This window comes from Gluconobacter cerevisiae, from assembly GCF_015244675.1.
Classification (GTDB): Bacteria; Pseudomonadota; Alphaproteobacteria; order Acetobacterales; family Acetobacteraceae; genus Gluconobacter; species Gluconobacter cerevisiae.
Genome location: NZ_JABCQO010000005.1, coordinates 115343 through 171827 on the forward strand (window position 1 = coordinate 115343; position 56485 = coordinate 171827).

Below are 56485 nucleotides of genomic sequence, written 5' to 3' on the forward strand. Positions count from 1 at the left end.
TGAAAGACGCGGAAGGCGCGCTGACAGCCGCACAGACCAGCGTCGCACAGGCAGAAGCCGAACTGACCGCCCATCCCGATCCCGAGAACCTTCAGGCGCAGGCCCGAAACAGCACAAAGGATGCCGAAGCCGCCCGCGAAACGCTCCGCGTGGCGGGAGCGAGGCTTCAGGATGCCCGGAATGCCGCCGATACCGCCGCCCGGACTCTGGATCAGGCTCTTCTGCGTCACGATACCACGCTGGCGCGTCTGCGGGATCTGGATGAAGCCATAGCGCGATTAGAGACGGAACAGGCCCGTCTTGCAGAACAGCGCACTGTCCTCCAGCAACAGGAAAACCGTCCCGATATTTCCGCTCTGAGGACCGCCGCCGAGACCTCGCAGCAGGTTTTCGATCTGGCACGATCTGCGGCGGATACGGCGACACAAGCCGCGCGAAAGAGCCGTGAAGACGCCCAGCGTCTGACGCGCGAACTCCAAACGCTGGATCAGACTGCCGCAACGACCCTCGCACGCCGCTCGGCGTTGCAACCGCGCCAGACGGAGCTTCAGGCGCTTGTCACCCGCCTGCGGGACGAGCATGCGAAACGTATGGGCGAACTGGCGGAGCGTCCCGAACCCACGCTGCTGGAACAGGCGGTTCAGGACGCCACGGCCCCGCTCCATGAAACGCGGTATCTTCTGGAAGCGGCCCGTACCGAAAGCGGTCGTCTCTCTCTGGAAGACGTTCGCCTCACCGGCGCGCTGAATGCGGTTGGTGCCAGACTTGAGGTGCTGAGCAGCCAGATCGCAGCTGGAGAGGCCAGCCTTAAACATCTGCGGGAGCGACGGGACGAACTGCACACCAGTTTCCAGACAGTCAGCGCGGTCCCTGCCGAACTAGATCGGAAACTCGCCGGACACGATCAGAACCTGAAGGATGCCCAAGTCGCTTACGATACAGCACGGGCTGCTGATGAAGCGGCAGGCACAGCAGGGTTGGAAGCGCAGGAGCAGCGCCGCAACGCCGATCTGGCGCTGGCTGCGGGCCGTGAGACGATTGCACGTCTGACCGAACGCGCGGAACAGGCTGTCGCTGCCCGTGAGCGCCTTCTGGCCGACAGCGAACCGCCAGAAGGCGGCGCACAGGGCGCAGCTTATCCGTCCGACCTGTCCGAGCAGGCCGAGACCGCGACCCGCCGGCGCCTTTCTCGCCTTACCCGCGAGCGTGAAGACCTTGGCGCGGTCAATCTGCGGGCCGAAGCCGAATTCGAGGAAGCCCGCGAGACGGCGGAAACCATCGCCCGCGAACATGCTGAACTGACGGCTGCCATCAACAGGCTGCGCGGCGGGATCAGCACGATCAACCGCGAAGGACGTGAGCGCCTTCTGGCCGTTTTTTCGGAAGTGGACCGGCATTTCCAGTCCCTGTTCTCCAGGATGTTCGGCGGCGGACGCGCCCATCTGGGTATGGTCGGCAGCGATGATCCACTGGAAGCCGGGCTGGAGATCTTCGCGCAGCCTCCGGGCAAGAAGCTCTCCACGCTCTCCCTGCTGTCGGGTGGCGAACAGGCCCTGACCGCACTTTCGCTGATCTTTGCGACCTTCCGATGCAATCCCGCCCCGATCTGCGTTCTGGATGAAGTCGATGCGCCGCTTGATGATGCCAATGTCGAGCGGTTCTGCTCGCTTTTGTCCGACATGACCAAAGAAGCCGGAACGCGGTTTCTGGTCGTGACGCATCATCAGCTGACGATGGCACATATGGATCGTCTTTATGGTGTCACGATGCAGGAGCGTGGTGTAAGCCGGGTGCTGTCAGTCGATCTGGGGCGCGCAGCCGCGTTGATGGACGGCTAAGGTCAATTTTCTCAAACAGATAAATTGACCTTGGACCGTTCTGGCCCTTTGATAGAAGGAAAACCGGAAAGCACGCGCCATCTTCGTTGATCCTCCCCTTCCCGACCCCGTCATGACGCGAATCCGTGAACACGGCATTCGCGTGGTGGGGGACGTGCATGGCGATCTGAACGCTTTTCGGCACGCAACTGCGACGGAACGCTTCGTCATCCAGCTCGGAGACCTTGTCGATCACGGGCCGGACAGTGCGGGCGTGATGGAACTCATGCTCGACCTTCTGGAGCATCAGCGCGGGTTGTTTATTCTCGGCAATCATGACCGTAAACTCGGTCGCGCCCTTGAAGGCCGCCGCCTGAGACGCGATCCGCCTCTTGAGGAAACGCTCCGCCAGATTTCGCTACCGGAATATGATGGCCTTCCCGAACGAGTCTATCGGGCTATTGATCAGGCGCCGACATGGCTGCGGATCGGGCGCTCCCTATTCGTTCATGGGGGGTTTCACACCGCCATGTTGTCCCACTCCTCCGTGCCGGGTCTGGGCGAGATGTCCGCGCCTTTGTCCCGCGCTCTTTTTGGAGAAACCACCGGCCGCATGCAGCCGGACGGCTATCCCGAACGCCGCCTGACCTGGATCAACCGCATTCCCGAAGGAATGACGGTCTATGTCGGCCATGACCGCCGCTCGACCGACGGACGCCCCTGGCGCCGGACGGGACGTCTGGGAGGCACGGCCGTCTTTACCGATCTTGGTGCAGGAAAAGGCGGCCATCTTGCATGGATCGATCTGAATGAGCCCTGAGCCTGTGTCCTCCTCCTCCCGCAATTCCGATCCCGCTCTGGCCGAACTCGAACGCCTGCGTGGCAGCATCGACAATATTGACGCGGCCCTGATCCACATGCTTGCGGAACGGTTCCGCTGTACGCAGGAAGTCGGACAGCTCAAGGCCCGTGCCCATTTGCCGCCTGCGGACCCATCCCGCGAAACACGACAGATCGAGCGCCTCCGCCAGCTCGCCCGTGACGCGCATCTTGACCCGGACTTTGCCGAAAAATTTCTGGCCTTCGTCATTCACGAAGTCATCCGCCATCACGAGGCCATTGCCGCCAATGCACGCAAGGCTTCGGAAGCCTGATGCCCCTGCACCGCCTTTTGCTGCTGCGCCACGCGGAAGCCGTCCCGCATGGCCTGACTCAAGACGGCGACCGCAGCCGTGCGCTGACGTCCAGAGGGTCTGAACAGGCCGCGAGCATTGGCAGACAGCTTGCGGCACTCGATCTGCCCGGCCCGCTGCAAATCCTGTGCAGCCCCGCCATCCGCACCCGGCAGACTGCTCAGGGTGTGATGGACATGCTGAATCAGACGGCTGCATTTTCAGTCGAAGACAGCCTGTATTCCGCAACCCCGGACACGCTCTACGGCCTCGTGCATGGCACGTCCGAAACCGTACGAACGCTTCTGATCGTCGGACATAATCCGACCATCGGCGAGTTCGCCTGCGACCTTCTTGGCCCGGCTCTTCAAAATACCCATTTCTCAACTCTTTACCGGGGATATCCGCTCGCGGGCCTGACAATTCTCGACGTTCCGGGACACTGGCTGGATGTCCGCCCCTCCACCATTCAGCCAGCCACACTCCTTCTGCCCTGAAAGATCCGTCCAGAGCGGCTCTCTGGACATAAAAAACCTTTCAGAGATAAAACAGAACAACATCCTTACATTTCAGACGGGTTATCTTCTGCATGTCCGAAAACCGTTCCGCGACCCTCTGCCTCGATGGCCTCAGCCGCCAGTTTCCGCTGCTGGAAGGAACGATCGGTCCGGACGTGATGGACATGCGCGCCCTGTCCCAGAAAACGGGCGTGTTTTCTTTCGATCCGGGGCTGGGCAGCACCGCCACCTGCACCAGCGCCATCAGCTATATTGATGGCGACAAGGGCGTTCTGCTGCATCGTGGCTATCCGATCGAGGATCTGGCGCTTAACGCGAGCTTCACCGAGACCGCCTATCTGCTGCTTTACGGCGAACTGCCGACGGCCCCGCAATATCAGGCCTTCAGCAAGGACATGAACACCCACCGGTTGCTGAACGAGCAGATCCGGAACTTCTTCAACGGTTTTCGTCGTGACGCCCATCCCATGGCTATCCTGTGCGGGACCGTAGGTGCGTTGTCAGCATTCCATCACGACGGGCTGGACATCTCCCAGCCTGCAGCGCGGGACCTTTCCGCACGTCGGCTGATCGCTAAAGTCCCGACCATCGCAGCCTGGGCTTATAAATACTCCATCGGCGAACCCTTCATCTATCCTGATGAAGACATGTCGTTCTCCGAGAACTTCCTGCACATGCTGTTTGCCCGTCCCGGTAACCATTATCGCGTCAATCCGGTTCTGGCCCGTGCGATGGACCGCATTCTGCTGCTTCATGCCGATCATGAACAGAACGCTTCCACGACCACTGTAAGGCTCGTCGGTTCAACCGGCGCGAACCCCTATGCGTGCATTGCGGCAGGGATTGCGGCCCTCTGGGGCCCCGCTCATGGAGGCGCCAATGAAGCGGCTCTGGGCATGCTGGAATCCATTGGCAGCCGTGACGGCATCCCGGACTTCCTCAATGAGGTCAAGAACCGCGATTCCGGGGTACGTCTGATGGGCTTCGGCCATCGCGTTTATAAGAACTTCGACCCTCGGGCGAAAATCCTTCAAGCCACCTGCCACGAAGTCATCGAAGAACTTGGCCTCAAGCGCGACCCGCTTCTGGATCTCGCGATGGAACTGGAGCGCGTTGCAACCGAGGACGAGTATTTCGTCAGCCGCCGCCTCTATCCGAATGTGGATTTCTATTCCGGCCTGATCCTCAAGGCTCTGGGCATTCCCAAAAGCATGTTCACCGTCCTGTTTGCTGTCGCACGGACGGTCGGCTGGGTCAGTCAGTGGAAGGAAATGATCGAGGAACCGTCCGTTCGAATCAGCCGCCCCCGACAGCTCTATATCGGTGCGGCGGAGCGGAGTTTCGTCCCGATGAGTGAGAGGAGCTGAGGCTCCTCTCTAAAATTCAGCAGTCGCAGCCCGGCGTTTGACCTCTGGCCTGACGAACGACGTGATGGTCGATCCATTCCGCCACAAGACGGCGGGCTTCCTTAACGGAAGATTCGGGGTGATGGATGCGGTACAGCGTCGTGCATGCGGCGAAGGCCTGCATGTCCGGCTGACCGACCTCCCGCAGTTCCTGATAGGCCGTCACAACAGCGCGTTCGCATTTCCGGCCGATCCGGCTGGTCTCTATGCTCACTTCTGATCCTGCCGTAAATGAGAATGAATATCGATATCTCTCCCTAGAACTCCCAGGCCTTCCATGCAAGCAGGAAGATCGGAACAGCCTGTGACACTGACAGGCAGGCTGCAAAATTCACACAGTTCCTGGTCGGGCGATATTGCCCCTACCCTTCCCGGCTACAGGCCGGTAAACCACGAGAAAACGACGTCAGCGGAGACAAGCATGACCCAGTTCGCCGAGAGCCCGATGGCGGGCCGCACCCAGTGGGACCGCGACGCGGCCCTCACCACGGCCCGTATTCTGCTTGAGATCAAGGCCATCAACTTCCGCCCGGAAGACCCCTACACCCTGACGTCAGGATGGAAGTCCCCGGTCTATATCGACTGCCGCAAAATCATTTTCTTTCCGCGTGCGCGCACCAAGATCATGGAACTGGCCGTCGAAAAGATCGGCCGTCATATCGGCTATGAAAGCATTGACGCCGTCGTGGGTGGTGAAACCGCCGGTATTCCGTTTGCCGCCTGGATCGCGGACCGGATGATGACGCCGATGGCTTATGTCCGCAAGAAGCCCAAGGGTTTCGGTCGCAACGCGCAGATCGAAGGCGACGTGCCGGAGGGGATGCGTACCTTGCTGGTCGAAGACCTGACGACGGACGGCGCATCCAAGATCCGATTCGCAAACGCCCTGCGCGATGCGGGCGCCATCGTGAACCATACTTTCGTCGTCTTCTTCTATGGTGTCTTTCCCGGCGCTCACAAAACGCTGGCGGACATGGACATTTCGCTCCATGCGCTGTGCACCTGGTGGGACGTGCTGGAAGCCTGCGCGGGCGGCGATTACTTCTCCGAAAAAGACAGCGCCGAAGTCCGCCGCTTCCTTGAAGACCCCTGCGGCTGGTCCAAGAAACATGGCGGCGTGAGCAGCGCCGAAGAGGCGCTGGCCCTCAAGGCCAAAGCTGAAGCCTGATGGAAACTGGCGCATCCGTGCCAGCAGGCCGGAGTCTGGTTTTTGACTCCGGCATCGGGGGGATGGGCGTCGTGCAGGCTCTGCGCGACCTCCTTCCCGCCCTTCATATCGACTACCTCGCCGATACGGCACTGTTTCCCTATGGCGAACAGCCGGACGATTTGTTGACAGCGCGCATCGTCAATCTGCTGGTTGCGGCCTGCGACAATCTTCAGCCCGATGTGCTGGTCATTGCCTGCAATACCGCCAGCACGATCGCCCTTCCTGCCCTGCGCGAACGGCTTAACATCCCTGTCGTTGGATGCGTCCCCCCCATCCGCTGGGCCGGGCGTGTTTCAGAAACCCGCGTGATCGGCCTGCTCTCGACCTCCGCCACCGCACGACGCCCCTACACACTCCGGCTGCATCAGGAGTTCGCTGCGGATTGTCGTCTGATTACTCATGGCGCGCGTAGACTGGCCGATCTGGCGGAACGTGCTTTTCTGGGTGAGGTCATTACGGATGCGGACATCCAGCACGAACTGGACTGCCTGTTCGGGCAGCCTTATGGCGACGAGATTGATACGGTTGGATTGGGCTGTACTCACTACACCTTTCTGATGGATGCTTTTGAGCGCCTGTCTCCACCCGGTGTCCGCTGGCTTGACCCGGCTTCCGCCGTCGCCCGACAGGTCGGAACCGTCCTTCGGACTGCGCCCCACGGAACAGAAGCAGCCCAGAAAGGCCGTTTCCTGATGACCCGACTGCCGCATGCTGCGCCGGGGCTTGAAGCTGCCACCGCGAGGCTCGGCTTCAGAGGGTGGGAGCAATTCACTGCTTCCGTTCCGCTTATGGCGGCAGGAATCTAAAAGAGCCCCTGCCGATCAAAGGCAGGAGCTAACGCGCCTCAGCGGGCGCGGTCGACGGTATACTGGACCGTCTCGGCCATCAGACGCCGCAGTTCACTGTCCGGGAAAATGGACAGCGCTTCGACGGCTTCGGCGGCGTAAACCCGTGCACGGGCAATGGTCGTGGCAATGGCACCCGTCTTCTCGATCAGGCCCAGCGCGTGCGACAGATCGGCATCCGTCTGCTCGCCCTTTTCAATGACACGCTCCCAAAAGGCTCGGTCTTCAGGTGAGCCGGCTTCATAAGCTGCCAGAACCGGCAGCGTGATCTTGCCTTCACGCATGTCGTCGCCAACGGTCTTGCCCAGAATCTGCTGATCGGCAGCATAATCGAGTGCATCGTCAACAAGCTGGAACGCCATACCCAGATTGGTCCCGAAACGGTCCAGCGCTACTTCTTCTGCTTCCGGACGATCGGCAACGACCGCTCCAACGCGACAGGCTGCCGCGAACAAGGCCGCCGTCTTGCCGTGAATGACTTCCAGATAACGCTCAACCGGGGTGGAGAGGTCGTTCTGCGTCACCATCTGGAGGACTTCGCCCTCGGCAATCGTCGCCGAGGCATCGGACAGGATCGCCATGACCTTGAGCGAACCATCCGCCGTCATCAACTGAAAGGAGCGGGCAAACAGGAAGTCGCCCACCAGAACGGATGCCTTGTTGCCAAAGACCGCATTGGCCGACGCCAGACCACGACGCAGATTGCTTTCATCGACCACGTCATCGTGAAGCAGCGTTGCGGTATGGATGAACTCCACACAGGCTGCCAGACCGACATGGCGCTGGTTTTCCGGAGTCGACTGATAACCACACAGGCGGGAGGCGGCGAGCGTCAGCAGGGGCCGCAGGCGCTTGCCGCCCGCAGCGACAAGATGGGCGCCAAGCTGCGGGATGAGTGGGACCGGGCTCTCCATCCGCGCGATGATGGCGCGGTTGCAGGCCTTCATGTCCTGTTCCAGATAGGCGGACAGAGCGGAAAGGGCGCTCTCGCTCCCTGCATCCCTGAGCACAGCTTTATCAACGGTCGCAGAAACGTCCGGTGCGGCAGAATCCAAGGGTCATTACTCCAGTTCCCGCAACGGCTCCGGGGGCTGGCCCAGGAGCGCACGGGCACGATATGATGTGGCGTAGCCCGTTCTTTCTCTCCTGTCGCGACAAGAACGAACGGACCATGTAACGCCGGACGACAGGTTGGAGAGACCATATGAGCGGCAGCAGGAAGACGGTCAACCCATTGCCCCCTCCGAACATCTTTTCCGGCCACGCATTTTCCGCTCCCGGCCCCACCCGCGAAGAAGGATCGCTGCTGGGAGGGCGCGTGCGCTACGACCAGTTCACCGAAGGTTACAGGACGGGGCTGGAACCTGTTCTCATGGCGGCCTCTATCCCGGCAAAAGACGGCGAGACGGTTCTGGAAGCCGGATGTGGGGTTGGTGCCGCCTTACTCTGTCTCACCGCGCGTCTTTCGGGGGTCCGTGGAGTCGGACTGGAAGCCGACCCCGAAACCCTCGCACTGGCCCAACGCAATATCCGGGCCAATGCTTCTCCCGATGGTGAAACGCGGCTTCAAGTCTTTCAGGCCCATCTGCCCGACATCCCCAAAAGCCTGCGTGCCCTCACCCCGACTGCCAATGGCCGCTTTCATCATGTGATGGCCAATCCCCCCTGGCACAGCCCGCACGGTACCCCCTCTCCCGACAATCGACGCCGCCTTGCCCTCCGTGCGGAGACGACCGCACCAGAAGACTGGGCCCGCGCCCTCACGAAGTGGGTTCTTCCGGGCGGAACGCTGACATTTGTTCTCTCGGCCGCAAGTGCGGACAAGATCTGTCGGACCTTACTGGAAAATGGATGTGGCTCGATCCAGCTCTATCCCTTCTGGCCTCGACCGGGCTGTGAAGCAAAACTGGTTCTGGTCCGCGCCGTGCATGGCGGCCGGGGAATCTGCCGGCTTAGGGCCGGACTGGTTCTGCATGAAGCAGACGGTCGTTTCACCGCCGCCGCAGAACGCGTCCTGAGAGAAGGAGAAGCCCTGCCAGAAAGTCAGGGCCTCTCCGGACCCCGTTTTTAGCTGAAAACGTTGCCTTCAAACGCTTCTTCCCATGTGCCGGAGGTGGAGGCACGGGAATATTCGGTTGAACGGTTTTCGAAGAAGTTGGCATGTTCGACGGCATTCAGCATGTCGTCGATCCACGGCAGCGGATTGCTTTCCTGCCCATAGACCGGGTCCAGACCAAGCTGCGTCAGGCGGCGATCGGCAATGAAGCGGATATAGGCCTTTACATCGTCGGAAGACATACCCTCGACCGGGCCCATTTCGAACGCCAGATCGATGAACGCATCCTCATGCTCGACCGTCGTGCGGCAGACCTGTGTGAGTTCCTCGCGGAAATCAGCCGTCCACAGTTCAGGATTCTCGCGGATGAACGTGCGGAACAGGCGGATCATGGACAGGCAGTGCAGCGTCTCGTCACGCACCGACCAGGACACGATCTGCCCCATGCCCTTGAGTTTGTTGAAACGCGGGAAGTTCAGCAGGATCGCGAAGGACGCGAAAAGCTGGAGGCCTTCCATGAACGCTCCGAAAGCCGCCATCGTCTTGGCGATTTCACGCTTATTGTCGATATTGAACGACTGCATGAAATCGTATTTGTCCTTCATCTCCTTGTACTTCAGGAAGGCCGAATACTCGGTCTCGGGCATCCCGATGGTGTCAAGAAGATGGGAATACGCGGCGATGTGAATCGTCTCAATATTCGAGAACGACGACAGCATCATCAGCACTTCGGTCGGTTTGAAAACCTGACTGTAATACTTCATGTACGCGGAATTCACTTCCACGTCGGCCTGCGTGAAGAAGCGGAAAATCTGCGTGACGAGATGCTGCTCGGCCACGGTCAGCGTCCGGTGCCAGTCCTTCACGTCATCGGCCAGCGGCACTTCTTCGGGCAGCCAGTGGACGCGCTGCTGGGTCAGCCAGGCATCATAGGCCCAGGGGTACCGGAAGGGCTTATAGACCGGGTTGGCAGTCATCAGGTCGAAATGCTGCTCAGCCTGATTTCCGGTCGTCGGGGTTGTGTCGCTCATGATCGCGTCCTTTCACATCCCGCCATTACTGGCAGGACAGGCACTCTTCGTAATCGCCGCTGCTCATTTCGCCACGCGGGGCGGCCTGAGCGGTGGCTTCGTATTTCTCGTCTTCCAGAATGTCGCTCTTTACCGCCAGTGTGGACACCGCATCGGCACGCTGCACGGACAGGGAGCGGCAGTAATAGAGAGACTTCAGACCCTTCTTCCAGGCTTGGAAATGGATCTGATGCAGGTCGCGCTTGTGTACGTCTGCTGGCAGGAACAGATTGACCGACTGCGCCTGACAGATGAACGGCGCACGGTCTGCGGCATGTTCCACGACCCAGCGCTGGTCGAGTTCGAACGCCGTCTTGAACACATCTTTCTCATCCTGCGTCAGGAAGTCGAGGTTCTGCACGGACCCCTTGTTCAGGGTGATCGCAGACCAGACTTCGTCCGTATCGTAACCGCGCTCTTCCAGAATCGTTTTCAGATGCCGGTTGCGCACCGAGAACGAACCTGAAAGCGTCTTCTGCAGGAACACATTCGCGCTGATCGGTTCAATACCGGGGCTGGCATTGCCCGTGATGATCGAAATCGACGCCGTCGGCGCGATAGCGAGCTTGTGCGAGAAGCGCTCCATGAAGCCGTATTCCTCGGCATCCGGGCACGGACCACGCACTTCCGCCAAATGCTTCGACGCCGCGTCAGCCTGCTTGCGGATATATTCGAAAATCTTCCGGTTCCAGACCTTCGCCATCACGGACTCGAACGGAATCATCCGGGCCTGAAGGAAGGAGTGGAACCCCATCACGCCCAGCCCGACCGAACGCTCACGGGCAGCCGCGTATTTGGCACGCGCCATATCATCCGGAGCGCGGTCGATGAAGTCTTGCAACACGTTATCGAGGAACAGCATGACGTCCTCGATGAACTGCGGATCATCCTTCCACTCGTCCCAGGTCTCAAGATTGAGTGAGGACAGGCAGCAGACTGCCGTGCGGTTCTTGCCGTGATGGTCAATGCCGGTCGGCAGGGTGATCTCGGCACAGAGATTGGATGTCTTCACTTCCAGCCCGGCCAGTTTGTGATGCTCCGGACGGGCGCGGTTCACATGGTCGGAATAGATGATGTAGGGCTCGCCCTGCTCCATCCGCGCCGTCAGGATGCGGATCCACAGACCGCGCGCCGAGACTTTGCGGATCGTGCTATGATCCTTCGGTGACAGCAGTGCCCATTCCTCATCCGCCTCGACCGCACGCATGAATGCATCCGTCACGAGAATACCGTGATGCAGGTTCAGCGCCTTGCGGTTCGGATCACCACCCGTCGGGCGGCGCATCTCGACGAATTCTTCCACTTCCGGATGCCAGACCGGCAGATACACAGCCGCCGAGCCACGACGGAGCGAACCCTGCGAGATCGCCAGCGTCAGGCTGTCCATAACGCGGATGAAGGGAATAACGCCGGATGTCTTGCCGTTGCGGCCGATATTCTCGCCGATCGAACGCAGATTGCCCCAGTAAGAGCCGATGCCGCCTCCTTTGGACGCCAGCCAGACGTTCTCGTTCCAGAGCCCTACGATTCCCGAAAGGCTGTCTTCGGCCTCGTTCAGGAAGCAGGAAATCGGCAGTCCACGCTCGGTTCCGCCGTTGGACAGAACAGGCGTGGCCGGCATGAACCAGTGCCGGGAAATATAGTCGTAAATCCGCTGCGCATGGCCCGCATCCGCGCCGTAATAGGAAGCCACACGCGCAAAAAGCGACTGATAGTCCTCGCCCGGAAGCAGGTAGCGGTTGTTCAGAGTCGCCTTGCCGAAATCCGTCAGCAGGGAATCGCGCGAGCGATCCACCCGCACGGCATGATGGCCGGGAAGCTGCACCACATCATCGAACATATCCGCAGAATTGGCATCTCCGGGAATCGGCGTCTCGCCCACGGGATGGTCGGAAAGCGGGCGCACGTCATACGGTCGGTCGGACTGATCGGACACGTCCATCGTCACGTCATGAAGGGTCATTCGCTCTCTCCGCAGGGCATCTATTTTCGAAATCTTGAGCACTCATTTCCATCACTCCGAACCCGATCGCAAGCACGAAGTTCGCTTGCAAAATCGAAAGAGCTGTGAATTTGAACCATCCCATATCTAGGGAAGGAATTCGTTAATGCCCCTAGATATAGTGCTGATCGCAGAAAACTGCCCCTATCGGACTGTTATCCCAAGAGTTTTCCTCCAACGGGTTTTTCGGGTGTGTGATACCGGTCACAGAGTTGGGAAATTTCGTGAACATCGCGTCGGGCAACGATCCGAAGGGCATCGCGTTTGAGGTTCGAAACCCACATTGCGAAAGAACTCATCATGACGATCAAGAAATCAGCTTCGGCCCATTGGAGTGGCGGTCTCAAGGACGGCAAAGGCACGATTTCCACCCAGAGCGGCGCCCTGCACGATCAGCCTTACGGCTTCAACACCCGCTTCGACGACAAGCCCGGCACGAACCCCGAGGAACTGCTTGGCGCGGCTCATGCAGGCTGTTTCACCATGGCGCTGTCCATGATGCTCGAACAGGCTGGCTTCAAAGCCGAGTCACTGGAAACGAAAGCGACCATCTCGCTGGACAAGTCCGGCGAAGGCTTTGCCATCACCCAGTCTCATCTCACGTTACGCGGCAAGGTTCCGGGCGCGTCCGAAACCGAGTTCCTCGACATTGCGAACAAGGCCAAGGCTGGCTGTCCGCTGTCACAGGTCATCAAGGCGAACATCACGCTGGATGCCACGCTCGAACACTAAAACGTCGCTTGTGCTGGCCGGGGTCTAACGACCCCAGCCGCATTGCGCATGATCGCGCAGAAGATGATCGGCCAGCACACAGGCCATCATCGCTTCGGCCACGGGAACGGCGCGGATGCCAATACAGGGATCATGCCGCCCCTTGGTCATCACTTCGACAGACTCGCCATCGCGCGTGATGCTGGGAACGGGTGTAAGGATCGAACTGGTCGGTTTAATCGCAAAACGCGCCACAATGGGCTGCCCTGTTGAAATGCCGCCCAGAATGCCACCGGCATGGTTGGATGCGAACTGCGGCCCCGGCGCGATCGGATCAGCATTCTGCTCGCCGCGAAGGGCAGCTACGGCAAAACCATCTCCGATCTCGACACCCTTGACGCCGTTGATGCCCATCATGGCGCCCGCCAGATCGGCATCCAGCTTGCCATAGACCGGCGCGCCGAGTCCGGCTGGCAGACCTTCCGCCACGACTTCAACGGTCGCACCGATGGAGGACCCATCCTTACGAACGGAGTCGAGCAGAGCCTCCCACGACACCACCGAACCCGCATCTGGGCACCAGAGCGGATTACGCTCGACTTCGTCCCAGTCCCAGCGGGATGGATCAATGGTCTGACCGCCGATTCCCGTCAGGGCGGCGCGGATTTTCACGCCGTCGCCTACCAGCGCCTTCAGCAGCACACGCGCCACGGCACCCGCTGCAACCCGCATGGCCGTCTCGCGCGCCGAGGAGCGCCCGCCCCCGCGATAATCGCGGATGCCGTATTTCATGTCATAGGCGATGTCGGCATGACCAGGGCGATACCGGGTTGCGATATCGCCGTAATCTTTCGACCGCTGATCGGTATTTTCGATCATCAGCGAAATGGGCGTGCCGGTCGTCTGGCCTTCAAACACACCCGACAGGATGCGGACCTGATCCGCCTCCCGGCGCTGCGTGGTAAAGCGGGACTGCCCCGGCCGACGACGGTCGAGCCAGGGTTGGATGTCCTCTTCGGACAGCTTCAGGCGAGGTGGGCAGCCATCAATGACGCAACCTATGGCCGGTCCGTGACTCTCACCCCAGGTGGTAACGCGAAAAAGCTTCCCGAAGCTGTTGTCCGACATGTCAGGTCCCGGAGCCGACCGCTGCGATGTCCGGGGCATCCGGGTTCTTCATGCCGACCGTGTGGTAGCCACAATCCACATGATGGATCTCGCCCGTCACGCCGCTGGAGAGGTCGGAGAGCAGATACATGCCCGAACCGCCAACGTCCTTGAGCGTCACGTTGCGCTCCATCGGAGCATTGAGCTGGTTCCAGCGCAGGATATAGCGGAAATCGCTGATCCCGTTGGCGGCCAGCGTCATGATCGGACCAGCCGAGATACCGTTAACGCGGATATCGTCACGGCCAAGATCAGCAGCCATGTAGCGGACAGAGGCTTCCAGAGCCGCCTTGGCCACACCCATCACATTATAGTGCGGCATGACACGCTCGGCGCCGAGATAGGTCATGCTGAGGAACGATCCACCCGGATTCATCATGGCAGATGCACGACGGGCGACAGTCACGAAGGAATAGCAGGAAATGTCCATGGCCTGCAGAAAGGCATCGCGCGGCGTGTCGATATAGCGGCCACGAAGATACTGCTTGTCGGCGAAGGCGATGGCGTGGAGCACGAAATCGATCTTGCCCCAGACCTTCTCGATCTCGTCAAACGTGGTGTTGATGGCGTCGTCGTCGCTGACGTCACAGGAAATGACGAGTTCGGACCCGACACTCTCGGCCAGCGGACGGACGCGCTTGCCCAGCGCCTCGCCCTGATAGGTGAAAGCAAGTTCCGCACCCTGTGCCGCGCAGGCACTGGCAATGGCCCAGGCAATCGAGTGCTTGTTGGCGACACCCATGATCACACCGCGCTTGCCCTTCATGAGGGTTCCGGTCACGGGTGCCGGGATATTGTCTTCCGTTTCAGACATGGTGATTTCCTGAATCGCGTTGGCGTATTGAGGGTCGTGGTTGCACAAGCGCCCGTTACAGACAAGACTTTGCGACGATTGCCCGGTTTTTTGCCTTCTGACAGGACATTAAGGCATCACTCCGGCGGACAGAAACTTCCTGACCGTTTTCAGGAACAGGACGTCCTTTCAGTCATTCAGAGGCCGCTACCGGATATTGAAGCCATGGGTTTTCCCCACAACAGGAATGCGCCTGACGCAACCCTGCTGCGTTACTATCCCGTAGCGAAGAAGAGGCTTGAAACGCACCTTCAACGGCGGCGAGATAGCTGCGAGGCGTCAGTCGCGTTATGATTACAAATGAAGCCGCCCGGTCCTGCACCGGTCCGTCATGCCGACCTTTTTTCCCCAGGAGCCTCCGATGTCCGATCTCCCCCTGATTGACCTGAAGGCCAATCCCTTCGCCCTGTTCGCAACCTGGATGTCGGATGCCGAAGCCGCCGAGCCGAACGATCCCAACGCCATGGCCGTCGCCACCTCCACCCCGGATGGCCGTCCGTCCGTCCGGATGCTGCTGCTCAAGGGCGTGGATGAGCGGGGCTTTGTTTTCTACACCAATCTAAACAGCCGCAAGGGCGGCGAACTGCGCGCCAATCCGCACGCCGCGCTGCTGTTTCACTGGAAATCCATCCGCCGTCAGGTCCGGATCGGAGGTCCGGTCGAAGCTGTTACCGCTGCCGAAGCGGATGCCTATTTCGCAAGCCGCTCCCGCATGTCGCGCCTCGGCGCCATCGCTTCCGACCAGTCGCGCCCGCTTGACGCGCGCAGCACGTTCGAGGAACGCCTGAGAGCCGCAGACGAAAAATACAGCGATGGCCCGATCCCCCGCCCCGCGAACTGGTCAGGTTTCCGCGTTCTGCCCGAGGCCATCGAATTCTGGCAGGACCGTCCCTATCGCCTGCATGATCGTGCCGTGTGGACGCGTGATGGAAACCAATGGAACGTCACACGACTTTATCCGTAAATACATCATAACGACGTCACAAAATTACGGCCGGGGAGCCTTCGCCCATGCTTATCGACATCAAGAACATCCTTCTCCCCCTGAACGGCACCTATGAGCTGGACGCCGTCATGTCGGTCGCGCTGGATTTCGCGCGCCGGTTCGATGCTCATCTGTCCGCTGTCGTGGTTGGTTCGGACCCGTCCGAAGTCGCAACGCTGGCCGGCGAAGGCATTTCGGCGAGTATGGTCAATGAAATGATCGACACCGCCATGACTGAGTCCCATCGCCGGGCGATCAAAATCCGCAGGGCTTTTGATGCTTTCATTCACGAGCATGGCATTCGTCGCATCGAGCCCTCACGGATCGGTTCTTCGGCTGGAGAAGGCGTTAGTGCGAGCCTCGACGTCCTTAACGGGACCGAGCACGATTCCCTCACCTGGCGCTCGCGTCTGGCCGACATGACTCTGGTCCCGAATCTTGCCAAGGACGGAGACCCGCGCGCATCCGAAACGCTTCATGCCATCCTGTTCGACAGCGGACGTCCTCTGCTGATTGCACCGCCGTCTCCGCCAAAGTCTGTCGGCAGGCGGATCGCCATTGCCTGGAACGGAACACCAGAGGCCTCGCTGGCCCTGCGCTGCATCCTGCCCTGGGCCCACAAGGCCGAAGCGGTGCAGGTTCTGACCTGTCAGGACTATCAGCGTCGCGGTCCGGGTGCGGACGAGGTCGTGACCTATCTGCGGATGCACGGCATTTCCGCCACATCCCGCGAGTTTGAGGCCGTCAACAGGGACATCGGTATGGGCCTGCTGAACGCTGCCACGGAGTTCAATGCCGACATGCTCGGTATGGGTGCCTATTCCCATTCGCGCCTGCGTCAGATGATTCTGGGCGGCGTCACCCGTCATATTCTGGAGCACGCCCAGATCACGGTTCTCATGAGCCGCTGAACACGCCTGTTGCCGCTTTCTGCCTGCTGACCTGAAGGAACCGTCCCATGTCCCTGCCCCGCCTCCTCTGCGCCACCTGCCTGACCCTCACACTGGCAGGCACCGCGCTGGTTCCCGCATCGGCCATGGACACGCACGCCCCACCACAGGCAGGCGGCTTTACCCTTCAGGAACCGCAGGCACGCCTGAAGCTGCGCCTCGTTCCGGGCCCCACGCTCGCGACTGGCTATCGCAGCCCGTTCTATGAGCAGAACGCCGCGACGGGCGCCATCACTCTGCGGACGGACGCCCTTCAGCCTTCCATCCGTGGCCAAACGGCCCCCGCAACAGTCCTGCGCGAAGGGACGGCATGGTATTTCCAACAGACCCCGGCGGACATGACCGCCACTCTGCACATCGATACATGGCCCAGCAATCAGCACGTTATCATCGGCCAGATCCAGAGCGCGCAGGGGCCTGTCGTGCAGTTGGTCGCGGACGGCAAGCGCTCGCAGGTCACGGCCATCATTCGTAATAGCACCGAGACGCGTCGCGTCGTTGCGGGGACGATCTATCCCGACCGCAGCATCAGCTACGGTCTTTCTTCCCGGCCCGACGGAACGCTGCTGGTCGTCGTGAACGGAACCCGCAATGTATTCGCCATGCCTGCGGCCGCAACCGCCCCTGCCATGTGGTTCGAGGCCGTTGCTGGGCAGACTGGCTGGCACATGCCTTGTCATAGCGATGCGGCACGTGTGACGTTCACATCCCTTGATGTGAATCATCCGGCGCCCTGATGGCTCGATTTTCCGAAATATTCGGTCTTTGCCGCCTGTAACGTCGCGTGCTACCCGACGCGACATGACCCTGTCTCCACGCCTGCTCCGCCTGTGGCTGGGGATCTGCCTGCGCTCAACGCGCTGGCAGGTCAGCGGCTCTCCCCGCGCGGTCGAAACGTTGCTCACGCCCGGTCAGGGAAGCGTGGTCGCCTTCTGGCACCGCTCTTTGGCGCTCAGCCCGGCCCTCTGGTTCTGGGCACGTCCGCAGGAACCCCGTCTGGCGCTCCGTTTCCTCGTTTCACGCAACCCGGATGGTGTGCTGATCGCAAAGATCGTCCGTGCCTGGGGCATTATTGGCATCCACGGATCGTCCAGCAAAAAAGGCAAGGACAAGGGTGGCGCAGCGGCGCTTCGAACAGCACTGAAAGAGATCCGAAGCGGTTCGATTGTCGGAATCACTCCCGACGGCCCACGAGGACCAGCCGAACAGGTTCAGCCCGGCGCCATTGTCCTGTCGCGCCTTGCAGAGTGCGCCGTGGTACCTCTCGGCATGGCCTGCACGAGTCTGCGCCTGCCTTCATGGGACGGTTTTGCCCTCCCGCTCCCCTTTGGACGTGGTGCGCTCATTCTGGGCGAGCCCCTGTTCCAGCCCGACGTTCCTGTTCTTCAGAACGCACTGAACGACGTTTCCCGACACGCCGAAAGCCTTGTACGACACCATCAGTCCGGCGTGAGCGACCGTCTGTGGCGCCTAACGGGAACCCTGCTTGCCCCGGCACTGACCGTTATGCTTCGCATCCGGCTGCACAAAGGCCGTGAACTCCCAGATCGTCTGCGTGAACGTATGGGTTTGGGCAGCACCCGTCGCCCCGCAGGCCGGATTCTCTGGCTCCATGCCGCCAGTGTCGGCGAAACCCTCTGCGCCCTGCCCTTAGCCGATGCCCTGCTGGAGACCAGACCAGATCTGACGCTGCTCTTTACGACTGCCACCGTCACAGGCAGCGAAATCGTCGCGCGGCACCCACTCGCCGGACAGCGGATCATCCATCGCTTTATTCCGCATGACGTTCCCCGCTGGCTACGGCGTTTCTTGAACCTCTGGCAGCCCGAAGGCGCGGTGTTCGTTGAAAGCGAGCTCTGGCCGGGCATTATCGCGGCCTGCTCGGACCGGAACATTCCCGTCATGCTCGTCAACGGACGCCTGTCGGACCGCTCTTCCCGCCGCTGGAACCGCCTGCAAGGCCCCGCACGACGTATGATGTCACGCCTCTCCTGGGTTGCAGCCCGCGGCCCCGAAGATGCGACACGGTTTCGCGCTCTCGGAGCCTCTCCGGTTTACGAAGACGGCGATCTCAAACAGGATGCCCCGCCCCTTCCTTACGACGAGGCGGAATATACCCGTCTGAAGGCCCTGCTCAGGGAACGACCGGTCTTCGTTGCCGCGTCCACCCATCCGGGAGAAGAAGAACTTATCCTGCAAGCCGCAGAAAGCGCCCGCAACCTTCAACCCGATCTTCTGACCATCCTTGTCCCGCGTCATCCCGCCCGTGGGGCGGAACTGGCAGAGCGTTTCAATCTCCCCCGCCGTTCCGCAGGACAGGACCCAACGCCACAGACCTCTGTCTGGCTGGCCGATACCCTGGGCGAACTTGGTCTATTCTACAGACTGGCCGACCGCTGTTTTCTGGGCAATTCACTGACCGGAAAAGGTGGCGGCCACAATCCGTTTGAACCGCTGCGTCTGGGGGTTCCGACAGCAACCGGCCCAAAAATGGAGAACTGGCGAGAGGCAATGGCCACTGTTTCTGATACCATCCATATCGTGAACGATGTGGAGTGTCTGACACGATGGCTCGAATCCCCTCTCCCGCCCGTCAGGACCACGGGATTGCAGCGCTCGGTCGTGAGCGTCCTGCGAGACCGCATCCTCAGAACGGTTGAACGATGAGAGGTCGCCCACCCCGTTTCTGGCTGCATCCAAGGCGCAGCCTTACCGCCCGCCTCCTCAGGCCGTTCTCTCTCGTTTCCACGACCCTTACCCGCCGCCGCCTCAGACGGCCCACGTTTCATGCTCCTGTTCCAGTCCTGTGCTGCGGCAACATCACTACGGGCGGCACAGGCAAGACTCCGCTCGCCCTCGATCTCGTGCAGCGCCTCAAAGACCGCGGTCATCACCCCCATATCCTCAGCCGGGGCCATGGCGGGCGCGAACGAGGCCCCATCGACGTCAACCCCGGACGCAGCACCGCCCGCGATGTGGGCGACGAACCACTCCTCCTCGCACAGTCCGCACCAACCTGGATCGGCGCAAACCGGGCTGAAACCGCGCGTCTCGCCGTGGGTCAGGGGGCGGACTGCTTGGTCATGGATGACGGCTTCCAGAATCCTACACTTCACAAGACCGTCTCCATTCTGGTGGTGGACGGCATAACGGGTTTCGGCAACGGATGCGTTCTTCCCGCAGGCCCGCTGCGAGAACCTCTCCCGGACGCCCTGTCCCGCGCACAGGCGGTCGTCGTCATCGGGGAAGACAGACACAACCTGCTCCAAACATTTCCACGCCACCTCCTGACCGCACAGGCCAGACTGGTTCCCGGACCTGAAATCCGTACTCTTCAGGGACGCAGGGTCGTGGCATTCGCGGGAATCGGGCGGCCGGAAAAATTTTTCGACATGCTGCGTGACGCCGGCGTCACGCCCATCCGCGCCCTCCCGTTCCCCGATCATCATGCCTATACGCCCCGCGATATTCAGCGCCTTGAAGCCCTCAGCCGGGAATCGGGCACCACACTGGTCACGACTGCGAAAGATGCCGTGAAACTGCCCTTTCCATTCCGCACACAGGTGAAGGTCATCAACGTCGAACTGCTCTGGGCTGATCCGAAAGCTCCCGAACGCCTTCTCGATCTGCTGTTCAGCGCTCCATGACGTCTTTTCTGTACCGCGCGGAAACCCTGCTGATTAGCGGGCTTCTGGCTCTGATCCGCGCCCTTCCCGCAGCCGCAGCCTCAAACCTCGGAGGCGCCGTGGCTCGTACGATCGGACCAGTGCTTCCCGTCTCGAAAATAGCGGACCGGAACCTGCAACTCGCCATGCCCGAACTCGATGCCATCGCCCGACGACGCATCGTGCGGGACTGCTGGGACAATCTGGGCCGGACGGTTGGCGAATTCCCCCATATCGGCCGCCTGAAATACAATACGCCCTCCGGCGCGGGATGGAGCGTCGAGGGCGCAGAACATCTTGAAGCTACAAAGGCCTCGGATCGACCGGTCATTTTCTTTTCCGGCCATATCGGCAACTGGGAACTTATGCCGCCGGTTGTCGCACGGTACGGCATGCCATTTGCCTCCTTCTATCGGGCGGCCAGCAACCCTGGCGTCGACGGTCTGATCCACAGCCTTCGTCAGGAGGCCATGGGGCAGGACGTGCCAATGTTCCCAAAAGGAGCCAAAGGCGCACGCTCGGCCCTGAAACATCTCTCCAAAGGCGGTCACCTGGGCGTTCTGGGCGATCAAAAAATGAATGACGGAATCGAGGCCTCCCTGTTCGGACGCCCCGCCATGACAGCGTCCGCCGCAGCAGTTTTCGCCCTCAGGCATGATGCCCTGATCGTCACCGGCCATGTGCGCCGTGACGGACCTGCCAGACTCGTGCTTGTGGTTGATCCGCCCTTTTCGCCGGAGAAAACGGATGATCGCGCAAAAGACGTCCTCGCCCTGACGCAGCTTTTCAACGACCGTCTCGAGTCCTGGATCCGCGAAATTCCGGGGTCCTGGCTCTGGCTGCATCGCCGCTGGGACAAATCACTGTACCGGAATATGACAACATGATGTTGAGCTATGCGTTTATGGCATGGCAGATTTGTCACAGTAAGGATGGTTTGTGTCGCAAAACCTTCTTCGGACGTTATTAAAGATTGTGAATTGCCCCTTTTGAATCCTAGCCTGAACTCATCACCACGGCCCGGGTGCCTTGCCCGGCTTTTTGATGAGGACTTCCTGATGGCGCAGGTGGCTCACCTTCACGACCTTTCTCACAGCCGCAGCACGAGCAACATCGTGCCCCTGCGACAGGGCCTGCTCCCGCGTCACCGCGAATATCTGCTGCGCTGGCTTGAAGCCGGACAGCGTATGGGTGTTTTCGATGCGGAAATTGCGGATGCGTCCCACGACGTCATTAATGTTGATGGAAGCGCGCCTGTCGATCATGTTCTGGTCTGGGTCCGTGAAAACCCCGATCCCGCTTACATGCTCCGACCGCAGGGCATGCGCTGGGTGCTGATCGACCAGATCCGCGATCATGAACTGGGCAGCTATGCCAGCTTCGAGCTTGCCCTGCATGTCATCCGCCCGGTCCTGCCGCTCGCGGAGACCTGCGCCGCCTGAACCTGAGTCAGGGTTTTCTCAATCAGACACAAAAAAAAGCGCGCCACTCGGAAGAGCGGACGCGCTTTTCTTTTGAAATAAGACAATCTCAGCTCGGACGGATCGCCACATCACGAGACGCCGGAACGACAATACGCGCGCCACCGCCACGCTGGATCTGGTAAATCGCCAGCGCCCGCGTCACATGTCCGTCCGGTCGCAGGCGGAACAGACCGTCCACGCCCATATACCCATCCGGACGCGTCAGGGCATCCACTGTAACCCCGCCCTGACGGATTAGGCTGCCAGCCAGAGCCGCAGCATCATAAGCAAAATCACTCACAGGTGACGGAGCCTGTTTGTAGAGTGCACGGTACTGCGCGACATATCCCAGCCGGTCATGCGCGTCGGGCGCTGCATACCAGGCACCGTGTAACGCGCCAAGTTTGCCATCAAAGGCCTTCCACAATGCCGGTCCCATGATCTGAACCTGCGACGAATCGATATGATCGACCTGGAGCGCCGTAATGACCCGTCCGAGTTCCAGCCCCGTATCGGCCAGCACCAGAGCATCAAACGACGGCGGCGCGATCGGCGCAGGCTGTGCCGCAGGAGTCGTGCCGGAAGATGGAGTCCCTGTTCCAGTCGTCGCAGCAGCGGCATCCGGAGAGGCCTCGCCCGTCGGATCAATTGCGGACGGACCGGAAGGCGTCTCTGTAACCACCGGCGCAGCGGGCTGGCGTGTTTCGATGGCGGAAAGCGTTTTCAGTCCGTCATCGATGTTCTGCACATCCATCGTATGGAAGACAATTTGCGGATCTTTCAGCCCCGCATCCCGACAGGCCCGTGCCAAGCCGTCACCCATCGCATGTCCGAAAGCGTTATCCGGCAGGAATGCTGCAAAACTTTTCCGTCCCGTCGCGCGCGCAGCATCGACCATCCGGCGGACCTGCTGCTCCGGCGTCAGTCCCATAACCCACACACCCGGACGGGCCTGCGTGGAGTCGCTGGTGAAGGCAAGCTCTGGCTTGCCCGCATTGATCGCAAGGGGGGCGGCGGCGGCAGTTTCGGTAGCTGTCAGAGGCCCCAGCAGGATGGCATCGCCACGCGCAAGGGCATCGCGCACGGCCTGTTCCGTCCCGCCCGGACCATTGGTGTCATGCACGTCAAGCGCAGGCGACCCCTTGGCGGAAAGGGCCAGTTTCGCCGCATCGCGCATCCGTGTGCCGTACGACGCATTGCGCCCCGTCAGCGGCAGGATCAGCCCGACATCGTGTGCGCCCGGCCCTTCGGAAACACCCGGAATGCCACCCACGCCTGGCACGGAAGACGACCCTCCGCCTGAGCAGGCGGCAAGGGTCAGGAAGGTTCCCGCAGCAAGGCCGGTGCTTACACCCTTGCGCAGACGGCTCAAGGGGCGACAATACGTCCCTGAGTTTGTCACCGAGGATGCAGATGTCCGAAAAGTCATGTTCCGCTGAAACTCCCTTGAGCGATGCGGCTGAAACGTTACCCGCCGCCCCCCTGCCAGCGCAGGGGCAGGCCGAAGGTGGATGTCTGATATTGGTTGCAACGCCAATCGGCAACCTGGCCGATATCAGCGAACGTGCGATCGAAGCACTGAACACCGTGGATGCCATCCTCTGCGAGGACACGCGCGTCACGGCAAAGCTCCTTCTTTCGCGCAATATTACTACACAGACCAGAACACTGCACGACCATAACGAACAGGACCGCACTCCGTTCCTGATCGAAAAGCTTCAGCAGGGCGCACGTTATGCCGTCGTTTCCGACGCGGGGACGCCACTGGTGTCCGATCCCGGCTACCGGCTGGTCCGTGCCGCCATCGCGGCTGGAATTCACGTCACGGCCATTCCCGGCCCGAATGCCGTCATCACAGCTCTGACGCTCTCGGGCCTGCCGCCCCTGCCTTTCATGTTTCTGGGCTTTCCGGCACCACGCAGCGAAGCCCGCAAGACCGGATTTTCGGCCCTGCGCGCCGCCGAGCAGGCTGGTTTGCATTCCACACTGATCTGGTACGAAGCGCCGCACCGACTGGTCGAAAGTCTCGAAGACCTGATCGACGTGTTCGGCCCCGAGCGTGAAGCAGCAGTCGGACGCGAACTCACCAAACGGTTCGAGGAGATGGTGCGCGGCACTCTTGTGGAGGTTCTGGAACATTTCCGCGTCACGGCACCGCGCGGTGAAATTACGCTGCTGATCGGGCCATCCGCCGAAGATGACAGCGGGGCCGCCGATCTGGACACCCATCTGCGCGAGGCGCTCGCCACCCATTCTGTCAAGGACGCGGCCACCCTGGTGGCGGGCATCGTCAAGCTGCCAAAGCGCACAGTCTATGCCCGCGCGCTGGAGCTTTCACGCGAACTGAAAAACTGAAATCTCAGTCCGCTTTGGGCAACACGAACAGCGATTGCGGCACAGTCCCGCCGAGATGCACATCGGACAACGCAATCGTGGTCGTGCGCCCCTGCGCGTCCACGACGCTCCAGCCTTCCAGTGCCAGAGGCGCATCGGAAAACACGAGCGTCAGGCTGCCTTCCCCGGCACTCTGCGTCCGGACAAGCTGAATCCGGATCTGCCCATCCCGGTGCTCGAACCCCGTTACAGTCACATCGCCTGACAGCTTGAATTCTGGACGCAACAGCAGCCCCAGCGGCGTGCGGTCGAGCGGAAGGGTCGTGACCTGATCGACACTGCGGTCCTGAAACACCACACGACCGTCATTGGCAACCAGCAGGAGCGGGCTCGGCTTGTCATAATCGAAGCGCATCCGACCGGGCCGATCGAGCGTCGCCGTCCCTTCCGTTACGCTGCCATCCGCAGCCGTCTGACGGAAGTGCGCCTGAAGCGTCGTCACCTTTCCGAGCGTGTCCTCAATTCGAGACACCCAACCCTGATCCGCAGGACGAAGATGTACGGGAGCGGTCTGTGCAAACGCCACGCAAGGCAGGGAGACAGGGAACAACGCTGCCAATACAGCCGCGCGGAGAAAGGAACGATTCATCATGTCTCAGGAACTACCAATCAGCACGCCGGTTGCAAAAACAAGAGCCCCGCCCAGGAAAACCTGCACCATAGCCGAACCGAACGGTGTGTCCTGATACCGCCAGCGCACCCAGGAAATCAGCAAAAGCTCAATCGCCACGGCGACAATCGAAACGCCAAAGGCCAGACGGAAATCCGGCACCAGAAACGGCAGTGTATGGCCGATCCCGCCCCCGAATGTCATGGCTCCGCAGATCAGTCCGCGCAGAAGCGGTGCGCCCCGTCCGGACAGCTTGCCGTCATCGGCCAGCCCTTCCGCCAGCCCCATGGAAATCCCGGCCCCAAGGGACGCTGCAAGCCCGACCAGAAAAGCAGCATGGGGGCTGTGGGTTGCAAAAGCCGCCGCAAAGACCGGCGCCAGCGTCGAGACGGAACCATCCATAAGGCCGACCAGACCCGGCTGAACGATCCGCAGGACAAAATCCCTGCGACTATGCTCGTCCTCACGGTCGCGGCTGTTGTCGTTTAAATGTGCGTCTTCAAGGCGACGAGCTTCCCGTTGATGGCGCTCTTCTTCCGTCGCGAGATCGCCCAGCAGCTTCCGGATTTCCGCATCCTGCGTCTGCCCGGCGGCCTGACGATAAAACCTCGCTGCCTGCCGTTCCATATCGGCAGCCTGCGCCCGGATCGCCTCGATCCCGCGATTCTGCATCTGCCAGGCCGATTTGCGGGACGGAAAACCCTGCACATCCTGACGCCGGACCAGTGGAATATGATTACCGAAACGCCGGACAAACAGGTCGATCAGTGAGCGCCGATGATGGTTTTCCTCTTCCGCCATATCTTGAAAAATAGCGGCACTATCCGGATAGTCTTCTGCCAGCATCTGGCCGAAATCCGCGTAAATATGACCATCTTCCTCCTCGCTGGCGATGGCCAGCGCAAGGATTTCGCGTTCGGTCAGCTCGGAAAGTTTCGTCACGTAGGCAGCAGGTCCCGTCTCGTAAAATCAGATGGCGGCTTCGGTAAAGAGTGGCTTCACGCTCTGGCCCCATGCGCCATTATACAGATCCAGCCAATGCTGTGCCTGATTCGGACCACCATCGGCAATCAGATGCAGCGGATCAAGATAGCTGGCCTCGTTACGCACGCGAGCCCGCAGACCCTGCTCTGCAAGCTGCACCACGCGCTTAGCCAACGGCTTCAGTCCACCCGGGAACGCGGCATCCAGCCCCAGACGCGGCACTTCGGCCCGAAGCTGCTGATAGGCGCTCCAGGGCTGTTCACGCACAAGCTTTTCTGCTGCTTCCAGCGTCGCCGGATCGTAAAGCAGGCCAACCCACAGGGCCGACTGCGCCACCATCATCTCCAGCTTACCGGCATCCGCGCCACGCATTTCAAGAAACTGCTTGAGACGCACATCCGGGAAAACCGTCGTCAGATGGTCTTCAAAATCCCCGACAGTCGGCGTCAGGCCCTTCAGCGGCTCCTGCACATCTCCCGCCAACCAGCGACGGAACGAGCAGCCTGCCACGTCGATGTTCTTCCCATCGCGCGAGACGAAATACATCGGCACGTCGAGCGCCCAGTCGACATACTGCTCGAACCCAAACCCTTCCTCGAGAAATACGGAGGGCTGGCCCGAACGCTGGTTGTCGGTATCAGTCCAGATCCGCGCACGGTTGGACAGCAGACCATTGGCCTTGCCCTCGACGAAGGGAGAATTTGCAAACAGCGCCGTTGCCAGCGGCTGAAGGGCCAGAGACACGCGCATCTTGCGCGCCATGTCGGCTTCATCGCTGAAATCGAGATTGACCTGAACCGTGCAGGTCCGCGTCATCATGTCGAGGCCAAGCGCACCGACCTTCGGCATGTAGTTGCGCATGATCGCATAGCGACTCTTGGGCATCCACGGCATCGCATCGCGCGACCAGAGCGGCTGAAAGCCGAACGGTAGGAAACCCAGCCCCAGTTCCGCAGCCGGACCACGGACCTGATCGTAATGCGCCTGCATTTCCGCTTCCGTTTCCTGAAGCGACACGACCGGCGCGCCCGAAAGCTCAAACTGCCCGGCCGGTTCCAGCGAAATCGCCCGTCCGGCCTGTGCGTTCTGCCCTTTCAGTCCGATCAGATTTTCGCCGTCCATAATGGGCGACCAGTCCGGCCCCTGGAGCTTTTCCAGCAGAGCCCCGATTCCGCGCGGCGCGTAAGGCGGTGGCGAAAGCGGCTCGCGTCCATCAGCATCGTGCGGGAGGATGAAACCGAATTTTTCATGTTCGGTCCCGATCTTCCATTCCGATTTCGGTTTACAACCACGCGCGATCGCCTCGACGAGCTGCGCCCGGCTTTCGATCGACGCAGTATTGGACGTGCCGGGATTGGACATGGCGTTTGGCCTCGGTCTGAATTCGTTGTTCGATAATGATTGAACTGTAGCAGGTCCGACGGTTCTGTCACCCTTAGACAGAGCCCTCGGCTCCCGCTGACAGACGGGCCAGCCCCGCACAGACTGCCGTCTCTGCTCGCAACACGAGCGGCCCCAGACTGAGCGCATAAACGGCACCATGCCGCTTGAGCATCTCTACTTCGGTTTCCGAAAAACCGCCCTCCGGTCCGATCAGCAGAGCGGCGGCCTGCACACTCGCCTCCTCGCCCGGACGACGCTCCAGCGCCGCAAAGAGCGGACGGTCCTCCGGCCACTCCGCCAGTACGACACGCAGCGATTCAGGCGGCAGGATTTCAGGAACATCCAGTCGCTCACACTGTTCGGCCGCTTCCGTCGCAATTATAGCCAGACGTTCCAGATTGAGCCGGTGCGTATTGGTGCGCTCCGTCACAACGGGTCGGAATCGCGTCACGCCAAGCTCCGTACCCATGCGGATCACCAGCTCCGTCGCATCCCGCTTGAGCGGCGCAAACAGCAGCTCCACACCTTCCGTCGCCATGGGCGACCGTTCGCGATGTTGCAGCAGGACGCTCCCACGATCTTTCTTCAGGGCCGCAATCTCTGCGCTCCACTCCCCGTCGCGTTCGTTGAACACCCGCACAAGACTCCCCACGCCCTGACGCATGACATTGCCCAGATAATGCGCCTGCCCCGGGGGAAGCGACAGAGTCTGGCCCTCCACGAAAGCTGTGTCAGACGCAGGAACATAAAGTCGGGGATCAGATCGGCTCATCCTTTTCCGATAGCGCGCCTCGGCCATTGACGGAAGCACGTCCACACAGCATCACATCTCCCCATGAGCCAGACCCGCGCCCATACCGATATCCATTTGAACGGCCGCATCGCACGCCTTCCCGAGCCATGGCGCTCCTATGCGCTGCTCGCCCGTCTAGACCGTCCGGTCGGAACGTGGCTGCTGCTGCTGCCCGGCGTGTGGGGGCTGTTCCTCGCTCCGGGTGCGTCCCTCCAGACGCGGCTGATCGACACGGCGCTGTTTGCGTTCGGCTCCCTCGTCATGCGTTCGGCAGGATGCGTCGTGAACGACATCTGGGATCGTGACATCGACGCAAAAGTTGCCCGGACCGCAGGCCGCCCCCTCGCCAGCGGGGCATTGTCGCTGAAGCAGGGGCTGCTGCTTTTGGCTGTCCTACTGCTGATGGGGCTGGGTGTCCTGCTCTGCCTGCCGCCGGTGTGCTGGGCTCTCGCTCCGCTCGCGCTTCTGCTCGTTGCGCTTTATCCGGCCGCCAAGCGCGTCACATGGTGGCCGCAGCTCGTCATGGGATTCACCTTCGGATTCGGCGCCCCCATGGGCTATGCCGCAGCCGCCGGGACGCTTGATGGCAATGGGCTCCTTCTCTACGGCGCCGTCATTCTGTGGCAGCTCGGATTCGATACGATCTACGGCTTTCAGGATATGGATGACGACGCCCGCATCGGTGTGCGCTCCACTTCCCGTCTGATGGAAAAGAACGCCCGCTCCTTTATCGGCACCTGTTACAGCCTCATGATTCTGGCTCTGGCACTCGTCGGCATCCATGCGCATCTGCACTGGATTTTCTGGCCGTTCCTCGCCCTCGCAACGGCCATGTTGCTCCAGCAGGTTCGTGTGCTGAACCCTTATGATGCTCCGGCCTGTCTCAGAGAATTCCGCCGGAATGTGCCCATCGGGTTCGTGCTGGCGGCAGGTTTTGTCGCTGCAAGATTTTTTGGATGATCACCACCCTGGGCGATCCCGTCCGCTTCATCCGCGACAACACTCTCGTGGCACAGGCCCCTCTGGTACCCGAAATTTCCCTGTATCTGGCGACTGAGATTACCCCGATCTGGCAGGCCAGCGAGGCCTATCTTGAACAGATCGGCATAGAGCCGCCTTTCTGGGCTTTTGCATGGCCGGGAAGCCAACTCATCGCCCGTTTCATCCTCGATAACCCCGAGCATGTGCGCGGACGGCGTGTTCTGGATGTGGCCTGCGGATGCGGGCTGGCCGCCATTGCCGCCGCCCTGTCAGGCGCATCTGTTGTGCAGGCTAACGATATTGATTTTATGGCGCTGGAAGCCACAGCCCTCAATGCGGGGCTGAATCAGGCGACGATCACTCCGCTTCCCGGCGATCTGATCGGAACGATCCCGGACTGCGATCTGCTGGTCATCGGAGACGTTTGCTACAACGAAGCCATGGCCTCACGCATTATTCCGTGGCTTCTTGATTGTTCGAAAACCTGCGAAGTCTGGCTCTGCGATCCAGGTCGGCACTATGCCCCGTCAATACCGCTCGAAGTTCTGGTGCGGCAGTCGGTCTCTGTCACGCAGGAACTGGAAAGCATAGAACAACGCGCAACCACATTGTTCAGGCTACGAGATATTTCCGCCCCAGACTGAGCGCAGCCCCCGTCAGAGCCGCGACCATTGCAGCCCCAAGGCAGATGAAGGCCGGATTGGGAAAGATTGTGAACAACGCTGCAACGAGAAGTGCGCCCGTCGTCTGTCCCGCCAGCCTCGCAACCGACAGCATGCCACTCGCCCCGCCCTCCCGTCCGGGAGGGGCCGTGACCATGATGGCGCGGTTGTTAGGCGGCTGAAACAGGCCAAAGCCACATCCAGCAAAGAGCGTCCGCCAGGCGATATCCCAGTTGCCTGCATCCGTCGGCAGAAACCAGAGCAGACAGAATCCGCTTGCCGTAATAAACAGCCCGATCGACGAAAGAACCGATGCCGGGAAGCGGTCGGCCAGACGGCTGACCACAAAGGACATTGTCGCCACCCCCACGGCCCAGGGAGCGATCAGAAGACCGATCGTCCCAGCCCCGCGATGAAACACAGAAGCCAGGGTGAAGGGCATCGCTACGATATAGAGATTGGATGCCACAAACCCCATAAATCCCACCAGACAGGCCAGCAAAAAAGGTCGGCGCGCCAGAAGATCGACAGGTACAATCGGCTCAAGCCGCTCACGCTGATAATGCAACAGCATGGCCCAGCACAGCACACCCGCAACCGTGACCACAGCGCCAGACACGAAATCGGCGTGCATCAACCCGTCAAGCCCTACGCCGGTCAGAGCGAAAGACGCCACCGTCAGAAGCGAGCCGACCACATCGGTTGGAATATCGCTGCGAGGGGTCTCGGGGAGTGCTGCATGCGCCAGTGCCAGAGCAGCCAGTGCCAGAGGCAGATTGACCCAGAAGATCCAGGGCCAGCTTGCCACGGAAAGGATCAGTGATCCCAGAGACGGTCCGAGCGCCACGCCCAGCCCTACGAACAATCCGTTGAGCGCAATCCCGCGCCCCAGTTCATTATGGGGATAGATGAAGCGGACGAGCGCGATGTTCACGCTCATGATACAGGCGCCCCCCACGCCCTGTAAGGCGCGCGCCAGTGTCAGTTCCAACAGGTTCTGGGAGAGCGCGCAGGCCACGGATGCGATCAGGAACAGGAAAATCCCGAACTGGCTCAGCCGTCCAAATCCCACACGGGCACCAAGAGACGCCAGCGGCAACAGACAGGACAGGTTTGCAAGCTGATAGGCATTCACGACCCAAATAGCCCGTGACGATGACGCATGCAGATCCACCGCGATCAGCGGCAGGGCCACATTGGCAATCGCGTAATCCAGAACCGACAGAAGAAGCGCCAGAAGAACGGCGGACATCGCCTTGACCCGCTGCGCCCCGTAAAGCCCGGCATGACGTTTGGAGTCGTATTCTTCGTGTTGTTGCTCGTCTTCCGTCGTGGCCGTCATGGTATCAGCGTCCCAGATCACGCAGGCGCATGCCTGCAAAAAGATTGGCCTCCAGCTTTTCGAGCGAGACACCTTTCGTTTCGGGGACGAACAATACGGTCACAACAATGAAAAGACCATTGAAGAGAGCAAACATCAGGAACGTCACAGAAGCGCCCATCATAGCCATGCCCAACGGAAACATGTTGGAGATGGCCCAGTTCGCAGCCCAGTTCGTCACGGTCGAGCAGCCAATTCCGAAATCGCGCCCCCGCGTTGGCTGCACTTCAGAACACAGCGTCCAGACCAGCGGTCCTTCACCAATGGCAAACCCGGCCACGAACAGGAGAACAAAACCGCAAAGCAGAAGCTGGGACTCAAAACTGTTCGCCCCAATAGCCAGCAGCGTTCCGACCCCCGCCAGAGAAAAGGCGGCAATCGCACAGCTCAGGATCAGCAGCGGCCGCCGCCCCCAGCGATCGACACAGGCAATCGCAACCCCCGTCAGCGCCATATTCGTCAGCCCGACAAGAGTCGTTGCCCAGATGGCAGCATTGGTTCCAAAATGCGCGGCCTGAAACACACGAGGCGCATAATACAGAAGCGCGTTGATCCCCGAGAGCTGCTGCATGATTTGAAGCAGCATGCCCAAAAAGACTGTCCGCCGGAAATTGGGGTTGCTTTTGAAAAGCCCAATCCCCGCATCGCTGCTTTTCTGAAGGCGCGACTGGATATCGATCAGTTCCGCTTCCGCCACTTCCTCATCGGATCGCAGACTCTGCAAAACCCGGCGCGCGTGTTCTGTTTCTCCACGCATCATCAGCCAGCGCGGGCTGTGCGGCAGGATCAACACAATCACAAGAAAGAAACTGGCGGGGACTGCCATAACGCCCAGCATCCAGCGCCAGTGCCCTCCCGAAGCCAGCAGACTGTCGGAAACAAAAGCGAGGAAAATCCCGAGAGAGACCATGAGCTGATAAAATGAAATCATGGAACCGCGAACGGATTCAACCGTGATTTCAGAAATGTAGAGAGGGGCAGCGAACGCCGCCACGCCAACCGCAAGCCCCAGAAAAATTCGACCTACGATCATGATTGCAGCGCCGGGAGCCAGGGCGCAAAGCAGCGTCCCGATCAGGAAAAGAATCGCAGCACCGAGCATCGCCCCAGTTCGCCCGAACCGAACTGAAATCCGACCGGCAAACAGCGATCCTACCGCCGCGCCCGCCATCATGGAGGATACGATCCAGCCCTGAAGGACGTCGCCCGCATGAAAATCGGTTGCAATGAAAGGAAGGGCCCCTGCGACGACGCCGGTATCAAGACCGAACATCAGCCCCGCCAGAGCGGCCAGAATACCGAGGGTTGTCGCCCGTGCCGTGCTGCGGGTCTGTCCCGTGGACAGCCCTTCGCTGGAAGACGCAGCAATCCCAACCATACCCTTAGTCACCCCAAACATATCCCCTCATACCGGCAAGGAGAACAGAACCGAATGTTCCGAAATCGGAAACAGACGGTCCTGTATTTAATAATCGATCAGGGGTGTGGTCTATATCGAAACCAACAGAAAATCACTTTTCTGCGTAAGGATTTTTCGTTCCGCGTAATTGCACACGCACTGGAACACCCGGCATGTGGAATGTTTCCCGCAAGCCATTAACCAGATAACGCTTGTAGGAATCAGGAAGCTGTTCTGCTCGTGTACCAAACAGGAGGAATGTCGGCGGACGCGCCTTCACCTGCGTCATGTAGCGCAACTTGAGGCGACGACCATCCACGAGGGGCGGTTGATGACGCTCCAGAGCATCCTCGAACCAACGGTTCAGCTCACCCGTCGAAACACGCGAATTCCAGATCTCGTAAACCTCCCGTACAGCCGGAAGAAGACGATGCACACCTGCTCCAGTCAGCGCTGAGAACGTCACGACCGGAATACCCCTGACCTGCGCCAGCGAAATTTCCAGACGATCCAGAATCGCTTTTTTCGTCGCGTTCCGGTCTTCAACCGCATCCCATTTATTCAGCGCAATTACACAAGCACGGCCCTCACGCTCGATCAGACGACCGATCTGGAGATCCTGCTCATGAACGCCAAGCGTGGCATCAATTACCAGCACGACCACTTCCGCCATTTTCAGGGCTTCGATGGAGGCCGAGACCGACATACGCTCCAGATTTTGCTCAACACGGGCACGCTTGCGCATTCCGGCCGTATCAACCAGCCGGATCTCGCCATGCTCGTCCCGCAGATCGACGGCAATGGAATCGCGCGTCAGACCGGCCTCAGGGCCGGTAATCATGCGCTCTTCACCGAGCAGACAGTTCAGCAGCGTGGATTTTCCAGCATTCGGGCGCCCGATAATCGCCAGACGTAGCGGACCTGCCGGACGTTCGTCCTCGTCATTCCCCTCTTCGCCTTCGCTCTTGGAAACTTCCCGACGACGCTGTTTTTCAGCCGGAGGAAGACGCTCGGCAATCTCGCCCATCAGGTCGGCAATACCTTCGCCATGCTCTGCCGACAGTGCCAGCGGGGTACCAAGGCCAAGGGAATAGGCTTCAAGAGCCGCATTCGTGCCCGCCTGCCCCTCGGCCTTGTTCGCAATCAGCAGAACCGGGCGGTTCTGACGACGCAGCCAGCTTGCAAAATGCGCGTCCGCAGGCGTGATGCCAGAACGCGCGTCAATGCAAAACAGCACCAGATCCGCCATCGCAACAGCAGATTCTGACGAGGCGCGCATCCGCCCGTACAGCGTATCAGGTGCTGCTTCTTCAAGCCCGGCCGTATCGATCAGCCGCACACGACGACCGCGCAAAAGGGCTTCGCCCTCCTTGCGGTCTCGCGTAACGCCCGGCATGTCGGAAACGATCGCCTGACGGCGGCCGACAAGCCGGTTGAACAGAGTGGATTTCCCGACATTCGGGCGCCCGGCAATAACAACAACGGGCAGGTTCTCAGAGGTCATTCGTTCAGCCATAGGCCCGCAGCACGGCATCCTGCGACAGAGCCAGCACATGACCGTCACAGACGATCGGCTGAACCTGACACGGGGCAACGGTCTTGCGGGTCAGTTCAAGTTTCCCGGTCACGGCGTTCACGACCACCATGCCTTCTTTCGGAAAGGTGGAGAAGCAGACCAGCTTGCCATTCACCAGAAGCGGTCCCACCCAGGCAATAGCGTCCTTTTCCACGTCCACACGGATAAAGCGACGGAGCTGCGTGATCCAGCGGACATGCCCGGACAGACGATCCAGACAGGCGATCTGCTGATCCGTGGACAGCACATACATCCAGTCGCCACAGATCGCCAGAGGACTCTGTCCGCTGACCTCACGTTCCCACAGGCGGCGGCCCGAACGCATATCGATTGCTACCAGCACACGGGACATGGACACAGCATAGGCCGTGCCGTCCTTGATAACCGGCGCCCCCCGGATGCACGAGAAATCCAGCATGGCGCCCATGCCGTTCGTGCCGCCCAGACTGTCGCTCCAGACCATCTCGCCGGAAGCTGCACGCAGCGCGACCAGATCGCCACTGCCAAAGCCCGCCAGAATGACGCCATCCACAAAGGCCGGAGCCGACTGGCCGAAAATTACCGTGTCTGCAGCCGTCGCCTGATACGCCCAGACCTGATGGCCCGTATTGGCATTCAGTGCGATCAGCCGCTCGTCAATGGTTCCGAAGACCATCAGGCCTTCCGCGATCGTGGGAGCGGAACGGCCCGGCGTTCCAGTACTCATACGCCATTTCACCTTGCCCGTCAGCGCCTCAACCGCAAGTGCCTGCGCCACGCCGTCCACGATGTAGAGCGTATCCCCATCAAGCGCGAGGCCACCGCCGATATTGGTGGAACGGCTTGCCGATGATGCAGGCTGACGCGTCCAGACAAGGCGGCGCTCCGGCCATGTCCAGGCCTTTACCACACCCTGCGCATCCGTCGTGTAGAGATGGCCGTTTCCAATCACTGGGGGCGACTGGATGGCACCACGGTTGGTCGGCATGATGGCGACCATGGCCAGGAAGCTGGACGGATCAGTCGGTGCGCCGATGGCCTGGCTCCAGGCCAGGTCTGGGCCGTTCCAGGCTGCATTCACCGCGACATGGGAAGGGCGTCCACCCTCCTGAAGCCATTCCCGAACCGGCTGCACCGGCCCGAGATTGATCGGCGTATGGTCGTCGTGATCGACCGTCAGCCCTGCACCCGTGGACAGCACATCCACACGATGCCCGGCCAGAGGCGGCTTCTTGTCGTCTTCAAACAGGCTGCACCCGCCCAGGACTGCGAGCGCACCGCCCGAACAGGCTGTCCGCAGCAGGCTGCGACGGTTCATGGACAGCGAGCGGGAAAAAGAGGAGCGGGAAAGAACAGGACGGCGCATCAACCGGCGTCTCCAAATGTCTCAAGCAGGGCCTGTGCACGTGCACGCACCCCTTCTGTCGCGTTTGTACTGCTGACAATCTGCGTCAGGATGCGGCGGGCTTCCTTCTGCTGGTCGGCCGTCGCACCGGACCGCAGATCCAGCGCCACAAGACCTTCCTGAGCGAGAGGCGCCCATGCCCCGCCGCCCTGCGCCAGCGCTTCATAGCCCGAGCGGATCGCCTTCGGATCAGCAGGAGCCGCAGTCTGGGCATTCAGACCCATGTAGCGCGCCATGTCCCGCAGAGACGGCTCGGCTGCGGAATCATCCGCAACGCTTTTCCAGGACTGAAGAGCGGCAGCGTTCTGGTGTGCCTGAACCTGAAGGTCAGCAAGACGCAGCGCCGCATAAGAACGCGCACCCGCAGGACCATGCTCCGCCAGATCCTGCAAGGTTGCGGTGGCTTTACTGAGGGCCGCAGCGTCCCGCTTTGGATCAGACAGAGCCGCCATAGCCGTGAAATAGCGTGCCGATGCCGCTTTCTGCGCGACATGACGTGCATGGCTGTTCCAGCCCCACACCCCACCACCAATGGCGCCGACGAGCACGACAACGCCAGCCACGGCACCAATCCGCCGCGCCATGGCCCGTAACCGCTGCGCCTGCATTTCTTCGTCAATCTGCGAGATGAAATCGTCTGCCACCTGGTCCCCTGCTGGATCGGTCTTCAAACTGTTTGCACAACCATACAGGTGCGGAACCGTCGCGGCAAACGCTTCACACACCCGGACAGACATTCACGGAGAGCACAGTGCTGAAAAAGCGGTTTTTGCCAGAAAATCCGACCGGCCTTCAGACTTCCTTAACGCTCCCCGAAGCATCCTGACGGCCATGAAAAAGCCCGTCCCGCTCCTGCTGTTTCCACTGGTGTTTTGTGTCCTCGGCAGTTGTGCTCCGGACCGTATCGCGTCCGCCATCACCGGAAAGGACTGCAATACAGCGTATCTTTACGACGACGAAAGCTTCTGCGCGCGCCCGATCGGACCACCGCCGCCCCAGCCCTACTGTACGACGAGCTTTGAGGGCACCACCTGCTGGGCGCGTCCTGACCTCATGCCCAATGTTGCCCGCCAGACCTATGAAGGCCCGACGACGCTGACACCGCTCCAGAATCAGGAACGCATGGGGCAGTAAGAATCGCAGACTGCCCCCAACCGGGCTTCAGTGATGACCGAGCTTACGCCCTGCTGCTGCCAGATTGGCGGAAAGCGTCTGGAATGACGCCGCAATATGAGACTGAACGGCTGCGCTTCCGGCGTGGACATGAGCGATCCGCGCACTGGCTTCCTGACTGATGGCCGTTTCCTCGCGGTTGGCCTGAGCCGCAACACAGGCGTTATAGACGCGGGCTGCCTTTTCATAGACCGTCACCCGATCAACGCTTTCGTTATACAGCGCGACCGTCCCGGCCTTGATCGCAGGCGCCTGAGGCTCGGCACCACATTTTGGGGCAGTCCATGCTGCTTCAGCCGCCTGTGCCGTGCCGGCACCGACAATCCCTGCGAAAACCAGTCCAAACAGCACCGCCTTACGGCTGGCGGCAACGCAACGTCTCATACAACTCCCTTTCCTGATTGAAGCGTTGCGCGCCCTACGCCCAGATCAAGGCGCAAATTTGGCAGGCTGCCCCGTAGGCGCACCCGGAACTTCATTGTCCTGCATGACGACAGTTCCACGAACGATGGTCGCCATCGGCCAGCCCGTGACGCGCGTGCCGTCAAAGGGCGTCCAGCCCGCAGGTGAAACAATCCAGTCATTGGTGATTTCGCGCTCGGCTTTCATGTCCACGAGTGTGAAATCGGCATCAAATCCAACAGCCATTCGCCCTTTAGTATGCAACCCGTAAACCCGCGCCGGACCAGCGGCCATTAGATCCACCAGACGCGACAGCGACAGACGTCCGGCATTCACATGATCGAGCATGACCGGCACGATTGTCTGCGTCCCCGTCAGGCCAGCCGGGCATTTCGGCCAGGGAAGCTGCTTGGCTTCAAGCGGATGCGGCGCATGGTCGGACGAGACCACGTCCACACGCCCATCCCGTACGGCCTTCCAGCTCGCTTCCCAATGCGGACGATCCCGCAATGGCGGGTTCATGACTGCTAGACCACCAAGCTTTTCATAACATTCCGGCGCAACCTGCGTCAGATGGTTCACCAGAACCTCAACCGTGGAAATATCCCGATATTCTGCCAGATATTCCAGTTCTTCCGCTGTCGAGACGTGCAGGATATGCGCCGGGCGGTTGGTCTTGCGGGCCAGTGCCATGATGCGGCGCGTGCCGAGGAACGCACATTCCACATCCCGCCACACACTATGCGTTTCGTAAGGCTGGCCTTCGTGAAACATCGGTTTGCGGGCCTGAAGGCGATACTCGTCCTCGGAATGATAGGCCACGCGGCGATGGCCTGAGCGCATAACCGCTTCAAGCCCCGCATCGTCCTCAATCATCAGATTGCCGGTGGACGATCCTGCGAAAACCTTTACCGCGCACACGCCCGGCTGCTGCTCCAGCATCGCCAGATCCGGCGTATTCTCGCGTGTCGCGCCGACATACATCCCGACATCCACATGGGCCGTCTTGCGGATATGATCGCGCTTCCAGTCGATCATCGTCACGTCGGTAATGCTCGGAGACGTGTTGGGCATGTCGAAAACCGTTGCAATGCCGCCCAGCGCTGCAGCCCGCGTTCCGGTTTCCAATGTTTCGACCTCCGGCTTGCCCGGATCGCGCAGATGAACATGCGCGTCGATCAGACCGGGCAGAACATGCAGTCCGCGTGCGTCAATGACCCGATCCGCCTCGTCCGTACCCGAAACTGACAGTGACGCCACCTTGCCGTTGCGAACCCCGATATCTGCTTCAGCCTCGCCCCAGGGAAAAACGCAGCGTCCACCGCGGATGATCAGATCGTAATGCATGTTTCGTCCTTGCAAATCAGTAAAAAACCAAGTCTCAGCCCGTCATGGTGTGTGTGCGAGCGTGTCAAAGGTATCTCCATCTACGGAGACACCCTCGATGTGATGGCGATGCCACAAAGCATAAAACAGTAATGTCCAGGCCTGCCGCGCGACGCCGCGCTGGCTGGCGCGGGCGAAAAGACGCTCCACATCCTGCTGCGGCATCATGGCGCGGATACAGGGCTGACGAGCCACCAGAGGCCCCAGACGCGGCGCCTGTTTCTCGATCCATGGCCCTACAGGCACCGTAAATCCTTGTTTTGGCGCAAACGGCCGGGCCTGAGGTAGCGCATCCTGAAGCCAGCGACGCAGAAGCCATTTCCCGTAGCCGTCACGCACTTTGAACGTCTCAGGCAAAGACCAGATCGCTTTGGCCACAACCGGGTCCAGAAGCGGGGTACGCCCTTCCAAAGAATGCGCCATCAGACAGCGATCCAGCTTGAGCAGCAGATCGTTGGGCAGCCATTCCGCAATATCCAGCGCCTGCGCGCCTTCGAGCCCGAATGTTCCGAGCGCGAGTTCCGTCATGGCGATCCCGTGCCGCCACTGCCGCCCCCGCTGCGGAAAGCGTTTGCCAAACGTCCCGGACCGATACGGTGCACGGCCACCTTTCCACCAGGGCTTCATGACCCGTCGATAACGACCATAGCCCGCAAAAAGCTCATCCCCACCCTCACCGCTCAGGATAACGGTGACGTCTTTTTTTGCTTCGCGAGCCAGAAACCACGTCGGGATAATGGCGTAATCCGCCGCAGGGTCGTCCATACACCCTACGATGGCCGGCAGATCACGCCAGACCATGTCTTCAGTGACGGTCAGGACATGATGATCCGCACCGACAGACGCGGCCAGAGCAGCGGCATCGGCGGATTCGTCTGCCGATCCGGCATCGAAACGCGCGGTCCATGTTTTGGGGTGTGGCAGTCCCAGCCGATGAGCTGCCGCCAGAATGACGGAACTGTCGATCCCGCCCGACAGGAACAACCCAAGCGGCACATCCGCCCGCAGATGCGCTCCCACGCTGTCAAGAAGCGCCGTGTCCAGCCGCGCCAACGCGTCCGTATCCGTCAGACCGGCCGGAACCGTATCCCGTGCCTCGTGCAGAACGTGACGACGGCGTGACTCCACGATTCGCCCATCCACGATCCTGAGCGTTTCGCCCGGCAGAAGACGCCGGATACCTTCGAAAATGGTGTCCTGCCCGGTCGTGAACTGAAGCTGCATCAGTTCATCGCGCGCACTTTCGCGAACGTTGCGTCTGCCGAACCCGCCCGCCAGCAACGCCTGTGCTTCGGATGCGAAGGCGATGCCTCTTTCGTAAGCCGCAATATAGAGCGGCTTGATCCCGAACGGGTCACGCGAGAGCACCATTTCATGGCGCCCCTGCTCGTTCTCCACGATCGCGATGGCGTACATGCCCCGCAATGCATGGGTATAACCTGCACCGTCCTGTAACCACAGATGCAATGGCGGCTCGCAGTCACTATGTGTCTGAAAGCAGGTTGCAGGAAAACGTTTGCGAATGGCCGGATCGTTGTAGATTTCACCATTCGCGATCAAGGCTGCCGCGCCAAGTTTAAAGGGTTGCGCGCCGCCTGCGATATCGACGATGGACAGCCGCCGATGACGCAGGGCGGCCCCCGCCAGATCCAGCCGCCCTTCCCCATCCGGTCCACGATGGAAAATCGCCTGTGACATACGCTCCAGCGCAGCTTGATCCGGACGATGTCCCGGCAGACACGACAGGCCTGCGATGCCACACATCAGGCACGCACCCCATCCAGAAACGCTGACCATCGCGCCATAACCACGTTCTGGGAAAACTCCCGCTCGAACCGCGTCCGTCCGTTCACGGAAAGCTGCTGCGCCAGTGCAGGATTTTCCAGAATACTGCCAATCTGCGCTGCAAGATCCTTTTCATCCTCGACTGCGGCCAGAAGCCCGTCTTGTGTGCCTTCAAGGATTTCCTGCGGGCCCTGAATGCGGCTCGCTACGACTGGCACTCCGGCGGAGAGCGCCTCAATGACGACATTCCCCAGCGGCTCGATCCGGGACGGACAGACCAGCGCGTCACAGGCCCGCAGCCATGGGCCGCTCTGCCCAATCCAACCGGGAAGATGTACACGATCCGCAACACCCTCCGCTTTCGCCAATGCCTCAAGCGCGGCACGCTCCGGTCCTTCGCCCGCAATGACGAGATGCACACCTGGAAGATGCGTCATCGCGCGGATCAACACGTCGAAGGCCTTGTTTTCATGCAGACGGCCCAGAGCGAGCACAAACGGCACTTCCTGCGGCAGAAAAGCGGGACGCTGCGGTGTCACGTCCGAAAAATCCGTCGCGAAATTCGGCAGGTGATGCACGCGATCGGCGGCCCAGCCCTGCGTTTTCATCCATTCCGCCAGCCCCCGCGTATTGCCGATCAGATGGTCACAGCGACGATAGTTCGACAGGTCGTAATATCCGCCCAGACGCCCGGCCATCTGCCACGGACCTGACGGCACCAGACGCGCCGCCCGGCTCATCCACGCCACAACGACATCCGGCCGGAACGCATTCAGACTACGCCGCAGCGCCGGCCGGGTCCGCAGATCCAGCAAACCGCCGAACCGGTATGTCCGGGTATCGACTCCTGCTTCCTCAAGTCGTCCAAGCCGACCGACATCGTGTCGGATCAATGCCTGAACGGGACGACCGTCTCGCATCTGCGCCATCGTCAGGCGTTCAAAGAACAGCTCTGCGCCCCCTCTGGGAGCCCCCGCCATCACATGGGCCACACGACCCCGGTATTCGTTGGACGATGCAGACATCATCCTTCTTTTATCGGGCATGACCGACAGGGCATCAAGTCAGTCTGTTTCAAGGTCCGGAATAAACACGTCTTTTTCATTGAGGATTTCCGTCGCGGCCTTCAGAACCCGCGCCACGTCCAGTCCAGCCATTGGAGCATGACCTTCCGGTCCCGGCGCTTCTACAAACCGTGCAAGACAACCGGCTGGCGCATATTCCGATGCCCGGGACGGCCCGAACAGCCCCAGCGTCGACGTCCCCGCAGCAGCGGCCAGATGCATCAGGCCAGAATCGTTGCCTACAAACAGTGCGCAACGCTGAAGAAGCGCTGCCACATCGCCCAACGCGTGGTTCCCGCCCAGATCCAGCGCATCGGGAAGCGCCTCCAGCACCGGCTCCGCCCGCGTACGCTCGTCTTCACCGGGTCCATAAAACACAACCGGACGCAGATTTTCCGACCGCAGTGCCTGCGCCAGCGCTACAAACCGTTCGGGTGGCCAGATCTTGCCGTCCCAGTTCGCCGTTGGCCCTAGTGCCAGCCAACGCCCTTCAGGCAATGTCGCAACTGCATTCGCCCGTTGTGCCTCGGACGTCCAGACCTTTGGCATTGGCGTGCGGCGATACCCCAGCGCCTCCCCGAGTTGCTCGACACGCCGTCCGGGCCGACGCCCGCCCCGTACGATAATCCGACGCCGCGCCCGCAACGTCAGTCCGAGCAGCGATCCGCGCAGGTCCACGACCATGAACCATCGCGTCGGAAAACAGGTCCGCCACAGATCAATCCAGTGCCGGTCATGGCGGCGCTTCTCCATGGTAATGATGCGCTCACAGCGTGGATCAGATTCGAAAAGCCCCGCCGCCACAGGACCACAGACGATTGTAAACATCGCCGCCGGATAGCGTTTCTGCAACGCACCCAGCACGCCTGTGGAAATTACCGCATCGCCCAGACGGTTGGACGTAATGAACAGAATTCGCATCATTCGCGATGCCACACCGCATCCTTGATAGTGCTCACGAATACCTCATGCACCTGCAGTTCTTCCGCGGTCGGCGGGGCCATTGTCCGTGGCGGACGACTGGCCAGTGCGTTGATCCCATCCGTCATGCTGCGACTGCGGGACGGCCCTGCCAGACCTAAGCCACGCTGCCGCCCGCCCATCAGTTCGACATACACATCCGCAAGAAGTTTGCAGTCCAGCAGCGCGTTATGGGTGCCGCGCTGCGACAGGTCGATTCCGAAACGGCGGCATAACGCATCAAGACTTGCCGGAAGTCCCGGATATTTCTTCCGCGCCATTTCCACCGTGTCGATGGCCCGGCTGGCATAATCGAGCGGTTCGCGCCCACAGAACTTCAGCTCAGCATTGACGAACTTGAAATCGAAGCGGGCATTATGCGCAATCATCGAGCTATCTCCGATGAACTCCAGAAAGCCGTCCGCGACTTCGGCGAATTTTGGCTTCCCTTCCAGATCCTCAATACGGAACCCATGCACCTTGGTCGCCTCGGGCGGAATGTCGCGCTCGGGATGTACCAGCACATGATAGACCTCACCCGTCGGGAGATCATCAATCAGTTCAAGAGCCGCGATTTCGATGATCCGGTCGCCCATATCCGGGTCAAAACCCGTGGTTTCCGTATCGAACAGGATGGATCTTTTCATGACGCCTCACGCAGCCGGTGCAACAGGGCATGGACCTGCCGGGCGGCATATCCACGTGACAGGCCGGTTCGTATCACGATGTCGGCCCGGCGTCTGCGTTCATGGTCACTCATCTGACGCTTGAGCAATCCTTTGGCGTCCATCACGCTCATACGCCCCCCGCTGCGTCCGCGCTGCCGGATACGCGACAAACGCGTGCTCATCGGGGCTTCTGCAACCACAACCAGATCGCACCGTCGGTCTTCGCCAATTTCCATCAGCAGCGGAATATCCAGCACACAGAATGGCTCTTTCCGTGCCCGGCACTGTTTCAGAAAACGCGCCCGTTCTGCTCGCACCAGCGGATGCATGATGGCTTCCAGACGTTTCAGCGCATCAGGCTGCGTTCGTACAACCTCTCGCAGCGCGCCTCGATCCAGATGCCCTTCAAGCACCGTTTTGGAGAACATTTTTTCGATCAAAGGGAGTGCCTTGCTCCCTTTACCCTGAAGCCTCCGAACACACGCATCCGCATCGAAAACCGACACTCCGCCCTTGCGGAACAGCGTCGCAACCGTACTTTTCCCGGCTGCCATCCCACCCGTCAGGCCAATAATCCGCACGCTCTAGCGCAGGCTCGCCGCCAGAAGATCGAACGTCGTCTGGTCGGCCTGCGGATCGACGCCAAACCATGCTCGAAACCCCGCCCGCGCCTGATGCACAAGCATTCCCAGACCATCCACAGTCCGCAATCCGCGATCCTGAGCCGCCAGCAACAGAGGCGTCTCGCGCGGGGTATAGACGATATCGGTCACGCACAGCCCCGGGGCAGCTTCTCTAAGCGCGGAATCCCAGTCCATGCCCGGCTTGCCCCCCATTCCCATGGAGGTGGCGTTCACCAGAAGCGAACAGCCCGACAGCAGGGACGGCCATTCGTACCACGCGACGGCCTCGCCGCCGCCAAGTGCTGCGACCAGAGCCTCGGCCCGCTCCGGCGTCCGGTTCGCGATCACGACTTCGCAACCCCGATCCAGAAGCGCTGCCGCCACGGCCCGCGCCGCACCACCCGCGCCCAGAATCAGGGTGCGACCACCAATCGCGACATCATGCGCGCTCAGATTGTCGCAAAACCCTGTTCCGTCTGTGCAATCACCGATGATTCGTCCAGCCACAAAACAGATCGTATTCACAGCCCCCGCCCGTTTGGCGGTCGGAGTGAGTTCGTCACAGGCGCGCATGGCAGCTTCCTTATGCGGAATCGTGACGTTCACGCCCTGAAAACCCGCTGCTGCCAGCCCGCGCAACGCCTGATCGAACCCTTCAGGCTTTGTCGGCAACGGCACATACGCGCCATTCACCCCGTTCACCCGACACCAGTGATTGTGCATCAGCGGAGAGCGCGAATGTTCGACGGGCCATCCCATGACGCCTGCAAGTTTCGTATGCCCGTCAATCACGCGGCCAGCCTTTCCCAAACTTTCGGCAGCAGGAGCGCCAGACGCTCGGCCCATGCCCGCTGCCCGTCTTTTTCAAGGATCAGATCCTGCCGGATTTCGATTTCCAGATAAGGCAGGCCCGTCGCTTCTGCGTGGCGCGGTACCGTGTAATCGGACGTATCGGTCAGGACGTAAGGCTCGTTATCGCCCACGCAGAGTGCGCTGTCTTCACGCAGCAGGTCCAGCGCGATCGACGCCATGCGGCTGTCCTGATTGTGCAGAATGCCGATCTGCCACGGGCGGTCTTTCCCGTTCATCTGCGGCGTAAAGCTGTGCAACGCAATCAGCGCCGTCGGACGCGAACCTCGTTCAGCCAGAACTTCCGCGATCGTGTCATGATACGGGTGCAGAATTTCACGTTCCCGCTTCGCCCGGCAGGTGTCCTGAGCGGTCCGATTGACCGGGACCGACGTGCCATCGCTCACACCCGGCATGGAGGTCGGATGGCCGGGCGCGCGGTTGCAGTCGATCACGAGGCGTGAATACACCTGCTCGATCAACGCTGCGCCAAGCGTTTCATGCAGCACTCGCCCGACACCGACGATACCGATATCCCAGGCGATGTGCCGCTCCCAGTCCTCGGTCCGCACCCCCATGTCCCCCAGCGCATCCGGCACTGCCCGTCCCGCGTGATCGCTCACGAACACAAACGGAGACGGTGTTTTTTCAGGGAAAAGAAGGAAGGGCGCCGGGTCATTGGCACCAAGAAGGGGAGCAGACATCAGGACTTCACTCTTACTATCCAGCCAGAGCCTGCACAGTATGCCTCACGGCGTCAGCAGACCAGTCCATGTTTCCGATGGATTCCGCGACGACTTCGCCTTTCGCGTTCAGGATCAGTGACCGCGGCACGCCATGCAGGGACATGACGTCCGGTGTCAGGCTCTTCAAATCGTCAGGGCGTACCTGCCGGATCGACTGTATCAGCGCCGTCTGATCCGCCGTCTCCATCATCACAGCCGAGAGCGGGTCGACCAGTATCGGCAAAGCGTCGATCCCGTGGCTGTCATAAAATGCCCGGACCTTGGGGATCGTACTACCACGCACAGCCACGGCGACGATCTGCGGCCCCTCGGCCCCCAGCGTCTTGGCCGTCGCATTTACCGAAGGCAGTTCACGGATGCAGGGCGGGCACCATGTCGCCCAGAAATGCAGGATGAACGGCTTACCGTACCAGTGCGACAGCGGCACGTCCTGATCCTGCTCGTTCTTCACGCTCAGCGGCGGCAGGACTTTCGGCACAGCCAGTTTGCCGAAAGAATTCGGCTCGAAAGCTAGTCCTTTACCGACTTCTTCCTTTGCCGTCGTTGCGGCAATGGCCCGTTCCGAAAGCAGAAGGGCACCGGCGCCGCCTAAGAGATGACCCATGAGATGACGGCGTGTCAGGGGAAAAGTCATGTTGGAAATCCGTTCTTTCATTACAGCAGATCTATCCCATCGCGCTCAGACGGCCGTGGCGGCAAACACCCGACGAAGCGCGCCAACGGCATCGGAGCTTCCCCAGTCCAACGCACCTGCCGATGTCGCGCGAATGCACCCTTCACTATCAATCAGGAATGTTACGGGGATGGCAAGTTCCGCAGTGCCGTACCAGGTCTTCAGATCCGTCCCGTTCACCGTCCATGCGGGTAAATCTGCGATACCGTTTCGATCCAGAAACGCACGAACATCGTCGGGCAATCCACTTGAAACCGCGACCGGTACAACAGGGCAATCTATCCCCCAAGTCCGCATGAACGCTGCAAGGGCGGGCAGTTCATGACGGCAGGGCGGACACCATGTCGCCCACACATGCAGCAGAAACGGCGCTCCCCGATGCGAGATAAGTGACGAATGTGCGCCCTCAGGGCCGGACAGTGAAAGCGCAACAGGCTCTGACACGGCCCGCCCCGGCATCAGCCGCTCAATCGGCATCCCACGACGCACAACCGTCCCGGCCAGTTTCGAAGCCCCGATCCCTACCAGAACCGCGAGACCAGCCGTTCCGACAACAACATTCCGCCGACTGACCAGCCCTGCCTTCACGCCGGTTTGGACGCCTGAAGGCCCGACAGGATCTTTTCAAAAGAATCCTGACTGTCCGGCGCACTCCACGCCATTTCCCCTTCAACACCGGCGCGCAGTCGTCCCTGCGAATCAATCACGCAGGTCATGGGAAGGCTTGGCTCGCCGGAGGTGAACCACTGAGAAAACTCATGCTGGCCCAGCGTCCAGGGCGCGATATGCGGCAAATTGCCCTGCGCCAGAAAGATCATCACTTTCGGCAGCGGACTCGCCACGGCGACTGGAATGACAGGAATGCTGGCCCCGATTTTCTCGATGAACGCATTCAGTGCAGGAAGTTCGAGCCTGCAGGGCGGGCACCACGTGGCCCACAGATGCAGAATAAAGGGCCGCCCCCTCAACGAGGAGAGCGCCAGCGTCGTGCCGTCTGGCCCCTTAAGCTGGAAATTCACGGGCTCCAACTTAGGCGCAGCGGGCGCAAGCGAGGGCAGCACGGATTGTGCTCCCTCCGCCGCGCGGGCGGAATTCCCCAGCCCGCAATTGCAGAGGGAGGCCGCCGCAGCTAGGCTGGCCGCTCCTCCAAGAAGGGTTCGCCGGTCGATCTGCTTCCGAATCATCTGTTTACGGTTATCATGAAAAACGCTCCTGTCGACACACAATCAGATGCCGCCACGTCCTTTGAAGGCACTGCCGCCAATCCGCAATGGGGTGGCCGCTTTGCCTCGGGCCCGGCCGCCATCATGGGTGAGATCAACGCTTCCATCGGATTTGACAAGATCCTGTGGCGACAGGACATCCGCGGCTCTCTCGCACACGCTGCCATGCTCCAGAAGGTCGGCCTGTTGACCGAGACGGAACTCGCCGAAATCCGGCAGGGCCTTGGCGACATCGCGCAGGAAATCGGCGAAGGCCGCTTCGAGTTCTCCCCGGCGCTCGAAGACATCCACATGAACATCGAGGCACGCCTGTCCGAGCGCATCGGCGAGGCCGGCAAGCGCCTGCACACGGCGCGCTCGCGCAACGATCAGGTCGCCACCGATTTCCGCCTCTGGGTTCGCGATGCCATTGACGGCCTTCAGGACCAGACCGCCGCCCTGATGCGCTCCCTCGCCACCCGCGCGCTGGAACATGCCGCAACGCCGATGCCGGGCTTTACCCACCTTCAGGTCGCCCAACCGGTCACGTTCGGCCATCACCTTCTGGCCTATGTCGAGATGTTGTCGCGCGATCGTGGCCGCCTGCGTGACGCCCGTGCGCGACTGAACGAATGCCCGCTTGGCTCGGCGGCCCTTGCCGGTACGTCCTTCCCGATTGATCGCCGCATGACGGCTGCGGCGCTGGATTTCGACCGCCCGACCGCCAATTCGCTTGATGCGGTTTCGGACCGTGACTTCGCGCTCGAATTCCTGTCCGCCCTGTCCCTTCAGGCCATGCACCTGTCCCGTCTGGCGGAAGAAATCGTGATGTGGGCCTCCGCGCCCTTCGGTTTCGTCACATTGTCGGATGCCTTCACGACCGGCTCGTCCATCATGCCGCAAAAGCGCAATCCCGACGCCGCCGAACTGGTCCGCGCCAAGATCGGCCGCATCATGGGCGATTTCGTGGGCCTGCTGACGGTCATGAAGGGTCTGCCGCTTGCCTATGCCAAGGACACGCAGGAAGACAAGGAACCCGTCTTCGACGCAACCGAGGCCATGACGCTTTCCCTCGCCGCCATGGACGGCATGATCCGCGATTTGAAAGCCAACGCTCCCCGGATGCGCGACGTCGCGGGCATGGGCTTCTCCACTGCCACCGACCTCGCCGACTGGCTGGTTCGTGAACTGCGTGTTCCTTTCCGCACTGCCCATCACGTCACCGGCCGTCTGGTCGGCATGGCGGAACAGAAAGGTTGCGATCTGGCGGATCTATCGCTCGAAGACATGCAGTCTGTCGAACCGCAAATCAACGCGGGCGTTTTTGATGTCCTGACCGTCGAGGCATCCCTCGCCTCCCGCACCAGCGAAGGCGGGACCGCACCAGCCAATGTGACGCAGCAGGCTCAGGCATGGCTCGTAAAACTCGGAGAATCCGCATGAAAACACTGCTGCTCGTCAGCATGGCGGTCATGGCTCTCAGCCTGACCGCCTGCGGCAAGAAAGGCGCCCCGCACGCCCCCGGCCCTGCGAAAGACATCACCTATCCGGGCGTCTATCCGCCGGAATAAAACTAGCCTCCAGAGCCTGCCGCACGAGTGGATGGTCCAGAACCTGTCGGGCCGTCCACCCTTCCTGCCGCAGAACTCTCACGCCTTCTGCCCCATCCCGTTTAGACAGTTTTTGTCCATCCGGGCCGATAATCAGCGCATGATGGGCATAGACCGGCTCCGCCCAACCCATCAGATTCTGCAACACCCGCTGGACTGATGTAGCCTCATACAAATCCCGCCCGCGCGTTACGGTGGTTACGCCTTGCAACGCATCGTCATGTGTGACGCACAGATGATACGACACGCCCGTATCCCGACGCGCCAGAACGATGTCGCCGAACGCATCGGCCCGGCCCGCGATCCGCCCGTGTCCAAGCTCCTGCCAGCCCGGCACGTCCTGTAATACCTCAAGCGCCCGCCCCATATCGAGCCGCCAGACCGGCTCCCGACCTGCATGAACCGCGCCATGCCGACAGGTTCCCGGATAGACGACACTCCCATCCGGCGCGGTCTGCGTTGCAGCCTCGGCAATCTCCCGTCGCGTGCAGAAACACGGATAGAGCAGCCTCCGCTCCCGCAGAGTCTCCAATACGGCCTGATACTCAGGCAAATGTTTGGACTGCTGTCGGGTTGGGACAGCCGAGACCAATCCAAGCCAGTCCAGATCTTCACGCAGCGCCGCCGTCAGTTCCGGCGTACAGCGCATCGTATCAATATCTTCGATACGGATCAGAAACTTTCCGCTCTCACCCGCCATGATCCGCGAATACAGCCCTGACACCACATGCCCCAGATGCAGAAACCCCGTAGGACTCGGCGCAAATCGTGTTGTGGCGGGAAACGTCATGAATGTGTCACCAGCGTTTGCTTGCGGTCAGAGCAGTTTACTGGAATAGTTTCTTCAAAGAAGCCGACGACACGTGTTTTCCCGCTGTTTGTCCCGTTTTCATTCGGCGCCGTAACCCCGCATGTGTCGTCCTTGCAGAAAGGATGCGTGTGGTGTCCGTCAGCGGTCAGCATTTTCCGGCTCTTGTCCTGAACGCGGATTTCCGTCCGCTGTCCTATTTCCCGCTCTCGCTCTGGTCCTGGCAGGAAGCGGTCAAGGCCGTCTTCCTCGACCGCGTCTCGGTCCTTTCGGAATATGAAGATGCCGTTGTGCATTCCCCAAGCCAGAGTATGCGCCTGCCCAGCGTGATTGCCCTGAAGGACTATATCCCCACCGCCCGCAAACCGGCCTTCACGCGCTTCAACGTCTTTTTGCGGGACAATTTTTCGTGTCAGTACTGCCACGACCGATTGCCCACGCACGAACTGACCTTCGATCACGTCATCCCCCGTGCCCGCGGCGGCCGCACGACATGGGAAAATGTCGTCACTGCCTGCAGCCCCTGCAACCTGCTCAAGGGCTCAAAACTGCCAAGCGAACTCGGGATGCACCCGCACCGCAAGCCGGTACAGCCCAGCAGCCGCCTTCTTCAGGAAAATGGCCGGACCTTCCCGCCCCATTACCTTCACGAAAGCTGGCGCGATTATCTGTACTGGAATACCGAACTCGAAACCTGAGCAGACGTTCTGTTGTTCCCAATTCTGTAAGGATGGACTTCCATGCGTACCGGACTTCTGCTGACGACACTCGCCCTCGGTCTCTCCGTCACCGCCCTGCCAGCTTCCGCCGAGACCCTGCATCTTTTCGGCCCCTTCAAGGGCGAACATGGTGCCACCACCCCGATCAAGGGTTCGGCGTCCGCCATGCTGGATACCACAAAAAACACCCTGACCTACCGCTTCGAGGATAATGGCCTGTCCGGTCCCGTCACAGCCATCCATCTTCATGGCCCTGCAGATGCAGGTGAAGATGCGGGCGTTCTGGCTCCGATCAACGGTCCCTACACCACCCGCATGACCGGTACGCTCCAACTCACGCCTGATCAGGTCAAGGACGTTCAGGCCGGACGAAGCTACATCAACCTCCACACGGAAAAATTCCCGGATGGAGAGGCCCGCGCCCAGCTCACCACGGAACTGACCGGCCACCATCATCACGCAGAATAAGACTGCCATCACGGTAAATTAGAAAAGGCCTGCCCCTCACAGGGCAGGCCTTTTTTATGAGACTGGCAACAGATCCAGCCTGTCAGGCGAGTGCTCTTACTCGCCTGTTGCCGAACTTTTCGTCTCGGGAGACTTGGCGGGCTGACCCGGATCAAGATCGTGGACGGCCTTCTTCGTCCAGACGCTGGTGTCATGCACCGCATCTTTCGTACCGTTCTTGGTCGCCTTCCAGCCCTTTTTGCTTTCCTTTCCAGTCCAGTGAGCCGCATCGGAAACGCCATTTTTCGTAGCGTCCCAGCCTTTGACGCTCTGTTTTTTCGTCCATTGCGCCGCATCGGACGTGTCGTGACGAACTGCGGCCCAGGACTGACGCACACTCCGGCATAGGTCGGTTTCACAGGGCTTTTCAGTAGAATCAGCCGCCATGGCCTGCGGAGCCATTCCCAGCGGCATCACAGCCAGAGCAGCAAGAAGCAGAGGGGCCGAAGAAGAAATGAACCGGATCGACATTGAGAGTCTCCTGTTTTCAGAGACATACACCCTGTCACCCTCCGCAGGGTCGGGCAAGTCCGACACTCCGTTTCCGTCGCAACCATAGTGGCCACAACAGAAAAACCCCGCATCACTGCGGGGTTTTCAGCACATCAGACCTGAAAAGCTTCAGGCACTAACAAAGTAGAATCATTCCCACTCGATTGTAAATTATAGTAATTCTCACATTAAAATCAGTAAGTTAGATTTATGATTGATACCGATACCATGAAAAATACCCCTTCCAGAAAAAAACTTGTTGGCACGTTACAACCTTGATCCGGTAGCGCACCGCTGAGCTACTCCTCGGAGAAAAAATCCTCGTCGAGCCGCTTGAACTCAATCGTGCGACTGATACGGACGCCGACGCCATATTCGATCATCAGGTCGGTCAGCCGTTCCCCGTCGATCAGGATAACCCGCTGGGCGAGGTGCTTGACGTAATCCCGCGCCTGACCGCTGAAGGTAGTGGTCGTGACGAACACGCCCTTCGTGGCACCATGCCCGACCAAGCTGCCAACGAAGGCCTGCACATCAGGACGGCCGACCGTTGTTTCAGAGTAGCGCTTTGCTTGCACGTAGACCCGGTCCAGCCCCAGCCTGTCCTCGTTGATGACACCGTCCACACCACCGTCGCCCGAACGGCCGAGCTGGGTGGCCGCGTTCTTGTGCGATCCGCCATAGCCCATGGCGATCAGCAGATCGACGATCAGTTGCTCGAAAAAGGCCGGTGTGTTCTGGACGATACGTTCCAGCAGGTCCGCGCGGAGCGCCGATTGAACGGCCTGATAGGCCGCCTCAATCTGTTCCTCCGGCGTGCCAGTTTCGACTGTCGGGGCGATGGTAACAGGCGCGGCATCGTCGTCAGAAGATTTCTGACCGCTGAAAAATTCGCGAAAGCCCTCATAGTCCTTCAGTTCGTTCACACCGATGCGCATCGGATTGGTTGCCAACAGCGCCCGTCCGGCATCGGTCACAACGAAGCGTCCCCGCTTGGGCGACGCCACGAGGCCCGCTTTGGAGAGATAGAATTTTGCCCATTGGATGCGGTTGTACAAAAGGCGTTGCCGTCCGCTGGGTAGCATTTCTTCGCGCTCATCGGGACTGAGGCCGAGATCATCCGCAATCTGCTCGGCGGCATCGGCCACGCGCTGTTCGCCAGCAGAAGCGAGGCGCAGGACCGGCAGCATCAATGTCTGGTAATCGGGAATGGCCATGGGGTCAGGTAATCTTCTTGCGGCCGCGCTTGGTCTTTGGTGCAGCGGTACGTTCTGCCCGGATGCGATCGAGCAAGGCGCTCGCGGGTTCGTCAGCGAGATTTTGCGGCACCAATTCGCCCCTGAAGGCCTTGGCCAACACCGATTGGTCGAGGCAGTCGACTAACTTGCGTGAGCTTCTGGCGTCGGAGGCAAGGCGGTCAATCCAACTAAACGCCGCATGTAAGCGGCTAACAATTACATCCTGTTCTAGACGACTAGGAAGTGCAATTGGTGCATCCATGATCCCGGCGAGACCAACATTGCCTTGATTAACTCCGCCAGTTTCGTGGCCAAAAAAATGATCTTTGAACGCGCCTAAATGACTAAACAATTTTAGAAAATCGGGATTCAATAGTTCAGTCGGGCTTAGGCATGCGATTCGCTGGTTTATTAAGATTCCTCGATGGTCATCTTTGAGAACAATAAAATGCCCGTAATCCCTTTTAAACCGAGTGCCCGTTTGCGCTACAAGCACATCGCCTGCCTCACCACCAAACGCCTTGTATTGATCGACATTCTTAAGAAAAACGGGACTTCTGTTTAGGTCGAATATGCCATTATGAAGATTTCCTAGCCGAACGACTTGTGTGCCGGTTTTAGTAAAATCACCGCTTTTGAACGCAACGCCGCTCCTATGTGCGACGACATCTCCAACATAGCAACGTAACCATCTTTCTGGAGCACCTTCGTGCACTTTGGAAATTTCGTTTGAATTTTTCCAAGGCCGAATGTTGATACGTGCACATAAAGCTTTCTTACATATATCGACTTCAGCTTTGTTTGGCCTCTTTGACTCATTAAATTCCCGCGTCAAATCGCCCCGGAAGGCGGCGGCGAGGATGGCCTGTTTGTATTTCTCGACGAGGCGGGGGATGTGGTCGAGATGGTCGCGGGCGCGTCTAGATTTCCCGGTGAGGCTGTCGATCTTCGTCACGATCCGCCGCTGTTCGGGGAGTGGTGCGACAGGGATTGGAATCGCCTTTAGGTCCGACCCACGCAAATTGTTGATACTGATGCCCAGAGCAACTTTTTCCACATAATGTCGATAAGCACGTGAACGAGAGTAAGCGGCTAGCCATCTTCCCAGATCTCCGGTGCGAGGTCTGGCGACTGTGCAAAATGCGCCGAAGGCATAGATACGGTCATCGTCCCTCGCTGTAGCGGCTTTACCAACGACCGTCCGGGACCCCGATGACGAGGCAATTAGCAAATCACCGTCTTGCAAATTTTGCTCTGGCGAAACGCACTTAGCGGGCACAAAGACAAGATCATCGGTAGTGATGCCGCCACCAACAATATTATTGGCGCGTAGAATGGGGACCAAACCATCTCCCGGCGTTGGCGAAGAATCCGATTTACTATAGGTAACGCCGCGGACAGACGAAAATAGATCATCTCCAGATGCTTTAATCCACCCCCTCGGTAAATCACTCATTCCGCCGCCTCCGGCACGGCAGAAGCTTCTTCGACGCTGTCCAACTCAAGTTCGTCTGAGAGCGTTTCGATTTCCTCCAGCGCCGCTTTCAAATGACCGATGATGGCGGCCGCGATATCCTCTGGCTCGGTCAGAGACTCTTCCGCTTCTGCTTCGGTATCTCGAAGCCAGCTTATGTTGAGGTTGTCGTTACGACCGGCAATGGCGGCACGATCAAACTTGCGCCAACGGCTATCCTCCCCGCCATCTTTCCGCTTGGCTTCGCCATTGGCGTCCGCGCCATAGGCCTTCTCAAAATCCGCAAAGTCGGCAACGGTCAGCGGTCGCGTCTTGCCATAGGCCGGAGCGTTCGCCCGCATGTCATAAACCCAAACCGCCTTAGTGTTGCCCTTGTCGCTTTTGGCACGCTGGAAGAACAGCACATTCGTCTTGACGCCCTGTGCGTAGAAAATGCCGGTCGGCAGGCGCAGGATGGTGTGCAGGTCGCACAGATCCATCAGCCAGGTGCGCAGGCGGCGGCCGGTATTATCCTCGAACAGCACGTTATCGGGGATAACCACAGCGGCGCGGCCACCGGGGGCCAAGGCGCGCACGATATGCTCGACGAAGGCAAGCTGCTTGTTCGACGTATCCGCCGTGATCGAGAAGTCAGAACGGGTTGGACGTCCTCCGCCCTTCTTGGTGCCGAAGGGCGGATTGGTGAGGATCAGATTGGCCTTAGGCAGCGCCTCCCCATCGGGGGACAGCGTGTCGATATTCTCCATCCCGCCTTCGATGCCATGAAGCAGCAAATTCATGATGCTCAGACGGTGAGTATCCGGTACCAGTTCCGCGCCAGAGAAAGCGTTGTGCCGCTGGAAGAAGGCCTGTTGCTCCGTCAGTGTGTAGAGATCGTCCGTGTGATCCTTGATGTAGCGATCGGCGGCGACGAGGAAACCCGCCGTTCCACCGGCTGGGTCCTGGATCACTTCGCCCGGCTGCGGCTGCATCAGGCGCACGATGCAGTCGATCAGCGGGCGGGGCGTAAAGTATTGTCCAGCGCCGGATTTCTTGTCGGCTGCGTTCTTTTCCAACAGGCCTTCATAGAGGTTGCCCAGCCCCTCTTCGCGCGCAGAGAACCAATCGAGTTGATCGATATTGGAGGTCAGCGCTTTGAGGTTTGTCGGCTTGCGTAGACGGGTCTGCGCGTCGAGGAAAATGGCCTTGATCAGAGCATCGTTCGTCTGACCGAGTTTCAACAGCATTGCCTTGTAATAGTTTAGCTGTTCCAAGCCTTCGCGTTTGGCAAGCAGGCTCCACCGCCACTCTTTCGGCAAACGCTCTTCCTTCCCGGTCTCTTCCAGCATCTTGAGGAAGAGAAGGTAAGTTAGTTCTGTCACGTATTCATTGTAGGTGATGCCATCGTCGCGCAGGACATTGCACAGGCTCCAAAGCTTGGCGACGATGTCAGTGGTCGTGCTCATTTACGCGGTCTTCTTCCACAACTCTTCGTTAATCCCGGCGAGGATGCTTTCCAGCTCTCCGCCGAACACTTTATTAAGGCGATTGAAGCCGCCATCGGCGATAAACGGCTCCTTGTCGATGGCAACACGATCCACCACAATCTCTTTTTCGATCTGCTCGCCGATCCGCTTGAGCCAGCGTTTCTGTGGGTCTGTCCATGCACGGCTCGCCATGATGGCGCGCATCGCGTGTCGCACACGGTCTTCATAAGGGATCAGGGCATCGCCCAGGGCTGCCTGCCGGACGAAGCCGATGACACACGCGGCAATTTCCTCATTGCGTGCATCCGCCCATGCACGGCGCAGATTGGCGTCGGAAAAGCCCTTGGCGTCTAGGGCAAGGCGCAATGCCTTCAGATCGGCGCGGGTCAGATCACGAGGTCGTTGCACGACGACTTTGAGTGCTGCGATCGTGTTGATATTGTCGCGCACGAAGGCGGCGAAGCTATCCAGAAAATCCTCAGGCTTTGCGCCGCTGCCATAACCGCGCGACACTTCAACAATATGATCCGCGTGCTTGGAAATCGGAACATAACCGACATTATCGCCATCAGCCTGCCAATCGAGGATAGGGCCGATCGCAGCGTGATCCTTCAGCCATGCGGCAAGGCCCGGTGCATCACCGGACATGACCCGTTGCAGCATCGCCTCCGGCGTTTCGCCCACTGAGGCCTCAAACTGCTGTCTTGCATCATCGGTCAGCTTTTTGATCCGACGACGCAGCTTCACGGCGAGCTGTTCGCGAATGACCTCCCGCTGCTCATCGTTCTGCGCTGCTGTCATTTCGTGGACGAGCTGGGAAAAGCTTATCGAGGGGTTAACGACGACCGGCTTCATGTCGGTCATGTTCTGGAGGTGGGGATAGAGATCGACGGCGTCGAAAATCCGGAAGACTTCTTTGCCTATTTCCGGACACTGACGTGTGGCGCGGCCAATCATCTGTTCATACAGGATGCGACTGTTCACCCGGCGCAGGAACACGAGGTTGGTGATTTTTGGCACATCAATGCCAGTGGTAAGGAGGTCGACGGTCACAACGATTTGCGGATTGGCATCGTTGCGGAACGAGCGAATCCAGTGCTTCACCTTGTCCACGCTACCGGTGATTTTTTTTACGGCTGCGTCGTCAATCTCGCCATAGTGCTCAGCAAATGCGGTTTTGATCGCGCTGACCACCATATCCGC

General features: G+C 60.2%; 58 protein-coding genes (2 of these 58 cut by a window edge). 24 read left to right on the forward strand and 34 right to left on the reverse strand.

What is annotated here, in order from left to right:
• The 5 genes from HKD21_RS07890 to HKD21_RS07910 form a co-directional block, all read left to right on the forward strand.
• Positions 1 to 1838: the final stretch of an AAA family ATPase gene (locus tag HKD21_RS07890; protein WP_194255161.1), read on the forward strand. Its footprint begins 2698 nt before the window's first position; 1838 of the gene's 4536 nt are visible here — the last part of the coding sequence; its start codon lies off the left edge, out of view; the stop codon is at positions 1836 to 1838.
• Between the two features lie 112 nt (positions 1839 to 1950).
• Entirely contained in the window at positions 1951 to 2637 is a 687-nt protein-coding gene (locus tag HKD21_RS07895; protein ID WP_194255162.1) for a metallophosphoesterase, read from the forward strand.
• On the forward strand, positions 2627 to 2971 hold the full coding sequence (locus HKD21_RS07900) for a chorismate mutase (RefSeq protein WP_194255163.1): 345 nt from the start codon (positions 2627 to 2629) through the stop codon (positions 2969 to 2971). The genes HKD21_RS07895 and HKD21_RS07900 overlap by 11 nt, the downstream gene beginning before the upstream one ends.
• Positions 2971 to 3486 carry a SixA phosphatase family protein gene (locus HKD21_RS07905; RefSeq protein ID WP_194255164.1) on the forward strand — a complete coding sequence of 172 codons (516 nt, stop codon included), beginning with the start codon at positions 2971 to 2973 and terminating at the stop codon, positions 3484 to 3486. Before HKD21_RS07900 ends, HKD21_RS07905 begins: the two co-directional genes overlap by 1 nt.
• Before the next feature lie 92 nt (positions 3487 to 3578).
• Positions 3579 to 4874, forward strand: a complete 1296-nt coding sequence (locus HKD21_RS07910) for a citrate synthase (protein WP_194255165.1) — start codon at positions 3579 to 3581, stop codon at positions 4872 to 4874.
• Positions 4875 to 4890: 16 nt separating this feature from the next.
• Here HKD21_RS07910 and HKD21_RS07915 read toward each other — a convergent pair whose 3' ends face one another.
• Positions 4891 to 5127: a hypothetical protein gene (locus HKD21_RS07915; RefSeq protein WP_024716776.1), complete on the reverse strand. Its 237-nt coding sequence runs from the start codon at positions 5125 to 5127 to the stop codon at positions 4891 to 4893.
• Positions 5128 to 5334: 207 nt separating this feature from the next.
• On the opposite strand from HKD21_RS07915, the gene HKD21_RS07920 reads away from it, so the two are divergent.
• Entirely contained in the window at positions 5335 to 6081 is a 747-nt protein-coding gene (locus HKD21_RS07920; RefSeq protein ID WP_194255166.1) for an orotate phosphoribosyltransferase, read from the forward strand.
• Entirely contained in the window at positions 6081 to 6929 is an 849-nt protein-coding gene (gene murI / locus HKD21_RS07925) for a glutamate racemase (protein WP_194255167.1), read from the forward strand. Before HKD21_RS07920 ends, murI begins: the two co-directional genes overlap by 1 nt.
• A 38-nt stretch (positions 6930 to 6967) precedes the next feature.
• On the opposite strand, the gene HKD21_RS07930 is transcribed toward murI, so the two are convergent.
• The gene (locus HKD21_RS07930; RefSeq protein ID WP_228121169.1) at positions 6968 to 8023 is read right to left on the reverse strand and encodes a polyprenyl synthetase family protein; all 1056 of its coding nucleotides are present in this window, start codon (positions 8021 to 8023) and stop codon (positions 6968 to 6970) included.
• 149 nt (positions 8024 to 8172) lie between these two features.
• On the opposite strand from HKD21_RS07930, the gene HKD21_RS07935 reads away from it, so the two are divergent.
• Positions 8173 to 9039 (forward strand): tRNA1(Val) (adenine(37)-N6)-methyltransferase, encoded by an 867-nt coding sequence (locus tag HKD21_RS07935; RefSeq protein ID WP_194255168.1) that lies wholly within the window; start codon positions 8173 to 8175, stop codon positions 9037 to 9039.
• Here HKD21_RS07935 and HKD21_RS07940 read toward each other — a convergent pair.
• Both HKD21_RS07940 and HKD21_RS07945 read right to left on the reverse strand, forming a co-directional pair.
• A complete protein-coding gene (locus HKD21_RS07940) occupies positions 9036 to 10055 on the reverse strand; it encodes a ribonucleotide-diphosphate reductase subunit beta (protein WP_194255169.1) in 1020 nt (339 codons plus the stop codon). The two genes, HKD21_RS07935 and HKD21_RS07940, sit on opposite strands and share 4 nt — an antisense overlap.
• A gap of 25 nt (positions 10056 to 10080) precedes the next feature.
• Positions 10081 to 12057: a ribonucleoside-diphosphate reductase subunit alpha gene (locus tag HKD21_RS07945; RefSeq protein WP_194255170.1), complete on the reverse strand. Its 1977-nt coding sequence runs from the start codon at positions 12055 to 12057 to the stop codon at positions 10081 to 10083.
• Positions 12058 to 12396: 339 nt separating this feature from the next.
• Here HKD21_RS07945 and HKD21_RS07950 point away from each other — a divergent pair, with 339 nt between their 5' ends.
• Entirely contained in the window at positions 12397 to 12828 is a 432-nt protein-coding gene (locus HKD21_RS07950; protein ID WP_194255171.1) for an OsmC family protein, read from the forward strand.
• 24 nt (positions 12829 to 12852) lie between these two features.
• Here the strand turns inward: HKD21_RS07950 and aroC are convergent, their stop codons facing one another.
• Together aroC and fabI are read right to left on the reverse strand one after the other, a co-directional pair.
• Positions 12853 to 13935, reverse strand: a complete 1083-nt coding sequence (aroC, locus tag HKD21_RS07955; protein WP_194255172.1) for a chorismate synthase — start codon at positions 13933 to 13935, stop codon at positions 12853 to 12855.
• 1 nt (position 13936) lies between these two features.
• Complete coding sequence (fabI, locus tag HKD21_RS07960; protein ID WP_194255173.1) at positions 13937 to 14788, reverse strand: enoyl-ACP reductase FabI; 852 nt, start codon at positions 14786 to 14788, stop codon at positions 13937 to 13939.
• 400 nt (positions 14789 to 15188) lie between these two features.
• Between fabI and pdxH the strand changes: the two genes are divergently transcribed.
• From pdxH to HKD21_RS07995, 7 genes are all read left to right on the forward strand, one after another.
• Positions 15189 to 15791 (forward strand): pyridoxamine 5'-phosphate oxidase, encoded by a 603-nt coding sequence (pdxH, locus tag HKD21_RS07965; protein WP_194255174.1) that lies wholly within the window; start codon positions 15189 to 15191, stop codon positions 15789 to 15791.
• A 47-nt stretch (positions 15792 to 15838) separates the two neighbouring features.
• Positions 15839 to 16723, forward strand: coding sequence for a universal stress protein (locus HKD21_RS07970; protein ID WP_194255175.1), 885 nt, complete (start codon positions 15839 to 15841; stop codon positions 16721 to 16723).
• Between the two features lie 47 nt (positions 16724 to 16770).
• Complete coding sequence (locus tag HKD21_RS07975) at positions 16771 to 17499, forward strand: polysaccharide lyase family 7 protein (RefSeq protein ID WP_194255176.1); 729 nt, start codon at positions 16771 to 16773, stop codon at positions 17497 to 17499.
• A gap of 64 nt (positions 17500 to 17563) precedes the next feature.
• Complete coding sequence (locus HKD21_RS07980) at positions 17564 to 19429, forward strand: glycosyltransferase N-terminal domain-containing protein (RefSeq protein ID WP_194255177.1); 1866 nt, start codon at positions 17564 to 17566, stop codon at positions 19427 to 19429.
• Positions 19426 to 20409 carry a tetraacyldisaccharide 4'-kinase gene (lpxK, locus tag HKD21_RS07985; RefSeq protein WP_194255178.1) on the forward strand — a complete coding sequence of 328 codons (984 nt, stop codon included), beginning with the start codon at positions 19426 to 19428 and terminating at the stop codon, positions 20407 to 20409. Before HKD21_RS07980 ends, lpxK begins: the two co-directional genes overlap by 4 nt.
• The gene (locus tag HKD21_RS07990) at positions 20406 to 21314 is read left to right on the forward strand and encodes a lysophospholipid acyltransferase family protein (protein WP_194255179.1); all 909 of its coding nucleotides are present in this window, start codon (positions 20406 to 20408) and stop codon (positions 21312 to 21314) included. Before lpxK ends, HKD21_RS07990 begins: the two co-directional genes overlap by 4 nt.
• Positions 21315 to 21485: 171 nt before the next feature.
• Entirely contained in the window at positions 21486 to 21869 is a 384-nt protein-coding gene (locus HKD21_RS07995) for a hypothetical protein (protein ID WP_194255180.1), read from the forward strand.
• 88 nt (positions 21870 to 21957) lie between these two features.
• Here the strand turns inward: HKD21_RS07995 and HKD21_RS08000 are convergent, their stop codons facing one another.
• Positions 21958 to 23262 (reverse strand): penicillin-binding protein activator, encoded by a 1305-nt coding sequence (locus HKD21_RS08000; protein WP_194255181.1) that lies wholly within the window; start codon positions 23260 to 23262, stop codon positions 21958 to 21960.
• A gap of 149 nt (positions 23263 to 23411) precedes the next feature.
• Between HKD21_RS08000 and rsmI the strand changes: the two genes are divergently transcribed.
• Positions 23412 to 24245 carry a 16S rRNA (cytidine(1402)-2'-O)-methyltransferase gene (gene rsmI, locus HKD21_RS08005; protein WP_194255242.1) on the forward strand — a complete coding sequence of 278 codons (834 nt, stop codon included), beginning with the start codon at positions 23412 to 23414 and terminating at the stop codon, positions 24243 to 24245.
• Positions 24246 to 24249: 4 nt separating this feature from the next.
• On the opposite strand, the gene HKD21_RS08010 is transcribed toward rsmI, so the two are convergent.
• The 4 genes from HKD21_RS08010 to HKD21_RS08025 form a co-directional block, all read right to left on the reverse strand.
• Entirely contained in the window at positions 24250 to 24876 is a 627-nt protein-coding gene (locus HKD21_RS08010; protein ID WP_194255182.1) for a LolA family protein, read from the reverse strand.
• 3 nt (positions 24877 to 24879) lie between these two features.
• A complete protein-coding gene (mbfA, locus tag HKD21_RS08015) occupies positions 24880 to 25836 on the reverse strand; it encodes an iron exporter MbfA (RefSeq protein ID WP_194255183.1) in 957 nt (318 codons plus the stop codon).
• A gap of 27 nt (positions 25837 to 25863) precedes the next feature.
• Complete coding sequence (locus HKD21_RS08020) at positions 25864 to 27240, reverse strand: glutamate--cysteine ligase (protein ID WP_194255184.1); 1377 nt, start codon at positions 27238 to 27240, stop codon at positions 25864 to 25866.
• A 73-nt stretch (positions 27241 to 27313) separates the two neighbouring features.
• The gene (locus HKD21_RS08025; protein ID WP_194255243.1) at positions 27314 to 28060 is read right to left on the reverse strand and encodes a 16S rRNA (uracil(1498)-N(3))-methyltransferase; all 747 of its coding nucleotides are present in this window, start codon (positions 28058 to 28060) and stop codon (positions 27314 to 27316) included.
• Between the two features lie 36 nt (positions 28061 to 28096).
• On the opposite strand from HKD21_RS08025, the gene ubiA reads away from it, so the two are divergent.
• Positions 28097 to 29014: a 4-hydroxybenzoate octaprenyltransferase gene (gene ubiA, locus HKD21_RS08030; protein WP_194255185.1), complete on the forward strand. Its 918-nt coding sequence runs from the start codon at positions 28097 to 28099 to the stop codon at positions 29012 to 29014.
• Entirely contained in the window at positions 29011 to 29679 is a 669-nt protein-coding gene (locus HKD21_RS08035) for a class I SAM-dependent methyltransferase (RefSeq protein ID WP_194255186.1), read from the forward strand. Before ubiA ends, HKD21_RS08035 begins: the two co-directional genes overlap by 4 nt.
• Here HKD21_RS08035 and HKD21_RS08040 read toward each other — a convergent pair.
• The 5 genes from HKD21_RS08040 to HKD21_RS08060 form a co-directional block, all read right to left on the reverse strand.
• Entirely contained in the window at positions 29648 to 31039 is a 1392-nt protein-coding gene (locus HKD21_RS08040; RefSeq protein WP_194255187.1) for an MFS transporter, read from the reverse strand. The genes HKD21_RS08035 and HKD21_RS08040 overlap by 32 nt on opposite strands.
• 4 nt (positions 31040 to 31043) lie before the next feature.
• Positions 31044 to 32456, reverse strand: coding sequence for a sugar porter family MFS transporter (locus tag HKD21_RS08045; RefSeq protein ID WP_194255244.1), 1413 nt, complete (start codon positions 32454 to 32456; stop codon positions 31044 to 31046).
• A gap of 133 nt (positions 32457 to 32589) precedes the next feature.
• Positions 32590 to 33981 (reverse strand): ribosome biogenesis GTPase Der, encoded by a 1392-nt coding sequence (gene der / locus HKD21_RS08050; RefSeq protein ID WP_194255188.1) that lies wholly within the window; start codon positions 33979 to 33981, stop codon positions 32590 to 32592.
• Between the two features lie 4 nt (positions 33982 to 33985).
• Positions 33986 to 35398 (reverse strand): PQQ-binding-like beta-propeller repeat protein, encoded by a 1413-nt coding sequence (locus HKD21_RS08055; RefSeq protein ID WP_194255189.1) that lies wholly within the window; start codon positions 35396 to 35398, stop codon positions 33986 to 33988.
• Complete coding sequence (locus HKD21_RS08060; protein ID WP_322782917.1) at positions 35398 to 36081, reverse strand: tetratricopeptide repeat protein; 684 nt, start codon at positions 36079 to 36081, stop codon at positions 35398 to 35400. Before HKD21_RS08060 ends, HKD21_RS08055 begins: the two co-directional genes overlap by 1 nt.
• Positions 36082 to 36268: 187 nt before the next feature.
• Here HKD21_RS08060 and HKD21_RS08065 point away from each other — a divergent pair, with 187 nt between their 5' ends.
• On the forward strand, positions 36269 to 36571 hold the full coding sequence (locus HKD21_RS08065; protein WP_194255191.1) for a hypothetical protein: 303 nt from the start codon (positions 36269 to 36271) through the stop codon (positions 36569 to 36571).
• Between the two features lie 27 nt (positions 36572 to 36598).
• On the opposite strand, the gene HKD21_RS08070 is transcribed toward HKD21_RS08065, so the two are convergent.
• Genes HKD21_RS08070 through HKD21_RS08125 form a run of 12 tightly spaced genes read right to left on the reverse strand, consistent with a single transcriptional unit; the run spans position 36599 to position 46950 of the window.
• Positions 36599 to 36994, reverse strand: a complete 396-nt coding sequence (locus HKD21_RS08070) for a hypothetical protein (RefSeq protein WP_194255192.1) — start codon at positions 36992 to 36994, stop codon at positions 36599 to 36601.
• A 45-nt stretch (positions 36995 to 37039) separates the two neighbouring features.
• Positions 37040 to 38359, reverse strand: coding sequence for a dihydroorotase (locus HKD21_RS08075; protein WP_194255193.1), 1320 nt, complete (start codon positions 38357 to 38359; stop codon positions 37040 to 37042).
• A gap of 42 nt (positions 38360 to 38401) precedes the next feature.
• Positions 38402 to 40162: an asparagine synthase (glutamine-hydrolyzing) gene (asnB, locus tag HKD21_RS08080; protein ID WP_194255194.1), complete on the reverse strand. Its 1761-nt coding sequence runs from the start codon at positions 40160 to 40162 to the stop codon at positions 38402 to 38404.
• Complete coding sequence (locus tag HKD21_RS08085; RefSeq protein WP_194255195.1) at positions 40162 to 41211, reverse strand: glycosyltransferase; 1050 nt, start codon at positions 41209 to 41211, stop codon at positions 40162 to 40164. The genes asnB and HKD21_RS08085 overlap by 1 nt, the downstream gene beginning before the upstream one ends.
• 36 nt (positions 41212 to 41247) lie before the next feature.
• The gene (locus HKD21_RS08090) at positions 41248 to 42168 is read right to left on the reverse strand and encodes a glycosyltransferase family 9 protein (protein WP_194255245.1); all 921 of its coding nucleotides are present in this window, start codon (positions 42166 to 42168) and stop codon (positions 41248 to 41250) included.
• Positions 42168 to 42854, reverse strand: coding sequence for a DNA polymerase III subunit epsilon (gene dnaQ, locus HKD21_RS08095; RefSeq protein WP_194255196.1), 687 nt, complete (start codon positions 42852 to 42854; stop codon positions 42168 to 42170). Before dnaQ ends, HKD21_RS08090 begins: the two co-directional genes overlap by 1 nt.
• Positions 42851 to 43456: a dephospho-CoA kinase gene (gene coaE, locus HKD21_RS08100; protein ID WP_194255197.1), complete on the reverse strand. Its 606-nt coding sequence runs from the start codon at positions 43454 to 43456 to the stop codon at positions 42851 to 42853. Before coaE ends, dnaQ begins: the two co-directional genes overlap by 4 nt.
• A gap of 3 nt (positions 43457 to 43459) precedes the next feature.
• Entirely contained in the window at positions 43460 to 44290 is an 831-nt protein-coding gene (locus tag HKD21_RS08105) for a shikimate dehydrogenase (RefSeq protein WP_194255246.1), read from the reverse strand.
• Positions 44287 to 45051 carry an N-formylglutamate amidohydrolase gene (locus tag HKD21_RS08110; protein ID WP_194255198.1) on the reverse strand — a complete coding sequence of 255 codons (765 nt, stop codon included), beginning with the start codon at positions 45049 to 45051 and terminating at the stop codon, positions 44287 to 44289. The genes HKD21_RS08105 and HKD21_RS08110 overlap by 4 nt, the downstream gene beginning before the upstream one ends.
• Positions 45052 to 45067: 16 nt before the next feature.
• Entirely contained in the window at positions 45068 to 45727 is a 660-nt protein-coding gene (locus HKD21_RS08115) for a TlpA disulfide reductase family protein (RefSeq protein WP_228121175.1), read from the reverse strand.
• A gap of 45 nt (positions 45728 to 45772) precedes the next feature.
• Positions 45773 to 46354, reverse strand: coding sequence for a TlpA family protein disulfide reductase (locus tag HKD21_RS08120; protein ID WP_194255199.1), 582 nt, complete (start codon positions 46352 to 46354; stop codon positions 45773 to 45775).
• Positions 46351 to 46950, reverse strand: coding sequence for a TlpA disulfide reductase family protein (locus HKD21_RS08125; protein ID WP_194255200.1), 600 nt, complete (start codon positions 46948 to 46950; stop codon positions 46351 to 46353). The genes HKD21_RS08120 and HKD21_RS08125 overlap by 4 nt, the downstream gene beginning before the upstream one ends.
• 15 nt (positions 46951 to 46965) lie before the next feature.
• Between HKD21_RS08125 and argH the strand changes: the two genes are divergently transcribed.
• Together argH and HKD21_RS14475 are read left to right on the forward strand one after the other, a co-directional pair.
• Complete coding sequence (gene argH / locus HKD21_RS08130) at positions 46966 to 48411, forward strand: argininosuccinate lyase (RefSeq protein WP_194255201.1); 1446 nt, start codon at positions 46966 to 46968, stop codon at positions 48409 to 48411.
• Positions 48408 to 48539: a hypothetical protein gene (locus HKD21_RS14475; RefSeq protein ID WP_265588980.1), complete on the forward strand. Its 132-nt coding sequence runs from the start codon at positions 48408 to 48410 to the stop codon at positions 48537 to 48539. The genes argH and HKD21_RS14475 overlap by 4 nt, the downstream gene beginning before the upstream one ends.
• Here HKD21_RS14475 and gluQRS read toward each other — a convergent pair.
• Positions 48508 to 49368, reverse strand: coding sequence for a tRNA glutamyl-Q(34) synthetase GluQRS (gene gluQRS, locus HKD21_RS08135; RefSeq protein WP_194255202.1), 861 nt, complete (start codon positions 49366 to 49368; stop codon positions 48508 to 48510). The two genes, HKD21_RS14475 and gluQRS, sit on opposite strands and share 32 nt — an antisense overlap.
• A gap of 143 nt (positions 49369 to 49511) precedes the next feature.
• Between gluQRS and HKD21_RS08140 the strand changes: the two genes are divergently transcribed.
• Both HKD21_RS08140 and HKD21_RS08145 read left to right on the forward strand, forming a co-directional pair.
• Complete coding sequence (locus HKD21_RS08140) at positions 49512 to 50084, forward strand: HNH endonuclease (protein ID WP_034953612.1); 573 nt, start codon at positions 49512 to 49514, stop codon at positions 50082 to 50084.
• 42 nt (positions 50085 to 50126) lie between these two features.
• Positions 50127 to 50573 (forward strand): CHRD domain-containing protein, encoded by a 447-nt coding sequence (locus HKD21_RS08145; protein ID WP_194255203.1) that lies wholly within the window; start codon positions 50127 to 50129, stop codon positions 50571 to 50573.
• A gap of 96 nt (positions 50574 to 50669) precedes the next feature.
• Here HKD21_RS08145 and HKD21_RS08150 read toward each other — a convergent pair whose 3' ends face one another.
• The 5 genes from HKD21_RS08150 to hsdR all read right to left on the reverse strand — a co-directional run.
• Positions 50670 to 51083, reverse strand: coding sequence for a hypothetical protein (locus HKD21_RS08150; protein ID WP_194255204.1), 414 nt, complete (start codon positions 51081 to 51083; stop codon positions 50670 to 50672).
• Between the two features lie 320 nt (positions 51084 to 51403).
• Positions 51404 to 52321 carry a restriction endonuclease gene (locus HKD21_RS08155; RefSeq protein WP_194255205.1) on the reverse strand — a complete coding sequence of 306 codons (918 nt, stop codon included), beginning with the start codon at positions 52319 to 52321 and terminating at the stop codon, positions 51404 to 51406.
• A gap of 4 nt (positions 52322 to 52325) precedes the next feature.
• Entirely contained in the window at positions 52326 to 53798 is a 1473-nt protein-coding gene (locus tag HKD21_RS08160) for a restriction endonuclease subunit S (RefSeq protein WP_194255206.1), read from the reverse strand.
• On the reverse strand, positions 53795 to 55261 hold the full coding sequence (locus HKD21_RS08165; RefSeq protein ID WP_194255207.1) for a class I SAM-dependent DNA methyltransferase: 1467 nt from the start codon (positions 55259 to 55261) through the stop codon (positions 53795 to 53797). Before HKD21_RS08165 ends, HKD21_RS08160 begins: the two co-directional genes overlap by 4 nt.
• Positions 55262 to 56485, reverse strand: partial view of a type I restriction-modification system endonuclease gene (gene hsdR, locus HKD21_RS08170; RefSeq protein WP_194255208.1) — the final stretch only. It continues 2154 nt past the right edge of the window; the window shows 1224 of its 3378 coding nt (coding positions 2155-3378); the start codon falls outside the window, past its right edge; it ends in the stop codon at positions 55262 to 55264.

What these genes read in the sequence shown, in the direction of transcription:
- HKD21_RS07980 (WP_194255177.1), top strand. Translation starts at nt 17,564, where the DNA reads ATGACCCTGTCTCCACGCCTGCTCCGCCTGTGGCTGGGGATCTGCCTG.
- murI (WP_194255167.1), top strand. Translation starts at nt 6,081, where the DNA reads ATGGAAACTGGCGCATCCGTGCCAGCAGGCCGGAGTCTGGTTTTTGAC.
- dnaQ (WP_194255196.1), bottom strand. Translation starts at nt 42,854, where the DNA reads ATGAAAAGATCCATCCTGTTCGATACGGAAACCACGGGTTTTGACCCG.
- HKD21_RS07970 (WP_194255175.1), top strand. Translation starts at nt 15,839, where the DNA reads ATGCTTATCGACATCAAGAACATCCTTCTCCCCCTGAACGGCACCTAT.
- HKD21_RS07935 (WP_194255168.1), top strand. Translation starts at nt 8,173, where the DNA reads ATGAGCGGCAGCAGGAAGACGGTCAACCCATTGCCCCCTCCGAACATC.
- HKD21_RS08085 (WP_194255195.1), bottom strand. Translation starts at nt 41,211, where the DNA reads ATGATGTCTGCATCGTCCAACGAATACCGGGGTCGTGTGGCCCATGTG.
- HKD21_RS08155 (WP_194255205.1), bottom strand. Translation starts at nt 52,321, where the DNA reads ATGGCCATTCCCGATTACCAGACATTGATGCTGCCGGTCCTGCGCCTC.
- fabI (WP_194255173.1), bottom strand. Translation starts at nt 14,788, where the DNA reads ATGTCTGAAACGGAAGACAATATCCCGGCACCCGTGACCGGAACCCTC.
- HKD21_RS08145 (WP_194255203.1), top strand. Translation starts at nt 50,127, where the DNA reads ATGCGTACCGGACTTCTGCTGACGACACTCGCCCTCGGTCTCTCCGTC.
- HKD21_RS07975 (WP_194255176.1), top strand. Translation starts at nt 16,771, where the DNA reads ATGTCCCTGCCCCGCCTCCTCTGCGCCACCTGCCTGACCCTCACACTG.
- ubiA (WP_194255185.1), top strand. Translation starts at nt 28,097, where the DNA reads ATGAGCCAGACCCGCGCCCATACCGATATCCATTTGAACGGCCGCATC.
- gluQRS (WP_194255202.1), bottom strand. Translation starts at nt 49,368, where the DNA reads ATGACGTTTCCCGCCACAACACGATTTGCGCCGAGTCCTACGGGGTTT.
- HKD21_RS08160 (WP_194255206.1), bottom strand. Translation starts at nt 53,798, where the DNA reads ATGAGTGATTTACCGAGGGGGTGGATTAAAGCATCTGGAGATGATCTA.
- HKD21_RS08065 (WP_194255191.1), top strand. Translation starts at nt 36,269, where the DNA reads ATGAAAAAGCCCGTCCCGCTCCTGCTGTTTCCACTGGTGTTTTGTGTC.
- HKD21_RS08110 (WP_194255198.1), bottom strand. Translation starts at nt 45,051, where the DNA reads ATGTCTGCTCCCCTTCTTGGTGCCAATGACCCGGCGCCCTTCCTTCTT.
- pdxH (WP_194255174.1), top strand. Translation starts at nt 15,189, where the DNA reads ATGTCCGATCTCCCCCTGATTGACCTGAAGGCCAATCCCTTCGCCCTG.
- HKD21_RS07990 (WP_194255179.1), top strand. Translation starts at nt 20,406, where the DNA reads ATGACGTCTTTTCTGTACCGCGCGGAAACCCTGCTGATTAGCGGGCTT.
- HKD21_RS08075 (WP_194255193.1), bottom strand. Translation starts at nt 38,359, where the DNA reads ATGCATTACGATCTGATCATCCGCGGTGGACGCTGCGTTTTTCCCTGG.
- HKD21_RS08125 (WP_194255200.1), bottom strand. Translation starts at nt 46,950, where the DNA reads ATGATTCGGAAGCAGATCGACCGGCGAACCCTTCTTGGAGGAGCGGCC.
- HKD21_RS08025 (WP_194255243.1), bottom strand. Translation starts at nt 28,060, where the DNA reads ATGGCCGAGGCGCGCTATCGGAAAAGGATGAGCCGATCTGATCCCCGA.
- HKD21_RS08055 (WP_194255189.1), bottom strand. Translation starts at nt 35,398, where the DNA reads ATGCGCCGTCCTGTTCTTTCCCGCTCCTCTTTTTCCCGCTCGCTGTCC.
- der (WP_194255188.1), bottom strand. Translation starts at nt 33,981, where the DNA reads ATGACCTCTGAGAACCTGCCCGTTGTTGTTATTGCCGGGCGCCCGAAT.
- HKD21_RS08035 (WP_194255186.1), top strand. Translation starts at nt 29,011, where the DNA reads ATGATCACCACCCTGGGCGATCCCGTCCGCTTCATCCGCGACAACACT.
- HKD21_RS08045 (WP_194255244.1), bottom strand. Translation starts at nt 32,456, where the DNA reads ATGGTTGGGATTGCTGCGTCTTCCAGCGAAGGGCTGTCCACGGGACAG.
- asnB (WP_194255194.1), bottom strand. Translation starts at nt 40,162, where the DNA reads ATGTGTGGCATCGCAGGCCTGTCGTGTCTGCCGGGACATCGTCCGGAT.
- HKD21_RS08115 (WP_228121175.1), bottom strand. Translation starts at nt 45,727, where the DNA reads ATGACTTTTCCCCTGACACGCCGTCATCTCATGGGTCATCTCTTAGGC.
- HKD21_RS08070 (WP_194255192.1), bottom strand. Translation starts at nt 36,994, where the DNA reads ATGAGACGTTGCGTTGCCGCCAGCCGTAAGGCGGTGCTGTTTGGACTG.
- HKD21_RS08090 (WP_194255245.1), bottom strand. Translation starts at nt 42,168, where the DNA reads ATGCGAATTCTGTTCATTACGTCCAACCGTCTGGGCGATGCGGTAATT.
- HKD21_RS08020 (WP_194255184.1), bottom strand. Translation starts at nt 27,240, where the DNA reads ATGTCCAATCCCGGCACGTCCAATACTGCGTCGATCGAAAGCCGGGCG.
- HKD21_RS07945 (WP_194255170.1), bottom strand. Translation starts at nt 12,057, where the DNA reads ATGACCCTTCATGACGTGACGATGGACGTGTCCGATCAGTCCGACCGA.
- HKD21_RS07905 (WP_194255164.1), top strand. Translation starts at nt 2,971, where the DNA reads ATGCCCCTGCACCGCCTTTTGCTGCTGCGCCACGCGGAAGCCGTCCCG.
- argH (WP_194255201.1), top strand. Translation starts at nt 46,966, where the DNA reads ATGAAAAACGCTCCTGTCGACACACAATCAGATGCCGCCACGTCCTTT.
- HKD21_RS07910 (WP_194255165.1), top strand. Translation starts at nt 3,579, where the DNA reads ATGTCCGAAAACCGTTCCGCGACCCTCTGCCTCGATGGCCTCAGCCGC.
- HKD21_RS07895 (WP_194255162.1), top strand. Translation starts at nt 1,951, where the DNA reads ATGACGCGAATCCGTGAACACGGCATTCGCGTGGTGGGGGACGTGCAT.
- HKD21_RS08140 (WP_034953612.1), top strand. Translation starts at nt 49,512, where the DNA reads ATGCGTGTGGTGTCCGTCAGCGGTCAGCATTTTCCGGCTCTTGTCCTG.
- HKD21_RS08165 (WP_194255207.1), bottom strand. Translation starts at nt 55,261, where the DNA reads ATGAGCACGACCACTGACATCGTCGCCAAGCTTTGGAGCCTGTGCAAT.
- HKD21_RS07900 (WP_194255163.1), top strand. Translation starts at nt 2,627, where the DNA reads ATGAGCCCTGAGCCTGTGTCCTCCTCCTCCCGCAATTCCGATCCCGCT.
- aroC (WP_194255172.1), bottom strand. Translation starts at nt 13,935, where the DNA reads ATGTCGGACAACAGCTTCGGGAAGCTTTTTCGCGTTACCACCTGGGGT.
- lpxK (WP_194255178.1), top strand. Translation starts at nt 19,426, where the DNA reads ATGAGAGGTCGCCCACCCCGTTTCTGGCTGCATCCAAGGCGCAGCCTT.
- HKD21_RS07920 (WP_194255166.1), top strand. Translation starts at nt 5,335, where the DNA reads ATGACCCAGTTCGCCGAGAGCCCGATGGCGGGCCGCACCCAGTGGGAC.
- HKD21_RS14475 (WP_265588980.1), top strand. Translation starts at nt 48,408, where the DNA reads ATGAAAACACTGCTGCTCGTCAGCATGGCGGTCATGGCTCTCAGCCTG.
- HKD21_RS08150 (WP_194255204.1), bottom strand. Translation starts at nt 51,083, where the DNA reads ATGTCGATCCGGTTCATTTCTTCTTCGGCCCCTCTGCTTCTTGCTGCT.
- HKD21_RS07995 (WP_194255180.1), top strand. Translation starts at nt 21,486, where the DNA reads ATGGCGCAGGTGGCTCACCTTCACGACCTTTCTCACAGCCGCAGCACG.
- HKD21_RS07940 (WP_194255169.1), bottom strand. Translation starts at nt 10,055, where the DNA reads ATGAGCGACACAACCCCGACGACCGGAAATCAGGCTGAGCAGCATTTC.
- HKD21_RS07950 (WP_194255171.1), top strand. Translation starts at nt 12,397, where the DNA reads ATGACGATCAAGAAATCAGCTTCGGCCCATTGGAGTGGCGGTCTCAAG.
- HKD21_RS08010 (WP_194255182.1), bottom strand. Translation starts at nt 24,876, where the DNA reads ATGATGAATCGTTCCTTTCTCCGCGCGGCTGTATTGGCAGCGTTGTTC.
- HKD21_RS08040 (WP_194255187.1), bottom strand. Translation starts at nt 31,039, where the DNA reads ATGACGGCCACGACGGAAGACGAGCAACAACACGAAGAATACGACTCC.